Source organism: Psychrobacter sp. AOP30-A2-5 (assembly GCF_052378115.1).
Taxonomy (GTDB): Bacteria; Pseudomonadota; Gammaproteobacteria; order Pseudomonadales; family Moraxellaceae; genus Psychrobacter.
The window spans coordinates 173,014-230,684 of the sequence record NZ_JBQSXK010000001.1 but is presented as its reverse complement, the minus strand read 5'-3'; the positions used below and the strand labels follow the sequence as shown (position 1 = coordinate 230,684).

Annotated in this window: 47 protein-coding genes (1 of these 47 running past the window's edge); 14 read left to right on the top strand and 33 right to left on the bottom strand. The window is 42.7% G+C overall.

The features are described from left to right. The 5 genes from ACT3S4_RS00935 to ACT3S4_RS00915 all read right to left on the bottom strand — a co-directional run. Positions 1-473, bottom strand: partial view of an HAD hydrolase family protein gene (locus ACT3S4_RS00935; protein WP_444760208.1) — the 5' portion only. Its footprint begins 355 nt before the window's first position; 473 of the gene's 828 nt are visible here — the first part of the coding sequence; the start codon lies at positions 471-473; its stop codon lies off the left edge, out of view. 82 nt (positions 474-555) lie between these two features. Then, positions 556-1,887, bottom strand: a complete 1,332-nt coding sequence (locus ACT3S4_RS00930; RefSeq protein ID WP_444760207.1) for a phosphoribosyltransferase domain-containing protein — start codon at positions 1,885-1,887, stop codon at positions 556-558. After that, positions 1,880-3,277: an NYN domain-containing protein gene (locus ACT3S4_RS00925; RefSeq protein WP_444760206.1), complete on the bottom strand. Its 1,398-nt coding sequence runs from the start codon at positions 3,275-3,277 to the stop codon at positions 1,880-1,882. The genes ACT3S4_RS00930 and ACT3S4_RS00925 overlap by 8 nt, the downstream gene beginning before the upstream one ends. Positions 3,278-3,339: 62 nt before the next feature. Further along, positions 3,340-4,584 carry a trypsin-like peptidase domain-containing protein gene (locus ACT3S4_RS00920; protein ID WP_444760205.1) on the bottom strand — a complete coding sequence of 415 codons (1,245 nt, stop codon included), beginning with the start codon at positions 4,582-4,584 and terminating at the stop codon, positions 3,340-3,342. An 87-nt stretch (positions 4,585-4,671) separates the two neighbouring features. Beyond that, complete coding sequence (locus ACT3S4_RS00915) at positions 4,672-5,835, bottom strand: ATP-grasp domain-containing protein (RefSeq protein ID WP_444760204.1); 1,164 nt, start codon at positions 5,833-5,835, stop codon at positions 4,672-4,674. Positions 5,836-6,140: 305 nt separating this feature from the next. Here ACT3S4_RS00915 and ACT3S4_RS00910 point away from each other — a divergent pair, with 305 nt between their 5' ends. Next, positions 6,141-7,430, top strand: a complete 1,290-nt coding sequence (locus ACT3S4_RS00910) for a TerD family protein (RefSeq protein ID WP_444760203.1) — start codon at positions 6,141-6,143, stop codon at positions 7,428-7,430. A 136-nt stretch (positions 7,431-7,566) separates the two neighbouring features. Here ACT3S4_RS00910 and ACT3S4_RS00905 read toward each other — a convergent pair whose 3' ends face one another. The 11 genes from ACT3S4_RS00905 to queC all read right to left on the bottom strand — a co-directional run bounded on the left by ACT3S4_RS00905 (position 7,567) and on the right by queC (position 20,063). Then, positions 7,567-8,175, bottom strand: a complete 609-nt coding sequence (locus ACT3S4_RS00905; RefSeq protein WP_444760202.1) for a TerD family protein — start codon at positions 8,173-8,175, stop codon at positions 7,567-7,569. A 109-nt stretch (positions 8,176-8,284) separates the two neighbouring features. After that, positions 8,285-9,037, bottom strand: a complete 753-nt coding sequence (locus ACT3S4_RS00900) for a TIGR00266 family protein (protein ID WP_109589145.1) — start codon at positions 9,035-9,037, stop codon at positions 8,285-8,287. Positions 9,038-9,208: 171 nt separating this feature from the next. Continuing rightward, entirely contained in the window at positions 9,209-9,784 is a 576-nt protein-coding gene (locus tag ACT3S4_RS00895) for a TerD family protein (protein WP_045445372.1), read from the bottom strand. A gap of 468 nt (positions 9,785-10,252) precedes the next feature. Then, a complete protein-coding gene (locus ACT3S4_RS00890) occupies positions 10,253-11,317 on the bottom strand; it encodes a DUF475 domain-containing protein (protein ID WP_045445375.1) in 1,065 nt (354 codons plus the stop codon). Between the two features lie 274 nt (positions 11,318-11,591). Beyond that, positions 11,592-12,167: a TerD family protein gene (locus ACT3S4_RS00885; RefSeq protein WP_055123872.1), complete on the bottom strand. Its 576-nt coding sequence runs from the start codon at positions 12,165-12,167 to the stop codon at positions 11,592-11,594. A 400-nt stretch (positions 12,168-12,567) separates the two neighbouring features. Continuing rightward, complete coding sequence (rlmKL, locus tag ACT3S4_RS00880; protein ID WP_372861319.1) at positions 12,568-14,871, bottom strand: bifunctional 23S rRNA (guanine(2069)-N(7))-methyltransferase RlmK/23S rRNA (guanine(2445)-N(2))-methyltransferase RlmL; 2,304 nt, start codon at positions 14,869-14,871, stop codon at positions 12,568-12,570. Positions 14,872-15,099: 228 nt separating this feature from the next. Next, a complete protein-coding gene (locus tag ACT3S4_RS00875; RefSeq protein WP_227681779.1) occupies positions 15,100-16,287 on the bottom strand; it encodes a mechanosensitive ion channel family protein in 1,188 nt (395 codons plus the stop codon). A 115-nt stretch (positions 16,288-16,402) separates the two neighbouring features. Beyond that, positions 16,403-17,899, bottom strand: a complete 1,497-nt coding sequence (locus tag ACT3S4_RS00870; protein WP_444760201.1) for a dihydrolipoyl dehydrogenase — start codon at positions 17,897-17,899, stop codon at positions 16,403-16,405. A gap of 193 nt (positions 17,900-18,092) precedes the next feature. Continuing rightward, a complete protein-coding gene (locus ACT3S4_RS00865) occupies positions 18,093-18,590 on the bottom strand; it encodes a peroxiredoxin (protein WP_444760200.1) in 498 nt (165 codons plus the stop codon). Between the two features lie 190 nt (positions 18,591-18,780). Then, positions 18,781-19,110: a hypothetical protein gene (locus ACT3S4_RS00860; RefSeq protein ID WP_045445384.1), complete on the bottom strand. Its 330-nt coding sequence runs from the start codon at positions 19,108-19,110 to the stop codon at positions 18,781-18,783. A gap of 236 nt (positions 19,111-19,346) precedes the next feature. Beyond that, the gene (gene queC, locus ACT3S4_RS00855) at positions 19,347-20,063 is read right to left on the bottom strand and encodes a 7-cyano-7-deazaguanine synthase QueC (RefSeq protein WP_167541684.1); all 717 of its coding nucleotides are present in this window, start codon (positions 20,061-20,063) and stop codon (positions 19,347-19,349) included. Positions 20,064-20,493: 430 nt separating this feature from the next. Between queC and ttcA the strand changes: the two genes are divergently transcribed. Beyond that, positions 20,494-21,651, top strand: a complete 1,158-nt coding sequence (ttcA, locus tag ACT3S4_RS00850; protein WP_270897007.1) for a tRNA 2-thiocytidine(32) synthetase TtcA — start codon at positions 20,494-20,496, stop codon at positions 21,649-21,651. A 153-nt stretch (positions 21,652-21,804) separates the two neighbouring features. Here the strand turns inward: ttcA and ACT3S4_RS00845 are convergent, their stop codons facing one another. The 6 genes from ACT3S4_RS00845 to ccoN form a co-directional block, all read right to left on the bottom strand. After that, positions 21,805-22,386, bottom strand: coding sequence for a FixH family protein (locus tag ACT3S4_RS00845; protein ID WP_201554248.1), 582 nt, complete (start codon positions 22,384-22,386; stop codon positions 21,805-21,807). A gap of 345 nt (positions 22,387-22,731) precedes the next feature. Next, positions 22,732-24,141, bottom strand: a complete 1,410-nt coding sequence (ccoG, locus tag ACT3S4_RS00840) for a cytochrome c oxidase accessory protein CcoG (RefSeq protein ID WP_201554246.1) — start codon at positions 24,139-24,141, stop codon at positions 22,732-22,734. Positions 24,142-24,620: 479 nt separating this feature from the next. Continuing rightward, a complete protein-coding gene (gene ccoP, locus ACT3S4_RS00835) occupies positions 24,621-25,757 on the bottom strand; it encodes a cytochrome-c oxidase, cbb3-type subunit III (protein ID WP_372814938.1) in 1,137 nt (378 codons plus the stop codon). Continuing rightward, on the bottom strand, positions 25,754-25,936 hold the full coding sequence (locus ACT3S4_RS00830) for a CcoQ/FixQ family Cbb3-type cytochrome c oxidase assembly chaperone (protein ID WP_010199605.1): 183 nt from the start codon (positions 25,934-25,936) through the stop codon (positions 25,754-25,756). Before ACT3S4_RS00830 ends, ccoP begins: the two co-directional genes overlap by 4 nt. Beyond that, positions 25,936-26,574 (bottom strand): cytochrome-c oxidase, cbb3-type subunit II, encoded by a 639-nt coding sequence (gene ccoO / locus ACT3S4_RS00825; protein ID WP_045445396.1) that lies wholly within the window; start codon positions 26,572-26,574, stop codon positions 25,936-25,938. Before ccoO ends, ACT3S4_RS00830 begins: the two co-directional genes overlap by 1 nt. A 9-nt stretch (positions 26,575-26,583) precedes the next feature. Beyond that, complete coding sequence (gene ccoN, locus ACT3S4_RS00820) at positions 26,584-28,065, bottom strand: cytochrome-c oxidase, cbb3-type subunit I (RefSeq protein WP_201560066.1); 1,482 nt, start codon at positions 28,063-28,065, stop codon at positions 26,584-26,586. 861 nt (positions 28,066-28,926) lie between these two features. On the opposite strand from ccoN, the gene ACT3S4_RS00815 reads away from it, so the two are divergent. After that, positions 28,927-29,316: a hypothetical protein gene (locus tag ACT3S4_RS00815; RefSeq protein WP_055123882.1), complete on the top strand. Its 390-nt coding sequence runs from the start codon at positions 28,927-28,929 to the stop codon at positions 29,314-29,316. Positions 29,317-29,446: 130 nt separating this feature from the next. Here the strand turns inward: ACT3S4_RS00815 and ACT3S4_RS00810 are convergent, their stop codons facing one another. Further along, positions 29,447-30,421, bottom strand: a complete 975-nt coding sequence (locus tag ACT3S4_RS00810) for a hypothetical protein (protein WP_444760199.1) — start codon at positions 30,419-30,421, stop codon at positions 29,447-29,449. A 453-nt stretch (positions 30,422-30,874) separates the two neighbouring features. Between ACT3S4_RS00810 and ACT3S4_RS00805 the strand changes: the two genes are divergently transcribed. The 3 genes from ACT3S4_RS00805 to ACT3S4_RS00795 all read left to right on the top strand — a co-directional run bounded on the left by ACT3S4_RS00805 (position 30,875) and on the right by ACT3S4_RS00795 (position 33,593). Beyond that, the gene (locus ACT3S4_RS00805) at positions 30,875-32,110 is read left to right on the top strand and encodes a lipoprotein-releasing ABC transporter permease subunit (protein WP_055123885.1); all 1,236 of its coding nucleotides are present in this window, start codon (positions 30,875-30,877) and stop codon (positions 32,108-32,110) included. A gap of 155 nt (positions 32,111-32,265) precedes the next feature. Further along, positions 32,266-32,946 carry a lipoprotein-releasing ABC transporter ATP-binding protein LolD gene (lolD, locus tag ACT3S4_RS00800; protein ID WP_045451357.1) on the top strand — a complete coding sequence of 227 codons (681 nt, stop codon included), beginning with the start codon at positions 32,266-32,268 and terminating at the stop codon, positions 32,944-32,946. A gap of 335 nt (positions 32,947-33,281) precedes the next feature. Next, complete coding sequence (locus tag ACT3S4_RS00795) at positions 33,282-33,593, top strand: hypothetical protein (protein WP_444760198.1); 312 nt, start codon at positions 33,282-33,284, stop codon at positions 33,591-33,593. Positions 33,594-33,776: 183 nt separating this feature from the next. On the opposite strand, the gene ACT3S4_RS00790 is transcribed toward ACT3S4_RS00795, so the two are convergent. Continuing rightward, complete coding sequence (locus ACT3S4_RS00790) at positions 33,777-34,352, bottom strand: DUF2062 domain-containing protein (RefSeq protein WP_045445416.1); 576 nt, start codon at positions 34,350-34,352, stop codon at positions 33,777-33,779. Positions 34,353-34,675: 323 nt separating this feature from the next. Between ACT3S4_RS00790 and ACT3S4_RS00785 the strand changes: the two genes are divergently transcribed. The 4 genes from ACT3S4_RS00785 to ACT3S4_RS00770 all read left to right on the top strand — a co-directional run bounded on the left by ACT3S4_RS00785 (position 34,676) and on the right by ACT3S4_RS00770 (position 40,846). Continuing rightward, positions 34,676-37,693 (top strand): ComEC/Rec2 family competence protein, encoded by a 3,018-nt coding sequence (locus tag ACT3S4_RS00785; RefSeq protein ID WP_444760197.1) that lies wholly within the window; start codon positions 34,676-34,678, stop codon positions 37,691-37,693. A 206-nt stretch (positions 37,694-37,899) separates the two neighbouring features. Next, entirely contained in the window at positions 37,900-38,955 is a 1,056-nt protein-coding gene (gene sppA, locus ACT3S4_RS00780) for a signal peptide peptidase SppA (RefSeq protein ID WP_424518581.1), read from the top strand. 135 nt (positions 38,956-39,090) lie between these two features. Next, entirely contained in the window at positions 39,091-39,981 is an 891-nt protein-coding gene (locus tag ACT3S4_RS00775) for an alpha/beta fold hydrolase (protein WP_444760196.1), read from the top strand. Positions 39,982-40,057: 76 nt separating this feature from the next. Continuing rightward, the gene (locus ACT3S4_RS00770; RefSeq protein WP_444760195.1) at positions 40,058-40,846 is read left to right on the top strand and encodes a lysostaphin resistance A-like protein; all 789 of its coding nucleotides are present in this window, start codon (positions 40,058-40,060) and stop codon (positions 40,844-40,846) included. Between the two features lie 66 nt (positions 40,847-40,912). Here the strand turns inward: ACT3S4_RS00770 and dusA are convergent, their stop codons facing one another. The 3 genes from dusA to ACT3S4_RS00755 all read right to left on the bottom strand — a co-directional run bounded on the left by dusA (position 40,913) and on the right by ACT3S4_RS00755 (position 45,293). Beyond that, positions 40,913-41,884: a tRNA dihydrouridine(20/20a) synthase DusA gene (gene dusA / locus ACT3S4_RS00765; protein WP_087813725.1), complete on the bottom strand. Its 972-nt coding sequence runs from the start codon at positions 41,882-41,884 to the stop codon at positions 40,913-40,915. Positions 41,885-42,001: 117 nt separating this feature from the next. Beyond that, the gene (locus tag ACT3S4_RS00760) at positions 42,002-43,303 is read right to left on the bottom strand and encodes an MFS transporter (RefSeq protein ID WP_444760194.1); all 1,302 of its coding nucleotides are present in this window, start codon (positions 43,301-43,303) and stop codon (positions 42,002-42,004) included. Positions 43,304-43,652: 349 nt separating this feature from the next. Then, positions 43,653-45,293 carry a phospholipase D family protein gene (locus ACT3S4_RS00755; RefSeq protein ID WP_201560059.1) on the bottom strand — a complete coding sequence of 547 codons (1,641 nt, stop codon included), beginning with the start codon at positions 45,291-45,293 and terminating at the stop codon, positions 43,653-43,655. A gap of 596 nt (positions 45,294-45,889) precedes the next feature. On the opposite strand from ACT3S4_RS00755, the gene ACT3S4_RS00750 reads away from it, so the two are divergent. The 4 genes from ACT3S4_RS00750 (at position 45,890) to ACT3S4_RS00735 (ending at position 50,138) form a co-directional block, all read left to right on the top strand. Continuing rightward, positions 45,890-47,179, top strand: a complete 1,290-nt coding sequence (locus ACT3S4_RS00750; protein ID WP_444760351.1) for an O-succinylhomoserine sulfhydrylase — start codon at positions 45,890-45,892, stop codon at positions 47,177-47,179. A gap of 251 nt (positions 47,180-47,430) precedes the next feature. Next, positions 47,431-47,760 (top strand): YbaB/EbfC family nucleoid-associated protein, encoded by a 330-nt coding sequence (locus ACT3S4_RS00745; RefSeq protein ID WP_045445429.1) that lies wholly within the window; start codon positions 47,431-47,433, stop codon positions 47,758-47,760. Positions 47,761-47,879: 119 nt separating this feature from the next. Then, positions 47,880-48,473, top strand: coding sequence for a recombination mediator RecR (recR, locus tag ACT3S4_RS00740; RefSeq protein ID WP_238035459.1), 594 nt, complete (start codon positions 47,880-47,882; stop codon positions 48,471-48,473). Between the two features lie 330 nt (positions 48,474-48,803). Further along, on the top strand, positions 48,804-50,138 hold the full coding sequence (locus ACT3S4_RS00735; protein WP_444760193.1) for a ribonuclease D: 1,335 nt from the start codon (positions 48,804-48,806) through the stop codon (positions 50,136-50,138). A 39-nt stretch (positions 50,139-50,177) separates the two neighbouring features. Here ACT3S4_RS00735 and ACT3S4_RS00730 read toward each other — a convergent pair whose 3' ends face one another. The 6 genes from ACT3S4_RS00730 to gcvT all read right to left on the bottom strand — a co-directional run bounded on the left by ACT3S4_RS00730 (position 50,178) and on the right by gcvT (position 57,588). Then, complete coding sequence (locus tag ACT3S4_RS00730) at positions 50,178-50,867, bottom strand: esterase/lipase family protein (RefSeq protein WP_444760192.1); 690 nt, start codon at positions 50,865-50,867, stop codon at positions 50,178-50,180. 110 nt (positions 50,868-50,977) lie between these two features. Next, positions 50,978-51,598: a hypothetical protein gene (locus ACT3S4_RS00725; protein WP_444760191.1), complete on the bottom strand. Its 621-nt coding sequence runs from the start codon at positions 51,596-51,598 to the stop codon at positions 50,978-50,980. A 337-nt stretch (positions 51,599-51,935) separates the two neighbouring features. Then, positions 51,936-54,833, bottom strand: a complete 2,898-nt coding sequence (gene gcvP / locus ACT3S4_RS00720; protein WP_444760190.1) for an aminomethyl-transferring glycine dehydrogenase — start codon at positions 54,831-54,833, stop codon at positions 51,936-51,938. 76 nt (positions 54,834-54,909) lie between these two features. After that, positions 54,910-55,692, bottom strand: a complete 783-nt coding sequence (locus ACT3S4_RS00715; RefSeq protein ID WP_426243190.1) for a nitroreductase family protein — start codon at positions 55,690-55,692, stop codon at positions 54,910-54,912. A 258-nt stretch (positions 55,693-55,950) separates the two neighbouring features. Beyond that, the gene (gcvH, locus tag ACT3S4_RS00710; protein ID WP_011280078.1) at positions 55,951-56,331 is read right to left on the bottom strand and encodes a glycine cleavage system protein GcvH; all 381 of its coding nucleotides are present in this window, start codon (positions 56,329-56,331) and stop codon (positions 55,951-55,953) included. A gap of 69 nt (positions 56,332-56,400) precedes the next feature. Continuing rightward, positions 56,401-57,588 carry a glycine cleavage system aminomethyltransferase GcvT gene (gcvT, locus tag ACT3S4_RS00705; protein WP_444760189.1) on the bottom strand — a complete coding sequence of 396 codons (1,188 nt, stop codon included), beginning with the start codon at positions 57,586-57,588 and terminating at the stop codon, positions 56,401-56,403. Positions 57,589-57,671: the final 83 nt, after the last annotated feature.

The window sequence follows — 57,671 nt, the reverse complement described above, 5'->3', positions numbered from 1 at the left end:
TCGATATGCGGTGTAAAGACCAGCTGGCTACTGTCATTTTTGCTGTGATTCGCGAATAGCTGGCTCAGCTGCTGCAATTTTTCTTGCAATGGAGCAAGCTTACTATACATATACTGTTGCCACTGGGTTTGTAATGCCCCGTCTTCATCAAGAATAATCGCGCCATGAGTCAAAACTTGCCAACTGTCAAAAGGCAGTTTAACGCGCTGGATTTCACTACGGTCACGTGCCGTCACTACGATTAGATCAGTGCTAACAAGTAGCCAGTTAAAAAACGTGGCTTGGCGCCGACTCATAAAACTTAATGGCTCGCCTTGTTTGTTAACGGTTGCGCAAACTAAGTTTTCAGTTTCAGTGGTGGGTAAGTCCCATGCGTCAATTTTACGCTGAGTTTGAAAGAGCGTATCGTCCAAATCCATTAGCGCGTAAGGCTTGAGAATATCAGGCTTGGCTTGAAAGAATGGGCTGGTCATAAAGGTTTCCGTAAGGGTTGAATGTGAAAAGCAGAGCGGGATTTAGATGGTGGTTTTAATGGGACAGTTCTTATAAAATAATTTACAGCGTCGGACTCACCACCAATACATTATTCAAACCTTTCCACATAGCATCAACGCTATCAGCGGACGTTTCCACACACAAGACAATCAAATCCCAATCGCTAGGTGTAACGTTATACGCAAAGTTGGTCATACCAAGCCCATAATTATCATTAAAACTTAGCATCGAAGTAATTGCGCCACCAAGCGCAATCGGTGAGCGGGTCAACGCACTAAAATTAACCGTATTCTTACTATTCTCTATATGCGTATGTTGCGCAAGCCATTCCGCCAATAAAAACGGCAACCAAACAAACTCATTACTGCCCAATACTAAGATACGCTGTGGCAACTGTTCTTTATCAAACGGCTCTTTCTCAGGTTGAGCTTGCTTGTTAAAAACGTTAAAGGCAGTTTGAAACCTCAAAAGATAATGATCAAACCCATCGGTGCTATCTAGAGTGGGGAAACGTCCCCAATTACCAGTATTACCTAGAGACTGACTGCCTGCTTCAGTTGTATCAACCGATGGCATCGTTATCGGTTCGGGATTGGGCGCATCCGTCCAAGTCCATGCACCAGACAGTAGATGATGACGTTGAAAGTGGATATTGGGCAGGCGTTTTGCGATTTGGTCAGACACAGCTTCATTTGTATCGGCTGCATTCTGATTCTGGTTTAAAGACCAATCAACCAAAGTGGTAAGATGTACTTGCTCTAGTTGGTCAAGTCCTGCGTTACGAAGGGCAGTGACGACATTGACGCAAGTATTGCCCGTCGATGCTTCATCATCCACCATAATCAAGGTCTTGCTCGCTAGTAATTGCGCTTGGGTCACTGTATCTGCACTTTGATAAATGAGATGCTGGCTGGCATGACTGTGATCTTCGCTGAAAGTGGTTAATAAAGAGTCGCTGCTACTGTTTTTATTGTCATCATGTTGCGCATGACGCGTAGAGTTCAATAGTAAGGCATTGGGATAACGCGTTTGCAGCGCTTGGTGCACACCGGCCGATAAGCCAACCGCCGTCTCTGCCATACCGATGACTAAAATCGGCTCAGGCAAATCGCTAGGAACCAAATTCGCCAAGTCAGTAAAAGCATGACGCATGGTACTAGGAGCCACTGGAACATGACGACCTAATACTTTTGAGACAAACAAAAAGGCACGTTTTGGGTTAATGCGTTGTGCAAAGCCAAGTAAGTCTTCTAATTGATAATCGTCACTTGGTTCTGCCCCATTTCTCGTAGTGGCTGAATTGGTTTGATAGGTCAAATCCAGCGTACCGCGAGGTAGAGTGATGCTGGTGATTTGTTTTGGTTGTTCTCGTTTTAATAATTGATTAGTCATCGCTAATTTCTATTCCGTATTGTTCGCACATTTCTCTCAATCCGCCTTTTACATCTTGATTAATGGCAGAAAAATTCCACCCGCTTTTTACTCTTGTGAGGTTGAATAACTTTAGACCTTTTCCTTTTTTCTGACTGATGTCAAAGCCACTTTTAAACAGAATATCTCCTTTACCATCTCCGTTGTTTCGGCAATAGTTTTGTATCTGTACATGAACAAACTGGTTTTTTTGGTCTATTGATATACGATGTGCATTTGTCGATAAGACAATCATTAATTGAGTTATCTCTGTAGGTAGCTTGTGTAAGGAACATTCAATTCGTGTAATTGCTATTAAAGGAGAGTTTTGTTGCTGTAGTTCTATAGTGTGATTTTTATCATGAGTTTGACCATAGAAAATCAAATCATCATCATTTGTAACACTCCCCTTTGCATAAAGCTTAAATAAAGCAACATCAATAACATTGGATGCTTCAATTCTAATATTTGTTAGAAATGAAGGTATAATTAAGGGTGTATGACTCCTACATTCTATCGTATTATGCTGCTTGTTTTTAATAGAGGGTTGATGTTCTACTGCTTTTCTATTAGACACATTTATAGAGTTTTTTGAGCGTACTGAAAGTGTGGTTTCAGTTTTTCTAACTTCAAATAAATCGATAGTTCTAAGAAGTGCAGATATACTATCATAGCCATAGTTTTTTGAATCAAAATCTGGATAATGCTCTTTCATACCTTTTCCAACCAAACCTAAATTTAGCCAACACTGAGCATCTGCTTTAGGATGATCAATAATAGAGGCGCGTAAGCTATTTAGTAGCTTAGTGTCACACTTTAGGCGTTTCTCATCCCAAGCCTCCACTGACTTATTGGTTGCTTCAGTAGTGCTTTGAGTGATTTTTTTATTAGCAGAAGAAGGAAGGTTGATTGAGCTTTCAACCATTTTTGGAGTTGGCAGCAAATCCTCTACATAAAAAAAGGTATCGCAAGCTTGTGAAAACGCGCTGACTGTACTGCGTTTGCCGAAGCCGAATACTTTGACATGATTTTTGCGAATACGGAGCGCGAGTGACGTAAAATCGCTATCACTTGATATCAGACAAAATCCATCATAAATATTGCTATATAACAAATCCATGGCTTCAATGACCATGCCGATATCGGTCGCATTTTTGCCTTTTACATAAGCGAAATGCTGCATAGGGTCGATGGCATATTTCAGTAAGGCGTCTTGCCAACTTTGAATATGGGCATTGCCCCAGTCACCATAGATTTTTTTGCAGGTGATATGGCCAAGTTTTTTTATTTCTTCCAAGATATACCCGATATTTTTTGCTGAAGCATTATCGGCATCGATTAGTACGGCAATATTCTGTAGCTGAGCGGACATTACTATTTCCTAAAGCATTTTCAAAGGGTTATTTTATATTTTTTGCAGTTATCTTTGATTACTTAACCCTGACAACCTACCAACCACAAAGCACCGCGACTTTGTTTGCTTAATTGCGGCGTGGTCAGCGGCGTAGCTGTCGTGCGTAACATGCCAGATGAGTCAGATAAATTATCTAAACTAATTCCAGCGCTCGCGAGTAGGGCGGATAATAACTGAAATTTCACTGCATAGTTCATATTTTGTGCATGCTCATGGACGAGGCTGGACGTTACCATGCCGATAACTTCGCCAGTCGGCAGTAATAAAGGGCTGCCACTAGAGCCTGGCTGAATAGGCGCAGTAAATTGCAGATAGCGAATATCATCGCCAAACCCTGTCAGTCCTGAGATGCAGCCTTGCGTTACTTGTAATTGGCTACTCAATCCTGATAACGGAAATCCCAAGGTGGTGATGGTTTCACCTAAATTATCAGTACAACGCTGTGCTAAGGGTAAATAACTTGGCAGCGGCTCGCTTACTCTAATAATGGCTGAATCACTACCGATATCGCTGAGCACCACTTGCGCCTCACGATCGGGCTGCCCTTGCTGACGCACACCAATCATTGCCGCCGATTCAATGACATGATAACAAGTCAGTAAATGATAGGGATCGATAGCAAATGCTGTCCCTGTCCAAGTTTCACCAGACTGAACTTGTCTGGGCGGACGTGCGTCACTGTTAGGATAACCTTGCTGCTGTGCGCGCTGGGCATCTTGGATAAGGGCATGCGTATCTGGCGGACGCATATCAAGGCTCACTTGTACATGATGCTCAAGACTTGCCAGTCCTTGGGTGGAGCTTTCACCAAGGGCGCGGCATTTAAATTGTCCATTGCGTCGGTATATCTCTAATATGATCGCCGCTTTAACATGGCGCTCACTTGCGGTAAATTCATAACAAATATCGCCCTCATTGAGTGTTAAGCTTACTTTGCTCAATTCAACGGCAGGTAAGTTTAGGCTTGGCTCATGATAAACATAAGCAATCAGTTGTAAAAAGCTTGCACCTTGTTTATCAAACAATGCAGGCAAATCCAATTGCCATGCATTTGGATTATCTTTGCTATTGAGCTGCGCCCATTCCTTCTGTTCATGAAGATAAGCAGGACTACAAGCGGCTTTTCGATGCTCATCCAAAGGCAGCCATAATAGCCCAAGCTGCTCGCCAAACTTTGACTGATCTGTCGTTGCAAAGGCGACCGAACAATTCGCTGTCGCGATGACCGTATTTGCCCCTAACACTAACGTGGTTTGTGCTGTCATCGTTTGCCTCTTATTGAATATATTCGGTTGCCATGGATGTCTTATTGTCGATTCATTGCCGTCAGCTTTTTATATTATTATTTTGACTTATTCAGTGATGTCTTCTTCAACCTTTACACCGACCATAATAGAGCGTACTTGGCAGGGGGTTATTTGTTGCGCGATATCAGCCAGTATCGGTTTATCGGTTAAGCCTAGCCAATAAGCAAATCCAACTTGGGTCAAATCCACACCGCTGTGGGTGGTGTAATCAATGCCACCAGAAGGGCGGCTATTAATCTCAAGCACACGGTGATGACCGTCATCATCGGCTTTGGTTTGGACACTGACGATGCCATCGCAGCCAAAGGCTTTTATGAGTGGAATGACGACATCCATGACCGCTTGCTCGTAGCCGATATGCTGGATTTTCCCTGTTTTATAGCGGGTGACAGCAGCCAATACTTCGCCATATTCACAGACGACATCGATAGAGTACTCTTGCCCTGATAAGTAAGGCATTAGCAGCATGGGAATTGGGCGTTCCTGCACCATGACACTGTTAGCATAAGCATTGATAAATTGCGCCGTATTTATTTTCTTCTCTTCGGTAAAGTATAAATGCTCAAAGCTATCGTACTGTTCCCCATCATTTTTGGCTAAATCTAATCGCCAAAACCCTTGAGCGAAAATACCCGTAACCGGTTTGACGCATAATGGTTGGTGACCGTACGTAGCAAGTAATGCTTCAAGCTCTGCGACATTATCAAAGCGCCACGCCTCGGCAACGGGAATATCATGCTCATGACACTGCTGCATAAAGGCAAACTTATCATCTATCACTTCTAACGCTGCCACACTCGCTGCACCCGTCAATAAACGAATACCCGCTGCGACAAACGCCTCACGCTGGGCTTCGTAATCAATACCATTGCGTCCAGTGAGCAACACTTTGACGTTGTTTTTCTGCGCTTGTTCTAACACAAACTGCCAACGCGGCATCAATGGCTCAACAGATTCGAGCACTGCTTGCTCATCGTTATCTGCGGTGCTAGTAGAAGGCTCGCGGTAAACGCTGTCAGCAAATTCAAAAATCTCAGGTCTATTGTGTCGGTGTGAAGCGATAATGTTAAACGGAGTATCAGCGTGATTTTTTAGGGTTTGCAGGCTGGCTAACATATCACGCTGGCTTGACTGACCTTCAGCTAACCAAACGGCAGGTGATGCGGCAGTTGATGTTATATGATCGTTATCGTTAGCAGGGGTTTTCATAATTCTCTCAGCATTATCGTAGGTTTTAGATATAATTGAATAACTCACTATCGTCATCGCAACACCATCAGGAATATAAGCAAGCCGTAATATTGCTAATAGTAGGGGCTATTATATACAAATGCTAAGCGTTATAAATGCTGCTGACAAAATAGCATGAAGGATTTGTAAAAATATTTTTTAGGGTCATTGGCATGTTATTGAACGGTCGTACGCTTTAAAAATCAGCGGCCATCCATGCTACTATATGACAATTATTAGCATAACAAACACACGCACATAATAAATAATTCAAAGGATGTATGATGAGCCAAATCCAACCTCAACAACTGATTGCTGGTGCCAATGCGCCACTGCCAACAGATCATATTAGCATTCGTATTTTAAGCCAAAGTGCGGTCGATTGCGCGGCATATCGCCTGACAACTGATGGTAAAGTACGCGGTGATGGCGACATGATATTTTATGGGCAGACACGTAGCGATGATGACAGTGTGAGTTTCCGTGGTCATGATAGCGATGGGTTTTTTGATATTAATTTACCTGCCCAGCCTGCAAATATCGAGAAGATAGCATTAGCATTTTCTAGTGCGCAGCCGCTTGCACAAGTTGGTGATGTCGATATTCAAGTATTGCAAGGCAGTCAAGTGCTGATGACTTGCCAACTAAGTGCTGCCGGACGTAATGAAAAAGCGATTATTTTAGCGGAATGTTATCGCCGCCAAGGTAGCTGGAAGTTCCGTTTTATTGCCCAAGGTTTTGAAGGAGGGCTGAAGCCTTTGTCTGAGCATTTTGGTGTTGAAATTGCCGATGAAGCGCCCGCTCAAAGCCCTGTACAAGACCAGTCACAAGGTCAAGCTCAGCCCATCAATACGCAGCGCCCAATTAATACGCAGAAAGCAGGTAGTGCACCTCAAACAAGCACGCCGCCGCCGATTCCTACAGCTTCTCCAAATCCGTCAATTAACTTAAGCAAAATCACTTTAACCAAAAATCAGTCTAGCATCAACCTAAAGAAACGTGATGACTTTGGTAAAATCTCTGTCAACTTAAACTGGAACCAAAATCCAACTGCCAATCAGCAAGCACCCAAAAAAGGCTTGTTAGGCGATCTTTTCAAACAACATAAAGCGGGCGGTATTGACCTTGATGTTGGGGCGATGATTCATCTGAAAAATGGTGAAAAAACCTTGATTCAGGCCTTGGGCAATCGCTTTGGTAGCTTAACATCAGCGCCTTACGTGTGTTTGCGTGCCGATGATAGAACTGGACAAGTCAGCGGCGGTGAGTGGCTCGATATTAATGGGCAACAGTGGTCGCAGATTGAAGAAGTCTTTATCTTTGCTTTCATCTATGAAGGTGCACCCAATTGGGCGCAAACAGATGGTGTCGTGACCATTCATGTGCCCGACCAACCCCCGATTGAGACACGTTTGACAGAAGGGACAGGTAATTTGCCAATGTGTGCGATTGCGCGTCTGGTCAATCAGCAAGGTAGTATCAACGTTGAACGTATTAACCAGTATTTTAAAGGCCATCAAGAGATGGATAAAGCCTTTAACTGGGGCTTTAGCTGGAAGCGAGGGAGTAAATAACAGCGTTAAAAATATTCTTTAGCATATGTAAAAAAACAGCCCATCTAATCGTAGATGGGCTGTTTTTTCTCAATAACGTTGCTTCAAGAGCTCATTTTAACGGATGAACGCTAATCCAACTAAAGCTTTGAATCCTTTACGCATGCGGCGTGATAGCAGGCATCAAGTCATGAAAAGTACGACCAGAAGCCGTTTCACCAATCGCATGCATTTTCCACTCGTTATTATGACGATATACTTTTGCCATAATCATCGCGGTATGCCCACCTTGCGCTGATAAATTGTAGCGCGCGACTTCCTGATTGTTATTGGCATTGACGATACGACAAAATGCATTTTCTACCGTTTCAAACGTTTGACCAGTGAAACTATTGACCGTAAATACTAGAGAGACGACATTGGCAGGGACCTTTGAAAGATCGACATTGATAACTTCGTCGTCACCATCGCCGTCGCCAGTGCGGTTATCACCAGTATGGACGATACTGCCATCTTTTGATTTCAGCTGACTGAACCAAATCGCATCGATGGCTTGTTTATTGGTATCAAACATGATGCACGAGGCATCTAAGTCAATCGAGTCGCCGCCGCTACCACCACCAAATAATTTGCCCAAGAACCCACCTTTTTTATCTTGAGGGTTTTGAGCAACGTCCCAGCCTAGACCCAGTTTTACTTGGGTAAGCTCGCCGCCCGCTTCTTTGCTTAGGGAGATTTTCTGACCTTTTTGTAAACTAACTGCCATGTGATATTCCTTATACTACAGTGTTATAGTAATTGTGAGTAGAGGGTTAAATAAAGTCTATGATGACGAGGAGTCGTTGTAACATACAGCTTTAAAAACATAATAATAGCTATAAGATATTGCCAAGTAAGCCGCTATTGCCGCCGCGACCGCCGGAGCTAGTCCCTAAGATGCTCTGTAGCCAGCCTTGGTAGCTATCACGATTACGAGAGCAGATAATGACTTTGCCTGAGCCTGAGAAGTTTAAAACCATACCTTCGCCACTGGTGACCGAATTGATAATATTGCCCATGAAGCCTTTTTTCTTACTGGTGGCGACTGAGAGTTTGTATTCCAAACGCGAGTCCCAACAGACCACATGACCGTTATCAATGATGACGTCTTTACCAGGTTCGACATCAATCTCAAACAATGAGCCAAAACCCGATACCACTACCTGACCTTGACCTTGCGTCTGCATCACCATAAAGCCACCAGTATCACCAAAGACGGCGCCACCTAGATTACGTTGAATCTTAGCCTTCACATCGACACCCGTTTGCGCCGCGACAAATGCGCCATCGCTTAAAGTATATTGCTGCGCACCGCAATCAATGATTTGCATATCACCGTCGAGCGTTGGCGCAAGTAAACAATCGCCTTCACCGTTCACGGCTTCAATCTGCTGCTGAAATAAGGATTCATCATTGGCAAAACGGCGCATAAGTGATTGCATCAGACCGCCTTGCAGCTTACCTTTTAGCTCAAGGTTTGATTCCATCATCACCATTGCATTGGCTTCACAATAGATGGAGTCGCCTTTTTTGAGATTACAATGAAGAAATGGTTCAATGGTACCGATTAAGCTAAACGTGGCGGTCATAGGGTGCGAATCCTTATATCAGTATTCTATATGTTTGTAAGTCATGTCTGTAAGTCGGCTTAACCATAGATTTTCGCTAGCCTATTACTTTTAAAGCCATCAAATGCGATAGTAGGGCACACTTGATGGCTTTTCGGGCTTATATTATTAGTGCTAAATGTTAGTCAGCTCTTAAACATTAACGCCATAAGAAGCCGCTAATGGTCCAAGACCACCGCTGAAGCCTTGACCGACGGCACGGAATTTCCAGTCACCACTATGGCGATATAATTCACCAAAAATCATCGCGGTTTCGGTGCTACCGTCTTCTGATAAGTCATAACGTGCGATTTCAGCATCACCATTGTCATTAACAACACGGATGTAAGCGTCACCCACTTGACCAAAGTTTTGATTGCGGCTTTGACCTTCATAAATAATCGCACAGATAGCGACTTTGCTCACGTCAGCTGGAATGCTAGCAAGATTGATTTTGATTTTTTCATCATCGCCGTCGCCTTCACCAGTACGGTTATCACCTGTGTGCTCAACCGCGCCATTGTCTGACTTTAAGTTGTTAAAAAAGATGAAATCTTGGTCATTACGTACTTTGCCCGCTTCATTGACCAAAAAGCCAATCGCATCTAAGTCAAACTCTTGACCATCAGTAGCACGTGGATCCCAGCCAAGACCGACTGTAATATTGGTTAAACCCGGCGCTTCTTTTGATAAGTTTACGTTGCCGCCTTTTGTTAAGCTAATAGCCATATAAATATCCTTTTGATTAATAATTGAGTGGATTGAATGATAAAAAAATAAACTAAAATAGTGCAGTGGTCGATATATAAATGCAAACAATGAATAAATTTACTCGTATGCCACGCCCTGCATATCATTACGATTTACTATACTAAGCGATTGCTTACTAAGCAAGGCGTATTTTGTGTGATTACGATATGATTACTAAGGGACATATCAATGCTGCAAGTCTGATACTTTTTAACCGTCCGAGCAACAGTCGTTAAGGTGTTGTTATCAAAAAGTAAATTAGATCGTCAGGCAGTGCAACATAAAAAAGCACTTATTCAACGGGTGTCAAATAAGTGCTTTAAAGCAAAAACGGGTCATACCAACTGCTTTGGTACAACCCGTCTATTTTTAAACTAACTTTATCTATCCACTTTATACTGTTTGATATTAAAAATTTTTGCTTGGTTTTTTAACATCGAACGAGCATCAAGTAATTGATTTGGCTTCTCGCTTACGATAATTAAGTGAAGCGACAAACGCCCAACCAATAAAGGTAATACCAATCAGACCAGTGATAAGCTCTGGTACATGGAATTTCACTGATAGCAGCATGATGATAGCTAAAGCACCGATAGCATAATGCGCGCCATGCTCAAGATAGACATATTCATCAAGGGTGCCTTTGTCGACCAAGAAGATAGTCATCGAACGTACGAACATCGCACCAATAGCCAGACCTAGCATGATTACGATTACGTCATTAGTAATCGCAAATGCGCCAATCACGCCATCGAAACTGAATGAAGCATCAAGGACTTCTAGATATAAGAAACCGATAATACCACCTTTCATAATCGCGCTAGTTGCAGCACCAGTACTATTACCTTGAGCATCTAATTCTTCTTCAAGGTCACCCTCTAACATACCAGAGACCACTTGTACGCCAAGGTAAACTAAGATACCCCATACGCCAGCGATTAGGACCGCAGCTGATTGCTCAGGCTTGGCAAATGATACGGCAATCATCAAGACGATAAGCGCGACAAACACGCTCATGGCATCGACTTTACCTAATTTTGCCAGACGGCTTTCAAGCCAATCGAACCAGTGTACTTCTTTTTCATCAAAGATGAAGTTTAAGAAAACCAGTAATAAGAAAATACCACCAAATGCTGAGATTTCGGCATGATGCGCCAATAGTCTGGCTGAGTATTCTTTAGGATCGTTCAAAGCCAGATCGATTACTTGCATCATACCAAGGTCGGCAGTAACAGCGACGATAACAATAGGGAATACCAAGCGCATACCAAAGACGGCGATTAAAATACCCACCGTTAAAAATATCTTTTTCCAAAACTCGTCCCAGCCTTTAAGGACTGAGGCGTTGACCACCGCATTATCAAACGATAATGAAATCTCCATGACGGCCAAAATAGCAGTAATAGATAGGGTGGTTATCATACCGCCCATACCGCCATGTGAATATCCCCACCATGCCGCGACCGCTAGGGCGATGGCTGTGAAAATAAAGTCTAAATAAAAATGTCTCATGACACATCCTGTCTGGTTGCATAAAGCTAAGGTCGGCCTACTATAGGCACAAACCACAAAAAAAGCGGTTATCGCTAACCACTTTTTTTGCATAATTCTAAACGAAACATAAAGCATTACTAGTCATTTAGCTATGAATAATTGTGACTATTTTGCAACCATATTTTACAGCCATTATCATTGCTAATGGTGAGTACAAATAGAGGGCTAATACTTGCTTTATATTTTGAGTTTAATTGTCATATAGTAGTCTAAGCATGAATAAGTTATCAAATTAGATAACAACGCCATACTGTTGACACATGGCTTGCAAGCCGCCTGAATAGCCTTGACCAACGGCACGGAATTTCCATTCACCGTTGTGACGATAGACTTCGCCAAATACCATGGCTGTTTCAACAGAGTAATCTTCTGCCAAATCAAAACGTACCACTTCAGTGCCTGTCTCTTCATTCACGACACGAATAAAGGCATTGGCAACTTGACCAAAGTTTTGACTACGAGCCGCCGCATCATGAATAGTGACAGTGACGACAATTTTATCCACATCAGCAGGTACTTGAGTCAGATTTACTTTAACGACTTCATCATCTCCATCACCTTCGCCAGTGCGGTTATCACCAGTATGCTCAACCGCGCCATTATCAGACTTAAGCTGGTTATAGAAAATGAAGTCATGGTCGCCGCGTACTTTACCTGCCGTATTCAGTAAAAACACACTGGCATCCAAATCAAACTCAGCACCAGAAGTTGCGCGTTCATCCCAACCAAGACCGATAAGCAGCTTGGTTAAATTTGGATCAGTCTTGGTGAGCGATAAGTTACCGCCTTTATTAAGTGATAAAGCCATGGGATTGTCCTTATTATTAAAGTAAAAGGTTATTAGAGTAGGGAGAGGGGCAATAAAAGCAATAGCAATGCAAGCTATCAGACGTAAGCTAAAGTAGCAAAATCGATAGTGGGATTGAACTGGTCGAAAAATTATATAGTCAAGGAATTTTAGAATCGCTACAAGGCGACCGACCGCAGATAGTACACTGAGTACATCTAGGGCGGGTAACACCGTAGCGGTTTAAAAGTGCTCTGACTATAGCTGCAAAACGATTGCTTAATGACGCTCTATCATAACAACAAAAAATGACCCAATCAAAGCCGATTGGGTCATTGTTATGTGTACGACAAGACTGACTATAAAAGATGGCGTCTAAATGCGGTGGTTAACCTTTATATCCATCCATAAACTTAAATTATCAGCCCTGACGATGACGAATCTCAAAACTTTGATGAATAGGCTTTTTAATATCAAAATCAAAACCAATGGTTTTTTGCGTGATATCGACAATATCATAACGCTCAGTTAGTTGCTCATCGAGCTCAAAGCGGGTAAAGTTATTTGAAAAATACAAAATCCCGTCAGAGGTCAAGCGGTTCATCGCACGATTAATGAGGGCAGAGTGGTCGCGCTGCACATCAAAGGTACCTTGGAACTTTTTCGAATTCGAAAAGGTCGGTGGATCGATAAAGATAATATCAAATTGTTCAGTATTGTCTTTAATCCATTCAAAGATATCAGCTGCGACGAATTGATATTTATTGCGGCTAACGTCCAGACCATTTAATACAAAGTTTTGCTTGCCCCAGTCTAGATAGTTCTGTGACAAGTCAACGCTAGTGACTTTTTTCGCGCCAGCAAGCGCCGCATGCACACTTGCCGTACAGGTATAAGCAAATAAGTTCAGTACGGATTTATTACGACTGTTGTCTTTGATACGGGCACGCATATTACGGTGATCAATGAACAAACCCGTATCTAAATAGTCCGTAAAGTTGACGTAAAAATACGCACCATCTTCACGTGCAACATGAAATTTACCACGCTTTTCTGTGGTGTTCTGTTTGCTATATTGGTCATTACCAGACTGGCGTGCACGAGTCTTGATGAATATTTGTTCACGGTTAATACCAAAAACTTCACGAATACCCATTAGTGCCAAGTTGAAGCGTTTTTTAGCAGTCTCAGGTGGAATGGTTTTTGGTGGCGCATATTCTTGCACGTGCACATAGTCGCCATATAAATCGACGGCGACTTTGAAGTCGGGCAAATCCGCATTGTAAACGCGCAAATTACTAACCTTGTCTTTTTTAGCCAACTTCTTCAGCTTGGACAGGTTTTTCTGCAAGCGGTTGATAAAGTCTTGTCCCTCTTCCACTTCAATTTCACGTTTTTCGAAGCGACTAACGAGATTGCCCGTTTGTCCCGCAATCAACGTGCCATAGCGGAAATAAACGGTGATAGCACCATTATGACAGCGTAAGGTTTTTGGTTCTTTGATAGGTAAGATATCAACTTGCTCAACATTAGATGCCAATATGCCAAGCATCGGATCAATGCCGCTACCAGCAAAGCTGTCTTGCAGAATAAGCCCAATCGCTTGATATAACGGCTTAATCATCTCTTCGTCACCCAAACGCTCACCATAAGGTGGGTTGGTGATGATGAGAGGGTTGCTCAATCGACCGTCATCGACCAATGGCTTCAGAATAGTGCTCAGTTGGTCAAGCGCACGCGTCTCAAGATCAAGCAGTGGTAGTAAATCTTGCAAACCTGCGGCAATCAGGTTTTTCTCTGTTGCTAAAATCGCGCCGCTATCGGCATCAAACCCCAAAATCAGCGGTAATGTATCTGGTTGCTCATTAGCAATTGCTAATGCTTCGCGGAAACGTGTCTGGGCATCATCGATCATCTGTTGCCATAAGGCATCGTCATGATGCTGCCATTGGTAAAAACCAAATTGATTGGCGGCTTTATCGATACCCACAGCATAATCGCAATGCATGAGTAGTGCTTCAATGATAAAGGTGCCAGACCCACACATTGGGTCAATTAGCGCATTATAAAAAGGTGCATTGCCAGCTTCATTTTTCTTGTGCCAGCCTGCACTATATAGTAGAGCCGCTGCCAAGTTTTCTTTGAGTGGCGCTTCAGTCATTGCCACACGATAACCACGGCGATGCAAACTGGTACCTGATAAATCTAAATACAGCTCAGCTTGCTTATCATTCACGGTTGCAAATATAGAAAAGTCTGGGTTTTTACTATCGACGTTAGGACGGCTGTCATAAACTTCATTGAACGTATCTGCAATCGCATCTTTGATACGTAGCATCGCAAACTGTTGACTGACGGCGACACGCTTGTCGACCGACAGACGAATCGCAAAGGTTTGCTCTAAACTAAACTGCTCAATCCAATTGACCGATTTTGCCAAGCCATAAAGTTGCTCAGCCACATCGTATTCGGCATTGATGTTTTTGCGTTTAATGAGCATTAGTACCCGCGAGGCGACACGTGACCACAAACAAATGCTATATAAGTCACGCAAAGTACCAGTAACTGCCAGACGACCTGTACTTTTGATTTCACTTGCAATACCAAAACTTGTCAGCTCAGTTTGGAGTGGTGCCTCAAGCCCATCGGCACAGGTGATAATAAGGTCAAGCGACAATTCTGGTGAAGCTGCTGTTAGAGGTGCGGGCGCGGTTGTTTCGGTCATACGGATACCTGTGGGCTAAATTGATAAGTAATGCACATCATAAAATAAGATGTTTAACCGCCAATTTTACCATAATTCAGGGCAGGATGGTTTAAAGTGGTGGTGTTTATCAAAGAGAGATTCAGCAATGTCATCTTTCACAAAATCATGCTTATCATACTAAAGATGAAAACCTTGAGCCTAAAAATTGTGGGATAAATTGTCCAAGGGATAAATAATATAATGAGCTTATTTATCCGCTTTGCTCAGTGGTGGCGTTTCTGACACGACCTGCGTTGTAGTTGCAAAAGGTTTAGTGGCAATAGGATAATCCACATCCTTTGGCATAAGCAGACGCATATGAGGGTAAGGAGTAGAAATATTAGCGGCATCAAAGGCACGCTTGATATCTTCTTTTAGACCTTCTTTAATTTTGGGCATGCGCGCGACAGCAGCAGGCTTGACCCAAAAACGCACGATAAAGAACACTCCATACTCACCAATTTCATCCACGGTGGCCGAGGTTTCAGGACGGCTGAGTACTACATCGGTATCAGTAAGCACCTGCAAAATTTCCTTGCGAGCAGTATCGACATCATCTTCAAAGGCGATACGCACACGAATATCGAAACGTATGAAGTTCTTGGAGGTTAAATTGGTCACCTCAGAGGAGGCAACGTTAGAGTTGGGAATAATGACGGTGATGTTGTCTCGAGTCAAAATATGGGTGGTACGTAACGCGATAAGGACGACGCGCCCCTCATTGTCATTGATATGAATCCAGTCACCAACCTGAAAAGATTGTTCGAGTAAAATGGTAATACCTGCAATGAAATTAGCAAGTGTTGACTGGGCAGCAAAACCGACTGCCAAGCCCACAATCCCTAAACCTGCGACCAATGAGACGATATCGAAACCAAATTGCGCCATGACGCTGGCAAGTCCGAGTACCAATAGCAGCACTGACAAGATATTTTGAAGCAGCTGCTCTATAGAAGCATTGAGACCATAATGCTGTAACACCCTATGGATAATCTGTCCAGATGACGCCCAAAGTACATAATAAATCCCCGCCCATGTACTGGCTTTTGCAGTAGCTTTGATAGTCTCTGGTTCAAAATAAATCTGACTCATAATGGCAATCAGGCTGGCAACTATCCAGATATAACGCAAGACTGAACGGACAATCTTAGTACGGCGCTCATTCAGGCGGATTTTTGTCCTACTTTGCTTAAGGATGTAAATGGCAAGCCAATAAAAAAATCCCAACACTGCCAGCAGTATTAGGATTTTGATGGCAGTACTAGCGAGCTCTACCGCTTGAGACGACCAATCAAGTGACTCTTCATCGACAGAGCCGCCAAGCGCAAGGTAGAGGCTAGTATGCAGGTCACGAACAATCTCTTTAAAAAAATCAGTAATACTAGCGATTGCCATTTTTTGGTCCATGCAGAGTTTTTAAAGTACCTCAAGTCGTCAGTGCTACCAAACACAACATGAGTGATGATTAATACGACACATCCTTGTTTTGAAAGTGTAGCTGAGCTGATGCTTAAAAGCTATCTTCCTGTGTGTCTTGGTACTGATAAGGTATTGCCATTTTGTGTTGAACATCGCGTAACGCGGTACGTAAGCCTTCTAATATCGTAGGATGATAAAAAGGCGTATCGAGCATGGCCTTAACACTCAAATCATTGGTAATCGCTGCCGCTAAAATGTGTCCAATATACTCGGCATCAGGACCCACCATACTAGCGCCTAAGATTCTATCAGTTTTTTTACAGCCATAGATATGTAGTAGACCACAGTTGACGCCCATCACGCGACTACGTCCTTGATTGTCGAAGCTGACGCTACCGATGACATATTCTAAGCTTGTATCCTGCTGAATGTCTGGTAGAGACATGCCGACGTTAACGATTTGCGGTGAGCAAAACACAATCGAGAAGGGCGTGGCGGGCGGGCGAATATGAGCGGCGTCTTCATTCTCGCAGACCATACTTCCAGCGCTATAGCCTTCATCGCTGGCCACATGCAATAGTGGGAGATTGGCGTTGGCATCACCAACGATATAGACATCTAAATCACCAATCTGACCTGTTTTTTTATTCAAGTGCTTTGGACGATCTTTGTCGTCAAGCTCAACGCCTAAATGCTCAACTCCCAGCGGTTTGATATTATTGCGGCGACCAGTCGCAACCAGTACATACTCACCTTGCCATTGTTGCAACTCTCCAGCACTGTCTTCATAATCAATGAACGCGGCTGAATGGTCATTATCCGTGGCTGTTTGCACGCCGACATCGTTGATTTTGCTACCCAAATGCATGGTCAATTCGCGGCTTAAGCAATCGATAGCTTTGTTATTGATATCATCGTCTTTGAGACCTGCAACACGTTTGAAACGATTAAACAAAGTTACTTCTACGCCTAAGCGTTTAAAGGCTTGCGCAAGCTCTAGTCCGATAGCACCTGTACCGACAACGGCCATTGTTTTCGGTAAATTTGTGAGCTCAAATATCGTATCAGAGGTGAGCATGGCGTCACCAAGCTTATCTGCCCAGCCATCTGGGATAAATGGAGAGCTGCCCGTGGCGATGATGATTTTGTCAGCGGCAATCAGCGCATCATTGACTTCAATGAATCCTCGGTGATTAATATGAGCGCGTCCTGAGATTTTTTTGTGATCAGGCCAGCTATCTACTTGAGTTTTGATGTAGCTAGCAAAATGAGCACGCTCGTCCCGAACGCGTTGCATGACTTGCTTGCCATCTATCTGGACAGTGGCATGGACGCCAAATTCAGCAGAGTGATTGGCTTCATACGCGCGATCAGCGGCGGCAATCAATAGTTTGCTTGGCATACAGCCGACCGCAATACAAGTGGTCGTCCAGAATCCGTCATTAATAATAACAACATCATCATGGGTTTTACTGGCTTGACGAAAAGCATTTTGCCCAGCAGTACCTGCACCGATAACGGCAACAGATACTTGGCGAGTAGCTTTGGATGCTGTGTTATCCGCTGTAGTATCGGATTGTTTATTCATATGATTCTCAAGTTATAAGATGTTTATTATTCAGGGCTGTTTTTTAGATGATTTTTTTAAGAGATTCCTCTGATAAGAGGTTGCTCCAAAAAATTATTAAAAAACTATTTTTAGCCTCTGATATCCAGCGTTTATCGTAATGATTATTAGCGTCTATTTTAAAATGCTTTTTTATGATTCTTGGCTTTATTGGTTAAGGTGCTAAGGTTTCAAGCAAACGTTCAGTGTAGCCTTTGGCACGTAAATTTCGCTGAGCATGAGTGAGCGTGCCATCTTTGTTAAAAACGAACGCTGAACGGACCAGCCCTAACGTTATTTTGCCGTACATATTTTTTTCTTTAATAACGTCAAAGTATTGGCATAGTTTTTCATCAGTATCGCTGATAAGGGCAATGTTTAAATCATATTTGGTGATGAATTTCTCGTGAGATTCATCACTATCACGTGAGACGCCGATAATGTCATAGCCTAAATCATCAAACTCATGGAGGTGAGCAGTAAATTCGGTTGCTTGAGTGGTGCAGCCTGGCGTACTGTCTTTTGGATAAAAGTACAGAATAAGCCCTTTATCAGTATTGGCAATCATCTCTTGGAGATTGATTTCATCATGGATAAAGTTGCCAGCAAGCTTGCGTACTATCGTCACTGGAAAGTCAGGTAAGGTTAGGTTTTCTGTGGTTGGTTTTGCCATTATAAAATCCTTATTCATTTTTGTTTATATCAGTATTTACGTCAGTGCTTACGTCGATTGATAATCTATGCTGTGTGCTTATTATAAGCAGATTAGCAGCGATTCATAATCAGTTTTACACTTTGCGCCTGTATTGACAACAAAAAAGACTGGCAATAGCCAGTCTTTTGTATATCAAACGAGGTGTGTATTATGCTGGTTTTTGTGGCTGTTTTAAATCTAAGCCAACAGTGCATTGCTGCAAATCTTTTTGCATTTTTTTGACGTAAGGCAGTCCAGACGGATCTTTTTTGTCTTGGGCATAGCTCTCAATTTCCCACATCTGACCGATGGTCATGTTGCTACGCACACCAATAGTGCAATTGCATAGTTTGGTCGCATCGCCTTTGTCAGCGACTTTATATTTGACCGCACCATTAACGCAGGTATTGATGTTATTTTGCTTAATATCGGCAGCGTTTGCTTGTGGCATCACAAAAATGGCAGCTAAAGCTAGGGGTAATAATGGCAACAACTTCATAAATATCCTCTTACGGGTAACATCAATTTTCTAAATTTTGTACTCAAAGTAAAGCAAAAGTACTCATAGTTCGTTGATTAATGTGGTTACTTATATCTTGTGATAAATGCAATCGCTCATACCATAACAAGTATGTGAGTTAAAATACAACGGCGGCGTGCTGTGTTAATGCAAGCGAATGTTTCGCTAATGTTGATTGCTATCACGCTTTCATGCAAGTGCAATCCCATCATTAACTAAGATTGATAATGGGTTGGGTCAGTGATGCCCGCCTGAGCAAATCCTTGACGGCGTAGGGCACAGCTGTCACATACACCGCAAGCAAGACCTTGTGCATCGGCTTGGTAGCAAGATATGGTTTGCCCATAATCGACGCCCAATGACAATCCAAGCTCAATGGTTTTTGCTTTTGACAGTTGCTGTAATGGTGTTTGAATGGATAAGTGATGACCGGTAACGCCCGCTTTGGTGGCAAGATTGGCCATATGCTCGAAGGCGGCAATATACTCTGGACGACAGTCAGGGTAGCCTGAGTAATCGACTGAGCTGACGCCAATGACGATATGATTGGCATCGGTCACTTCAGCAACGGCTAGCGCATAAGACAAAAATATCGTATTACGCGCAGGCACATAGGTGTTGGGAATAGCGTCGTTATCGATCTCATCACGCTTTTTATTGGGGAACTTATCCGTATCGCCATCAGGAACAATCATACTGTGATCTGTCAGCGAAGAGCCACCAAGCTGAGCGATATCAATATCAATGATTCTATGATTGACCTCGGCAGTCTCAGCGATGGCTTTTGCCGCGACCAGCTCACTATTGTGGCGTTGACCATAATTAAAACTGACCGCAGTCACCGACGCATAACGTGCCTTGGCCCAATACAAACAAGTCACCGAATCAAGCCCGCCTGACAGCAGCACAACGGCATTTTGGCTTTTATGCAGAGCATTTAAGTCAGTATCGAAGGCTTGATTATTAGAGGTACTTTGCGAAGTAACATTAGTCATAGTGGTATCTATTATTGGTTTGCGAAATGGGTTTGCGAAAAACGCCTATTTTAGCAAAAATACGCTCACTACAGAACCACGAAGCCATTATAAATACGATATGAAACCTTAATCAGCTCAAAAGAGAAGTTTATTTATAAAAGTGTGGAGCTATCAGCAGTGTTATGGTCGAATGTTCACCATGCCCTGAGCTAAGCCATAAAAAAGACTGAATATTTAATCTGATAGTTTAATCTCATCTTTTCAATCTGTTAGCAAATTTTGTTATAATCGCTGCTTTTAGAGCCACTGTGCTATTACTTCCTTGCTAAAGGCTTTATCCTTCCATTTTTTAGCAAAATTCCCTTGTAAAGATATTGAGTAACTTATGACCGCAGCAACCTTGTTTACGCCACAAATTACGCCTGAAATCGATGATATGTCAGCTGATACAGGTTTGGATAATCATACTTGGGACACTGATGGTGATAGCATGGAATATGAGGATATTGCTGACGATCATACAAATGAAGACAGTATCGCCGCTGCACCGTCAGCGTCTACTGAATCAGCAGAGTTCCGTAAACTACAAAAGAAACTGCGTAGACAAGTTTCTTGGGCGATTCGTGATTTTAATATGATCGAAGACGGCGATGTGGTGATGGTCTGTGTTTCAGGTGGCAAAGACAGCTATACCTTGCTGGATATTTTACTATTACTCAAGCGTATCGCGCCGATTAACTTTGATATCGTCGCGGTCAATCTCGATCAAAAGCAGCCCGGTTACCCTGAGGATATTTTGCCAGCGTATTTGAACGAGCAGGGCATTGCTCACTATATCTTAGAAAAAGACACTTATAGTATCGTTAAGAGCGTGGTGCCAGAAGGCAAAACTTATTGCTCGGCGTGTTCACGTCTGCGCCGCGGCTCGTTATACGGTTTTGCTAAGCAGATTGGCGCAACCAAAATTGCGCTGGGTCATCATCGCGATGATATGTTGGCGACTTTCTTTTTGAATTTATTCCATGGCGGCACTCTTAAATCGATGCCACCGAAATTGCTCAGTGATGACAAGCAAAACCTACTTATTCGTCCATTGGCTTATGTCGAAGAAAAAGACATCATCGAATATGCTCGCTTAAAAGAATTTCCAATTATTCCATGTAACTTATGTGGCAGCCAAACCAACTTACAAAGAGCCATTATCAACGATATGTTGCGGGAATGGGATAATGCTCATCCGCAGCGTTTGGCCTCTATTTTTAAAGCCATGCAAAACGTCGCACCGTCGCAACTAGCAGACCGTGAATTGTTTGATTTTGAGCAGTTAAGTCTTGATCGTGATGACAATGAGCGTTTGTTTGAAGGGGATAACATCCAAGCTGGGCAGACCGAGAGCTTGGCTGAAATTGGCTTACCTGTATCGCCAAAAACTCAAGCGTTCAATCCGAAGTTCGATAGTAAGCTGCTTTCGACAGAGTCTGATAATTCAGCAGAAAATAAGCATACGAATCAGAAAATTCCAACAATAAATCCTGTTATTTAACGATTCGCTTATTCGATATTGTTAAATGACATTTATAAAAAATAGCATAAACCGTTAGTGTAAAAAACCAGCTCATTATTGATAAATGGCTGGTTTTTTTATGTGTTAATAAATCAGTTATTAATCATGCTTATAATAGCAAGATTGGTAAAATCAACTTTCTGCAAAAACAGGTAATGGGTCAAAGCTAACTTTTGAACGTGGTAATTTCGCCACATCTTGCATACGCCAGTCATCTTTACCATCACTACTTACTTGTAGATAATATTTTGCTTTTAAAGGATCTATATCTACCTGCGCACTGTATTTATTGCCCTCGACATGTTGAAGTACGACATCGTGATCTTTTTTGATATCGGTTGCATGTGAGATAGACAGCTCTAGTTTTTCAGGATAAGCCAGAGGATTGCCATTCAGCAGTTTACCTGATTGTAGACTCTGTTCAGGATAATTTAGATAGAATACAACATCACCATTATCTGCAAACTGCATTTCGCCGTGCAAATCTAAGTCATAAGTCAGCTTGTCACGTGACACATCATGATAAAGCGTCTTACCATCCATATACCAGTCGTCACGTACCACGCTATCCCGAATTTGATAAGAGTAATAAACAAAAAAGATACAGGCCACTACGACAAATGCTGGCATGCCAATAACAAAAATAACCACCATGTAATTCTTATACCATGGCTGAGTATCTTGATGCTTAAAATTTGATGCTGGAGTAGACATAAAATACCTATTAATCAGATATCTGCTTATCAGATATCTATACACTGTATCAATGGATAAGCTGACAGCGAAACAGCTGCCAGTTTAATGATAAATCGTCCACCTGCTAGCCACTGACTCACAGGTGAAATATAGAATTATATACTAGGGCGCATCCTCAGTCTGAATGAAAGCACCTAAATGGATTAAAAATGGTTAAATTTTGCCAAACTATATCAAACAGCTGGTTAATAGTACGATATTATCTATACTATTTTCCCAGTTTGGCTGCCATTTATTGCATTTCTATTACCACTTTTAAAATGAGGACGCGCCCTAGCTAAGCTATCAATCGCTCATAAAAACCTACTGCCCTTGAGTAGTAAATACGTTTTGTTTACTGACTTTATACTGACCATCTTCACTGGTCACATTTAGGGTCACTGATGTTTGTTCAAAATCGATGACCTTAGGATCGCCATAAATACTCACAGGCATATCAAAGCTTTCACCTGCTTCTAATGGTACATCGTTGAATCGCAGCGCCAAGCTCAAACCTTCTTGTGGAGCAAGGGTTATTGTATAGGTATGCGGCTCTTGTGTTTTATTAGTCAGCTTGACGATATAGCTGTTTTCAATCATGCCTTGATTATTCACTGAAGACAACTGATTACGGTCACGGCGAATATCAATCTCTAACGGTACACGGTCCGTCAATGCATAAATAACGCCACCACATAAAATAGTAATAACGGCTAAATAAGCAAATAGACGTGGACTGATGACGCGGGTATTTTCTTTTTCTGACAACTGTCGTTCTGTCGTATAACGAATGAGTCCACGTGGATACCCGACTTTATCCATAATTTCATTACAAGCGTCAATACAAGCAGCACATTGGATGCAACCAACTTGCAAGCCATCTCGAATATCAATCCCAGTCGGACAAACCTGTACGCACATGGTACATTCGATACAATCCCCTAAATGTTCAGGATGGGTGCCTTTTTTACGTGCCCCGCGAGGTTCGCCACGTTCATAATCATAAGACACAACTAACGTATCTTTATCAAACATAACGCTCTGAAAACGACCATAAGGACAGATCTGTACGCACATCTGCTCACGCATGTAGCCCGCATTGGCATAAGTGGCAAAGGTAAAGATAAACATTGATACCCATACCCATGTTGGCCAATCAGGAATAGGAATAAAACCAATGGTTTGCCAGCTCTGATATAAATAATCTGTTCCAGCGACATAACTGACAAAAGTTGCCGCGGTAATCACTGAAAATACTAACCAAATAAAATATATCAAAGAACGTTTAAAAGCTTTTTTGGCGCTCATCGGTTCTTTGTCAAACTTGATACGCTTGTTGCGATCGCCAATCACCCATTTTTCAACATATTGATAAAGATGTGTCCAGATCGTCTGAGGGCAGGCATAGCCACACCAAACACGCCCCGCATACACAGTCACCATGAATAAAGTGAATGCGGCAATAATCGCAAAGGCGGCAATGAAGTAAAAATCTTGGGTCAAAAAAGTCATGCCAAAAATATAGTAATGCTGCGAGGGAACATCAAGCCATATTGCTTGCCTACCATTATAACGTAACCACGGCAAAAGCAGAAAAGCGGTTAAAAGCGCATACATCGTGACGACACGAATGTTTTGATAAAAACCGGTGACAAACCTAGGGTGAACTCGATGCTTGGTCGCATCAAGGTCAATTTGCTGTACAGGGATTTTATTGGGTTGTGGTGCTGACATAAACGTGCCTCTTTTAAAAAAGAATCAGTTTGCTGGCATGATGAACAAACATCTTTAATCATCAGATGTATGAGTGTGTGATGTTATCAATGTCAGTAAGTAGCGGATAAAATATTGAACAGAAAAATATTTTAACCCATCTACCAAATGATCGATTGCAAATAGCTTAATGAGAATGGGTGACTATCTTCTAAATTCGCCACTAATAAGTGGTTTTTAGGTACTGTCATTTTAGCATTCTCCCTATTATAAATGGGGTAATAATCTTAAAAACCAATCAATATATCAGCATAATGATCGATATATTGATCGTGCTATATGCAGTATTAAACCGCATTTCATTTACTACTCAAATTTTGATAATGCGGTAGCAGTTAATAAACTCTCATCAAAGAATTTATAAAAAAAGGAGAACTGCAATAACAGTTCTCCCTTTATCAAATCTTATCCACTGATGCTATGACAACCATCTTTAAGTATTAGTTAGCCGTCGTTTCTACAGTGGTTGCTACTTGAGTAGCGGTTGGTGCTTTAGCAGCAGGTTGAGGAGTTTTGTCTGATAATGAGTAAACATAAGCTGCAAGCAGCATAATACGCTCATTACCCAGTTTGGTTTCCCACTCAGGCATCACACCAGCACGACCATAACGTAAGGTTTCGCGGATGGTCTCACGATCACCACCATATAACCAAATGTCATCTGTCAAGTTTGGCGCGCCAGTAGAAGTCATACCTTTGGCGTCTGCACCATGACAAAGTACACAGTTAGTCGGCTCATTAAAGATTGCCTCACCTTGAGCGACTTGAGCTTTATCAAGCTCGTAACCAGGTTGGTTGCCAGATATTGATAGCACGTATTCAGATACCGCACGTACCCCATCTTCACCGATTTGATCACGCCATGCAGCCATACCACCAACTCGACCTTTATGTAGCGTGGTCAAAATGTTTGACGCTTCTCCGCCATATAACCAGTCATTGTCAGTTAGATTTGGATAGCCTACCGCACCTTTGGCGTTAGAGCCATGACAGACCGCACAGTTCTGTAAGAACAAACGACTACCAACTTTTAAAGCATTCGGGTTTTCTGAAAGCTTTTCTACATAAGGTGATAGTTCTGCAGTTTTCTCATCAATTTGAGCTTGCAGATCTGCTGGTGGTGTTTCACTGCGGCGCATCGTTGCTTGTAACTCAGCAAGTGCCGCTAAGGTCTCTGTCGCACCACTAGCATCCGCTTTTGCTAAAATATTTTTCTCAAAGTTATCCGTAAATACTTTGTTATTACTCTCAAGCTCGCTATATAGCTCGTTCTTAGAGGTCCACGGTACCGTTTCGCCATCGACTTCTACAGTGGCAATACCTTCCCATTTTGATGGGAAAATACCTGGGAAAAATACCCAATAGGCAACACCCCAAGCGATAGAGCCAAAAAATATTACGAGCCACCATTTAGGTAATGGCTTGTCGTACTCTTTGATACCATCATAAGCGTGGCCTGTTGTACCGTCATCTTCTAGTTCTGGCTTGTACTTCAATACCATTAGTAAGACACCGAGGATAGCAGCCCAACACATGATACTTAGTATGGTAATCCAAGAACTCCAAAAAAATGTCATCGTTTATCCTTATTGCGCTGCTCTTCAGACAGAGATTTTATATCCTCGTCATCAAGCGCAAGTTGTGCATCTTCTTCGAAGCGTTTTTTGTTTTTTGGCGAATACGCCCACCATGCAACACCTACGAAGGCAACAAAGGCAGAAACGGTCGCAATTGTTTGTAATTCACCAATACCCATTAGCGCTGTCCTTCCATCGCGGTGCCCAGTTGCTGTAGATAAGCAACCAAAGCATCAAGTTCAGTGGCACCAAGTACAGCATCTGGTGCTCCTTCGATATCTTCTTCAGTGTAAGGTACACCAAAGCGATCACGGAATAGACGCATTTTAGTTTGAACGTTTTCACCATTCACTTCGTTGGTAGCAAGCCACGGGAAACCAGGCATTACTGATTCAGGTACTAGTGAACGTGGCGCAATTAAATGCTGCTTTTGCCAGTCTTCAGAATAACGACCGCCAACACGTGCTAGATCAGGTCCAGTACGTTTTGAACCCCATAAGAATGGGTGATCCCACGTAGATTCAGCAGCACGTGAGTAGGGTCCATAACGTTCAACTTCAGCACGTAGTGGACGAATCATCTGAGTATGACAAACGTGACAACCTTCACGAATATAGATGTCACGACCCTCAAATTCTAGTGCAGTCCATGGCTCCATAGAGGGCAGGGGAGCATTCACCCCACCTTCTTCAGGACCCTTGTTGTCATATATCAATGGTACGATTTCAACTAGCGTTGCAAAGCTAATAGCAATAACGATACCGATAACCAACAAGCCTGTATTTTTTTCAATAATTTCATGCGGTGTACCAGACATGATCGCTCCTTATACGTTAGCTGCTGAAGGTTTATCAACACTAGGTTCATGATCAGTAGGATCTGCGATATCGACAGGCTTACCTTCTGGCATTTTAAGTGTTTTATAAACGTTATATGCCATCACAAACATACCCGATACATACAAGAAGCCACCAAAAGCACGACCAATATATGGGAAATGTGAGAACTCAACTGTATCAACGAAGCTATATACCAATGTACCGTCTGGATTAGTAGCTAGCCACATCATGCCTTGGCCAATACCTGAAATCCACATAGATACGATATAGAAAATAGTACCCGCTGTCGCCAACCAAAAATGCGTGGTGATTAAGCTGATAGAATACATCTTAGGTTTGTTATAAATACGTGGTAACAGTACATATAGCGAACCAATGGTAATCATACCTACCCAACCAAGTGCACCTGAGTGTACATGACCGACTGTCCAATCTGTGTTATGCGATAACGCATTCACTGTCTTAATCGACATCATTGGACCTTCAAAGGTCGACATCGCATAGAACGACAACGCAACAATCATAAAGCGAATGATCGGATCGGTACGTAACTTATCCCAACTACCTGATAGTGTTAGCACGCCGTTAATCATACCACCCCAAGATGGCGCAAACAGGATGATTGAGAATACCATTGCTAGAGACTGCGTCCAATCTGGAAGCGCTGAATAATGCAAATGGTGACCACCAGCCCACATATATGACGCAATAAGTGCCCAAAAGTGAACGATAGACAAACGGTAAGAATAAATAGGACGACCAATCTGTACTGGAACGAAGTAATACATCATTCCTAAGAAAGCTGCCGTTAGATAAAAACCTACCGCGTTATGTCCGTACCACCACTGCACCATCGCATCAGTCGCACCGCCAAATAACGAGTAAGACTTAAATGCGCTAACAGGAATCGCCATGCTGTTTACGATATGCAGTAATGCAATCGTAATAATAAATGCTGCAAAGAACCAGTTAGCCACATAAATATGTGAGGTTTTACGTTTGATGAGCGTACCGAAGAAAACAATGGCATAAGAGATCCATACCAAGGCAATCAAAATATCGATTGGCCACTCAAGCTCAGCGTATTCCTTGGTCGATGTTAAACCTAAAGGTAGGGTAATAACCGCTGATACGATAACGGCTTGCCAACCCCAAAAGGTAAACCAAGCTAAATAAGGAGCAAATAACCTTGTCTTACAGGTACGCTGAACAATATAGTAAGACGTTGCGAACAGGGCAGAGCCACCGAACGCAAAAATGACCGCATTGGTATGTAGCGGTCTTAAACGACTAAATGTCAGCCATGGAATGTCAAAGTTAAGTGATGGCCATGCTAACTGTGAAGCAATGAACACACCAATACTCATGCCGACGATGCCCCATACCACGGCCATTATCGTAAAGAATCTTACGATAGTAATTTCGTACTCACGGTCAACTGGGGCGACTGCTGTGTTTTGTAAACTCATTGGATGATTCCTTTACAGCCCGAATTATCAACAGAATTAACTAACTCTCCGCGCTATCTGCATCATAAAAGTAATAGTCAGATAAAAATAGAATCGCGGTACATGCTGTTTTTTGGCTCGCTTATCACCATAATATTATTAACTATCAATCTAAGCTTTCGCTTTATATCAGCTGGTATTGAGGCATAAAGGCGTTTTAAACGCACGACACTCACAGCTGGTCGATAGTAGGATTGTTAATAAATCATTAAGGTGAATAAGAAGATGCGCCGTTTTTGAGCATCAAACATCTAAAGAGGTGAAGTATTTATCTTAATTATTACCAAAAATGCTGTACTAATGAAGATAGATACCAATATTCATAGGGCCATAAAAATGTACTGACCATAGACGTATGCTAGCGGCGGCTGACAAAAAAACATGTTTGCGTAATGTTTAGTTAAAACTCCCGACTCTGTTTAAGGGTATTGTAACGCAATCCTAATCAAATATCATCAGAACTATGCGGCAAAATACAAACTCTTTGGTAAAAATCTTAGCAAGCAACTTATTATAGCTATGCAATTTGTCTATTTTATACCCAATTTTATCACGATTCTAGAAATACATTTTGGTGATAGAGGGACAGTAATTACTGCGCTTAGATATCATGACCAGCAGTATTTTTGTAACAATGGCCGCATGAGCACTCTAAATAAGTTTTACTTATCATCAAGTCGACCCTTATAATGAGGCTAAATATAAGTGATGATAGCAGTTTTTATACTGCTATTATGAGCAACTATTTTATCACTTGATATCCAGTCAGGCGAGTGAGCCAAACAACGGTAGCCTGAAATAACATCAATTAAGGACAATAACATGGCAGTTTTTTTGACAGATGAGTGGTTTGAGCAAGTTGAGCAAATGGGTAATGAGGCAGGCGAGCTAAATTTGCCGCCAGCACTGGCGAATATGATCGTCAATCTAAAAGTATCTGACACTGAGCAAGACATCGAAGCGAACTTTGCAAACGGTCTATTGCATCGCGGCTTGAATGACGCCGCGACAACTACCTTGTTGCTTGACCGCAGTATCTTGCAATCAATCATCACTGATTTCGATACCAATGAAATTATGGGTGCCTTTATGGGTGGTAAAATTCGCGTTGAAGGCGATATGTCACAACTGATGGCAGTACAAACGGCACGCCCAAGTGCTGAACAAAAAGAGCTATATACTCGTATCAAGTCAATGACGACCATGGCTTAATTCTATAGTTGCAGGGTTTTATCCTGACGATGGTAAGAAGACAAAAAGCCCCTAATGCTTATTAGGGGCTTTTTATTTGATGATACATTTAATTGTCATTATCAAAAGTAGCGGATGACTCGTAAAGTAGTTAACTGGCTTTTGATTGCTGCGCCGCACTTTGCTGGTTTTCTTTATAGATGGCAGCTTGTAGCCAAACGTTCGCTTGTACGTAGTCAAGCACTTTAATAGAAGCGGTCTCTGGCGTGTTGAGCGCGCCGATACGAATCACGAAAGGATCGGCATCTTGTTCGCGTAGTATCACGACATCAAACAGGATAATGGATTTATCATTAAATGTTGTTTCTTGCTTGCCGAGCACCTGACCTTGGCACCATGCTTCATCTTCTTGTCCCAAAGTATCACCGAATAGATAGGCACACATGTGACCCAAGTTGATCTCAACTGGCGCCATTTGCGCTTTGGTCTCTGGTTTCCATTCTTTGATTTGCTCTTGCAGATCATCGGGTATTTTTCCATCATTGGCGGCAACGATGTCGTTAAATGCACGGTGGTAGCGGATCGCTTCTTGATCTTCAACCATGATGACTTCGTTTTGCTCACTTAGCTTAATCTCATGTGCCCAAGCGCTAAAGTTTACAAAGTAAGACGTGTCTCGCTGATATAAATGGCGATTGGTGGTGTAGAGCTGGTCAAAGGCGTAAATAATACTGCCATCAGCGGTACGCAAGCGTAATACAGCATCGTGTGAATTGTCATTGGCAATGATGCGCTCAATCTTACAATTGAGTCCATACGGGCTATCGACACAAGGATAAGCATTGATAAAGCATTCAGGCTTACCATTTTTCATGGCCAATACTTGATTGATATGACAAGGCTGGTTTTCAGACAGCAATAGGCAGCTGTCTTGAGCGCTGACATTGCTATTGAGACCTTTAGGCATGGCCGCCTTTTCGATCATTTTTTGTAGCCATTCTGGCACGTCATGACTCATGTCATCGGTCAGAATACTCCAATGATCGGCGTGACCTGCAGATTGCTCATCAGTCATGGTGATCTTGGTGGGAGATTGGACGTTTTTATATTGATAATTAATGGTCATGAAGATACTCAAAATTAGTCAGCGTGAGGTTTGGACCTGAAACGGCTATTGCTGGCTATCATAAGGCTCTATTTAACACGATAGATTTATGATAGTTGGCAACGTTGTCATCAGTAAAGGGTCAACAAACCACAATGAATGGTTAATGACAATTGTCCTTAGCATACAATATATAGGTATTGACGCAAGTAATAGCAAGCCCCTCATAAAAAATAGTAACAAAAGCCAGTTTTTTATTAAAAAATACGCCCAGTTTTTGCTAATGACTGGCACATATCAGCCAAATTGTGTCAAACTAGCTCCCTTTTGACGGCTGTCTTTGGCTCGTCTGAAACCCTGTTTTTGTGTTCGATTTATATGTGACTATGGCAAGTGCAGGTGTGAGATGCATTTGCTGTTGCTCGTTTTATAGTATATATAAAGTCGCACGTAGATAAGATAAAGAGTTTGAATATGTTTCGTCCTTTAGCGTTGTTTATCGGCTTACGATACACCCGAGCAGAGCGTAGTAATGGTTTTATCTCCTTTATCTCGCTGATCTCGATGATTGGTTTGACTCTTGGGGTTGCCGTATTGATCACGGTGCTATCAGTCATGAATGGTTTTGATCGGGAGTTAAAAACCCGTATTTTGGGTATGGTCCCGCAAGCAACGGTCGTTTCCACCGAGATTATCAGTGATTGGAAGCAATTGGCTGATAAAATTAAAGAAGATCCTGAAGTGGCAGCTGTAGCGCCTTTTATTCAATTGCAAGGGATGTTGACGTCAAACGGTCAGGTTGCAGGGATTATGGTCACTGGTGTCGATCCTGAATACGAAAAAGATGTTTCTATTATCAATGAACATATGGTTCAAGGCAGTATTGATACTTTACAAAGTGGTGAGTTCAATATTGTGCTAGGTGAAGAGATGGTACAGTCTCTAGGGCTGCAACTGGGTGATAAAGTGACGCTAGTGCTGCCAGAGGCATCGCCTTCACCAGCTGGCGTGATACCACGATTCAAGCGCTTTACCTTGACCGGTATTTTTACCATCAGTCCAGAAGTGGATAGCCTCATGGCATTCATCCCGATGGGTGATGCGGCAAAACTGTTGCGTCTGCCAGATGGCGCGCAGGGTGTGCGTATGAAGCTCAATGACATCTTTACCGCTCCGATGGCAGCAGAAAAAGCCGCCGCTATTGCCCCTCAGCAGTTGTATCCTAATGATTGGACACAAACGCATGGCAACCTATTTGGCGCGATTCAAATGGAAAAAGCCATGGTCGGCTTGCTGTTATTTTTAATTATCCTAGTGGCTGCTTTTAATATTGTCTCCAGTCTAGTGATGCTCGTTACCGACAAAAAAGCGGACATTGCGATTCTAAAAACTTTTGGTGCGTCTCCTCGTTTGATTACCCAAGTGTTTATGGTGCAAGGCGTGGTCATCGGTGTGATTGGTACGATTGCTGGCACGATACTGGGCGTGATATTTGCGCTTACAGTGAGTGATATTTTAGGCTTTATTAATCAAGTCTTTAATTTGAACTTGTTTGATGCGTATTTTGTTAATTATTTACCATCAGAGTTGCGTGTACTAGATGTGGTATTGATTACAGGTGCGTCTTTCGTACTGAGCTTTTTGGCAACCATTTATCCAGCACGCCGAGCGGCTAAGATTCAGCCAGCACAGACGTTGCGTTATGAATAAATGATTTTATATGCCGCTTAAGTTTTTATATACAGTTTAAGTTATTACCAATGCTTGTTAGGTAAAATTAATTTTAATGCAAGTTTAGGCTGATAAATTATTTGTAGCGCTGAATAAAGCATCAATACCAGTATAAATAGAATAAAGGAAAAGCCATGTCTGCCATTTTAGAGGCGAAAAATATCAACAAGATATATGATGAAGGGGCGGTTAGTACGCAAGTACTGACTGGCTTGGATTTGACCGTCCATGCTGGCGAGCGCATCGCCATCGTTGGCACCAGTGGTTCAGGCAAGAGCACTTTGCTACACTTACTTGGTGGTCTTGATACGCCAACCAGCGGTGAGGTCTGGCTACATGGTCAATTGTTAAATAGCATGAATGAAACTGAGCGCGGTGCCATGCGTAACAAGCATCTGGGATTTATTTATCAGTTTCACCACTTATTAGCCGAATTTACTGCCATTGAAAACGTTGCAATGCCGTTACTGATGCGACCAGAGGTCTCAACGACTTCAGCAAGAGAGCAAGCAATTGCAATACTAGAAAGTGTCGGACTTGAGCATCGTCTGGCGCATAGACCTGGTGAGCTATCGGGCGGCGAGCGCCAGCGTGTGGCTATTGCCCGTGCTTTGGTTACGAAGCCATCGCTTATTTTGGCAGATGAGCCAACGGGTAATTTGGACTATGACAATGCGCAAAGCGTGTTTGGATTATTATCAGAGCTGCAAAATACCATGCAAACCGCACTATTAATGGTGACACATGATCGCAATCTCGCGGCGTTAGCGGATCGTCAGTTATTGCTACGTAATGGTCATTGGGAGCAGTATTAACTGTTTTTTAACGCTGCATTTTTTAACGTTTTATTTTTAATAGCGTAAATGGTTATTGTTATTAAGTAGTAGGGTGTGTCCTGATTTAAGTCAATTGATATCTACATGGGCTAAAATTTGTCAAACGTCGTTGAACTGAACTGCTGGTTAATGTCACTATGATCTGTAGTATTTCTCTTGTTTGACGGCAATTTGTCTCGCTTTTATCATCATTACTAAAGTGAGGATATACCCTAGAACGACAAAATTTATGTTCAACAGGCACTAAGTTTTTAATAAAAATAAACGCAAAATGGGGCTGCAAAATGCCGCCAATTGATTGAAGAAGGACTATTATGATGGATAGAGATGACGACCCAATCGCTGCTTTTGGCAGTGCCGAAGAAGGCAATGAACCTTTAAAACTCTATATGGATGTGACGTTATTCGAGACAATTGATAAACAGGCACAAATAGACCTATTAACACCCGTTTTTGATGCCATTACTTTGGCTGGCGTTGATTATGATCTAAAAGCTCAAGACAGTGCAACGGGCAAACGCTATACATTGCTTAAAGATGAAAAAGTGGTTGAAGTTTTCGAGATGGACACTAGCCTTACGGACAACATCCTTGCGGCCATAGAAAAGAATAAAGAAGCAGAGTGACTGGTATCAACAAAGAAAATGGCTTTTGTTTTTAGGTCATAGCCAGCTTAAGGTGATATTGAGACATAGCATAGAAAAATCGATAATAGATGGTGATCTAGATTGCTATCGTTAGCGAATGGTTGAAAGTAAAGGGTGGTTCGCTACGTTATGGTTACCATGACTTGATAACAGCAGCATATATTAGATTTTAGGCGGTTTATCAGAAGGTTCTTGCTGACGTTTTTGCCAGCTCACGACGGTTTTGTAGCGCCAAACAGCCTTAAATGCCAGTCCACAAACGATGCTGGTCACAATCGCTAAGATCGTCAAGCCTATGCAAAAAGCAGCAATCGATACCGTGCCGCGATAGGTAATGAATGGATTTGCACCATCTGACAGTGCCCATAAGCTAAAATCAGCAATCATCCTGCCGATAAGCCGCAGACTAATCATCGGTACGTCAAGGATTTTGGCACCGATATAATAGCCTGCATAAAAGATGGGCAAGCTCGTGAGTGGATTGGTAATCCAAGTCAGACCGAGTGCCATGGGAACATTGGCACGAAAAATTAATGAGCCAACTAGAGCCAGCAGCATCTGCCCTGGCAATGGGAAAAATGCACTAAGCACCCCAATATAGACCGCTTTATTTAAGCTATGTCGATTAAAGTGCCATAATCGTGGATCAGCCAGATGCGGTGCGAACAGTTTTAAGGTGCGGCTTTCTAAGATTTTCTCTGGCGTAGGAAGCAGGTCTTTCAGACGTTTTTGGGGCACAGGATCGCCTTTTGTAATCGTTAGCTACAGTCCGCTCAATCGCATTGATGGTCTGCTATAAAGTAATATTATTCATAAAGTGTACAGCTGAGAATATAGAGGATAATGATATCAGATTATCATCATCGCAATATGTCAGTCAGTATAGGGTAATAGTTATATAAATGCTATTGCATGACGTATCAGTTGTTGTTGCTGGTTTGAGTATCAATCTGTGTTTTAGCATTCCGGTACATTTTCGTCATATTAAGTGGCTATTTATCATAATAAATGGCTTTATTTAGGAAAAAACTAATATTCACCTCATCAAGCAAGGAGCGCTGGTGTACTGGTTGATTGGTAGCTTGATTATTATCGCCATGATGGGCGTTTTGGCAGTCGCAGATAGTATGGCGATACCCACTAGTTCATCGTTAATGGATATATTGAATACTCCCGTCCTATCTTTATCCCTCATTATTTTTGCTATTATCCTGATTGTTATTGCCCAGTTTAATGTACCTTCTGCAAAACCCAGCCGTTTATCGCAACATACTGCTGGTCTCTCTTCACGTAATCCTTCATATAATACTTCACATAAATCTAAACTATTTTTTCGTATTTTGACTCATGTTTTAGTTGCTGTATTGGCAATTGGATTAATCATTGGCAGTGCGCTGCAAGCCCTGATTAGCCATCAGCAAGCAGAACTAACAGAAATCACTGAGCCAATGCGTGTACAAGCATTAGTCACCATCGAAGGAATAAGTGACAGCGTTTATGACGTCGCCACGGACAGTGGCTATCGACAAGTTGCTGTCATTAGTGATATATCACCCTTGGTGTCGGCGTTGGCGGTTGAAGATTTAGACGCTATGACCAGTAACTTTCTAATAGATGAAAATAATAGCCTAAGCAATAATAAATTGTATGAAAATAACTTAAATAATAATAACGGTAAGGATGGCACGTACCGTGTATTGCTTAATGGTTATCCAAAAAATTCATCAAAACAATCATCCAAGAAAAATTTGGACAATAATCCATTTGACCGCTTGAATTACTTACAACCTGGCGATCAGCTGTTTATGAGTTTAGCGCTTGCACCACTGGCGACCTCTGAGCAAGCGTTGAGCAATCCATCTGGTTTTGACAGTTATCGCTGGCTGCGAGGTCGTCATATTGATGGAGTCGCTAATATATTGACCGTTGGCACATCAAATGTCAGCAATACTGAGGTATTAGAGCCAGCGTTTGCCTCTTCTTCATATCTTCAGCGTTTTCAGACTTATATCAACCAAGGGCGTTGGCAATTACGCCAGCATTTTTATCAAGATTGGTCGACACAGACCACAGCAGCGCAACAGGCAAAAGCGGTCACTTTAAGTTTGCTCACAGGTGATCGCAGTTTAATCAATCGCGATACCAAGGATTTGTATCAGCTGGCTGGTATTTCACATCTACTTGCGATTTCCGGAACACATGTATTGTTTTTAGCGATTATGCTGGCGGGTGCGGCGGTGTTGCTTTTTGATCGGCTATGGCCAAAGGTTTATCGTTATGTACCGCGTTGGCAAGTGCGCTGGTGGGTGATGATCGCTGCTGCTTTTATTTATGCGCTATTTACTGGTTTTGATGTACCCGCTGCTCGTACCGCATGGATGTTATTCGCGATAGGTTTGGTACGTTTAACATTATTGCCGGTTAGTACGATGCGGGTGTTGTTTGCCTTGGCAGTGTTGATGGCATGGCTTGATCCCTACGTATTATGGCAGGCAGGGTACTGGCTATCTTTTATCGCAGTGGCATTACTCCTTAAATATGATGATGCATCATATACGCAATCAGCTGTCATATCAAAAACGGCATCTGCTCATAATGCCAGTGTAGTAGAGACTGCATTCAAGCGTGTTTGGATAATAGGCAAACGTGTATTCAAATTACAATTTTGGCTATTTATTACTTTATTACCTATTACATTGTTATTATTTGGCAAGGCGTCGCTGTGGGGTCTTGTCATCAATCTGTTTGCTATCGGTTTATTTGGTTGGGTGATTGTGCCGCTTAATCTGTTGGCAGGGCTTTGCTATCTTTTATCACCTGCTATTGCTGATAGTATTTGGCTGCTCGTTAGCGCCATTGTCGCGAAATTGCATGAACTGATAACGTGGTTAACCTCATTACCAGCATTGTCAGAAGCGTGGCTTTATACCCCCGTGAATGTCGCCTTATTACTGATGGTACTATTAAGTATGTTGCCATGGCTACTACCACGAGGATTTATCAGTCGTTGGCTGGCACTGCCGCCGCTAACCTTATTAATGATGACAGTATATGCCAATCAGCAATCACTCACGACGATACCGACCTTGTATATATTACCAACGGGTGACCCCTATATAAGCGCTGCTTTGTTACAGTATCCTGTTGCCAATAATGAGCAGTCATCCACAACAGATACGCATAAGAAAAACATCAGCTGGCTATTTTTATCTGACCACAAACCCAATGCTGCACGAACGATGCCCAGTAATCTAACGGCGAATAAGCTGTCGATGACATTGGCGCAGCAGCTGGGTAGCTTGTCAGTTGATACACTAGAAGGTATGGTTGTGCAGAGTAGTAGTGCTGGATTGACGGAGACGCTTACTACTGATAAGAAGTATTTAGCTTCTAATGCTTCTGCTTCTGCTTCTGCTTCTACTAATGCTAATGCTTCTGCGCTGTTGCCTTTGACGGTTTTTCAGCTTAATCAGCGTTTACCTATTAGTCAGTATTGGCAAGCAGGGCGCTCTGATCGTTGGTCTGCATTTCAGCAAGCCTATAAAGTCACTAGCCAACCCAAGGACATGACCAATATCAGTGTGCAACGCTGTGAACAAGGCAAAACATGGCAGTTGGGCAATGGTGACTTGTCCATACAAGCATTGACAGGGTGGAGCAAAATAGACAGTCCGAGTGTTTGGGATTGTACGGTGGCTATAGATGCCAGCTTGCCCATAAGGGTATTAAAGTATAATGCGGCTGATCCACTCAAATCAACACCTGCCACTGCGCAAACACTCACATCAAGTATCCAGCCACCGACTCATCAAGCCAATATGCCTCAGGCACGTCTGATATTAAATGCAGATACTCATCAGCGTATTTGGCAAATGTGGACATTGTTATGTCCAGTTGAACCACCTGAGCAATCACTCACTTTTCGTAATGTGACATGGCTAGGACATAGCACATCACAGATAACTGCTGAGGTGATAAGTCGTCAAACAATCACTGAAATGATCACTTATGATGATAAAATGCTAGAAGCAACGTTATCTCTCAATCCGGCAGTAGATACTACCAATACGACGCCATAAAAATATTGCTTATCTAATCAATGTTACAATATAGTGATATTTCCCAGTTATACTATTGAACCATGATTGAAATACCACCATACTTAGCAGCCTATGAATATAGATGACTGTGACCGTATTTGGAGTGACAAGCAGCTCCTTATTACTGACTGTATTTCTATCTTCTCTTTTTATTGCTTTAGACTGTTTCTGACTTAGGAAGTTATATGCCCAACTGGCCACCAGACCCTAACAAACGTCCTGACAATTCGGCAAATCAGCCAGTACCGATGTCGCCGCCAAGCCAGCCGAGTGGACAAGAATGGCGATTGCTTGAAAACACTTTATTGGCTAGTGTGGTCGAGCAACGCCGCGCCCGTCGCTGGAGTATCTTTTTTAAACTATTGACCTTTGGTTATATTTTACTGATATTTCTGACGCTTGGTCGTAGTTGCAGCAGCAGCGCGCCAACGGGTCTAGATGGTGTCGACACGAGCAAGCCACATTTAGCTGTGGTTGAGCTACAAGGTGTCATTAGTAGTGGCGATGTGGCCAACGCTTATGATGTCAATGAGGCATTGACCCGTGCTTTTGAAAACAGCAATTCAAAGGCGGTAGCCTTGGATATCAATTCACCTGGTGGCTCACCAGTACAGTCTGATGAGATTTGGCAGACTATGATGGATTTGCGTAAAGAATATCCAGACAAAAAACTCTATGCAGTGATTGGTGATATGGGTGCTTCTGGCGCATATTATATTGCTTCTGCGGCGGATGAGATTTATGTGAACCCATCAAGTTTGGTTGGCTCTATCGGCGTGATTATGCCAAGCTATAACATCAAAGGTTTGATGGATAAAGTCGGCGTAGAAGATCGTACGATTACTGCTGGTGAATACAAAGACATCTTAAGTTTGTCACGTCCGTTAACGGACTATGAAGAAAAACATGTCGAAAAAGTATTGGACAACACCCACAAGCATTTCATTAATGCAGTGAAAGAAGGTCGCGGTGATCGTCTCAAAAATCCTGAACAAAATAAACTGTTCTCTGGATTATTCTGGACAGGCGAGCAGTCGATTGAGCTTGGCTTAGCCGATAAGAAAGGCAGCATCGCTAGCTTAGAAAAGCAGTTAGAGCTGGGTAATGTCATCAATTATAGCCCAACAGATCCGTTCCAATTATTCATGGACCGCTTTGCTGTTAAATTGGGTGCGGGCATTGGCTCTAGTGTCAGTCTTGATGTTTTACCGCAAGAAGAAGGCAATGCGCAGATGCGTTAAGCGTTTTATGTTTGAGATTTACTGTGTATGATTGTTGAGGCTGAGCGTATGATTATGCTCAGCCTTAATTGTATATGAGATTCAATGATTATAAAAAACACCCTAAATAGCGACTTAAATCGAAGAGAGCTTGTCATGAGTGATGAAATCAATTTGCCAACTTTTACTGCTTTACCTGTCTCTACAATAACCAACAAACCTGTCCTGCATTTTGCTCATGCTAATGGGATGCCAAGTGCGGTTTATCAACCATTTTTTGAGAAGTTAGCAGAATTTTTTACCATTGAATATATTGCCATGCTGGGTGCAACGCCTGATTATCCAGTCGATGATCATTGGCGCAGCCTTACACAGCAGATTATTGATAGTGTCAAAAATATCTGTGAGAAGCATGGCGTGTCGCAAGTAGTGGCAGTGGGTCATTCGCTGGGTGCGATGTGTACCTTGCAGGCATTGTATCGTGCGCCGCAGCACTTTGCCCAAGCGGTACTCATGGATCCGCCTTGGATTTATGGCAAAGTGAGCTTGCTATGGCATTTGGCAAAGACGGCGGATAGATTGCCGATGATGAATAACCGCCTGATGGATAAATTGTCACCAGCTGGCGTGTCTAAGCATCGCCGTGATGTCTGGGAGAGCCGCGCAGATGCGTACGATAAGATGCGGCACAAAGGCTTTTTCAAAAACTTCGATGAACGCAGTTTTCAAGGCTATATCGAGCATGGGCTACACGAACGTGCGGATGGCAAAGTGACATTGGCGATTTCGAAAGCCAGTGAGGTCGCTGTCTTTCGCACCAATCCATCTTGGTATTGGCTGGCACCAAATCATGGACCAAAGCCGCCTGTTACTTTGATTATCGGTCAAGACAGTATCTTTTTAAAACGCCGATTTCCCCAACAAATAAAGTCGCGTTTGGATATTCCTTATGAGACCCATGTCGGTGGTCATATGTTCCCACTTGAGTATCCAGAGTCGGTATCTCAGCAAGTATTATCATTGATTGAGCAGCAATTACCAACATAATAGCTGATGACTATTTATGCTCATTATTGTTTATGTTAATGCGAGCTGACAAAATATCCGTTTGAGTAATGACTTTATGCTAAAAAATGCTACTGGTTCATACAATCTTAATACGCCGCCTAAGCGCACGCCGCTATTTTCACGATTGGGTGTATTTCTACTGACTGTTGGTATGCTGATGGCATTTTTTATCAGTCAGCTGCTAGGCGTGTATATCGCTGGCAAGCTAGTATTACCAGCTTCTAAAAATTCAACCATGGCTGATATCTTCTTTTTTGGTAGTAACGATGGCACTGTGGTCAGCCTCTCTATTATCATAGGCTTCGTGCTATTGATTGCTATTAGCCTTTTAGTGATCCGTGTAAGAGGCGGCGATAGTCGGCAGTATTTAGCGCTAAAGCCGTTCTCATTTGCGGTGGGTATGGGATTGCTTGGGCTGCTATTGATATTTATGATTGGCAGTCAGGCATTAACTTATTTGCTTGATAAATCGCCACTGCTCTTCGTCGACCCTTTATATCAGTCTGTCAGCTCAGTATGGCTATTGATATTTGCAATGGTCATTGTCGCGCCAATCTATGAAGAGTTGATATTTCGTGGTCTATTATGGTCAGCGATCGCAGAGCAATTTACCTCGTCAACTTATTCAAAGCATCGAGGGGCGATCGTAGCAAGTGTCGTGACCAGCTTGATATTTGCGGTGATCCATGTGCAGTATGGTATTTATGAAATCAGTACCATCGTGGTACTGGCATTGATATTTTGCTACGCGCGTATCAAGTCAGGCTCGCTGTTACTGCCGATATTATTGCATATCGTGAATAATGGAGCGGCGATGTGGCAATATATTGCGCAAACCGCCTAAATAAATAATGACTATTTCGGCATTACTATTGCTCTTTTATAGCTGTCATCATAATGATGGATTTTCTTAGGCATCAGGATTTAGTAGTAATACCTCATCCGCTGCCCGTTTGATATCATCGATCGTTAGCTGAGGTTTGCCACTCAAAGCCTGTCGCCATTTGCGCGCACCCGTCAGTCCTTGAAACAACCCTAAATAATGTCTTGTCATCGTTGGCAGTGCTTCACCTTTAGCAATCTGCGCCTGCATATACGGATACAGCTGCGCTAGAATATCTGAGCGCTTAGGTGCTGATTCGTTCCATAAGCTATTGGTTTCTGCTAATAGGTAAGGGTTGTGATAAAACGCGCGACCAATCATCACGCCATCCACATGCTGCAAATGTGCTTCGATGTCTTTAACAGTATCGATGCCGCCATTAATCTCGATATCGAGCTGTGGAAAATCTTGTTTGAGACGATAGACATCCTCATAACGTAGCGGTGGTATTTCTCGATTTTGCTTGGGGCTAAGCCCTTGTAGCCATGCAGTACGTGCATGGACAATAAAGCGTGTACAACCTGCTGCTGCCACTTTTTCTACAAAATCCACCATAAACTCATAACTGTCAAAATCATCGATACCAATACGATGCTTCACGGTTACTGGGATATCGACCGCCGCTTGCATGTGTTTGACCAAATCGGCAACCGTGTGCGGCTCTGCCATGAGGCAAGCACCAATCTTATTATGCTGTACGCGATCAGAGGGACAACCAACATTGATATTGACCTCATCATAGCCATGCTGCTGCGCAAATTCAGCACATTGCGTCATCTCGCTAATATCTGCGCCGCCCAGCTGTAGTACCAGCGGATGCTCAAGCGTATCAAAGCGCAGATGCCGTGCTCGATTGCCATGTATCAGCGCGCCCGTACTGATCATCTCGGTGTACAAATAAACATGCGGATTGAAAAGCCGAGCAAAATAACGATAATCCGTCGTTGTCCAGTCGATCATGGGTGCAACGGAAAGACGTTTGTTGGTCATATCAACCATGGTTTTGAGCCTTAATATTTTATAATATTGGTGTCTTAAATAAATGAACAAGGTGCAATGTATGAGACATACGATTGCACCTTAAATTTGTAATTTCAATCTTTATGCAGCTACTAGCTAAATAATGTGGTCGATTTTTTTGAATTCAGGCAAATTATAAAAATAAATACCCATTATTATGCCGATAAAACCGATAAATGCAATGTAGAGCGCTGGTGAGAAACTCACATACAGAGTGGCATAACCCAGTCCAAAAGGCACAAGCACTCCAACAATACCGTAGGCGATATTATAACAAAAAGCCATTCCTGTTAGTCGTACATTGGTCGGAAATAACTGTACAAGGATGGCAGGTATCATCCCAACGATGCCAGCACAAAAGCCTAAAAGCGCATACATAATGAGGATGTAGTCACCGCTGGCTTGCAGATGGTAAAAAAAGGCAAACATCTGAGCGATCAAAAGAATAGAGCCAACCGTCAGAATCTTACCGAAGTTTTGGTGGTTGGATATTATCCCATAAAAAATACAACCAAAAACCATGAACACAATACCCAGACTGTGTGAGAATCCAAATAAATCACTGTCTAAGGTAAAACGTAATTCAATCAAATCGGGTAGCAGTAGTACCACAACAGTCGTGACGCTAGAAATAATAAGCGTGAGAACCATACCGATAAATAACGAGTGTTTGCAATGTTTAAAGAGTAGGTTGAATGGTTTGGCAACATAATCACTCGGCTTGGAGTTTTTCATTTCAAGAAAAAATGGTGATTCATCTATCCAACGCCATGTCACTAATGGTAATAAACTCATAATGGCCGCGATTAAAAACGGTAAACGCCAGCCGTAATTAGCCAATTGCTCAGTCGTCATGGAACTGGTTAACCAAAGAAAAAAGGCGTTAGAAAATAGCACGCCTATATAAAAACTAGCGGTAACATAGCTACAGGCTACTGACGAATATTGGCGCGGCACATGTTCTGCCACAAAGACCCAAGCAAGCGGTACATAAAGACCAAATGCCATGCCTTGTATCAACCGCAATACTATAAATAAGGTTGGTGCAATCAAGCCCCATTGTCCATAAGTAGGTAAGCATGCCATCGCTAACAAGCTGACCGCCGTCACTAATATGCTGATTAACAGTATGGGTTTTCGGCCTTTGATATCGCCATAACGACCAAAGATGATACCACCAAGTGGTCGTGCCAAATAGCCGATGGCAAATAATCCAAGCCCTTGTATCTTTGTAACAGCAGGGTCGATATTAGCAGGGAAAAAAGCTGCCGCCATAATATCTGCTAAATATAAATAAATCAAAAAGTCAAAAAACGCGACTGCACTGCTAAAGCAGATAAACAGTACTGTGTTTCTGTCTTTAGCAGACATCAGTGCATATTGAGAACGAGAAGGCATAAGAAGTCACGCATCCACATATAATAGTATTCGTTAAGCCGATTATTATCTGGATAACCGGCTATAATAAAAAACGACAAATCAATATGAAAAATAATGATTTGTCGAAAAAATAAAGACGTTTGAGCTAAAAGTTATTGGGCAACAAGCCTCGGAGTTAAAAGCACTTGAATGAAAAGCACTTGAATGAAAAGCACTTGAATGAAAAGCACTTGAATGAAAAGTGCTTAAATGAAAAGCACTCCAACTAAAAAGTGCTCAAACTAAAAAAATTGGGCAAAAGAATCACTCAATAGCGCTGTTATTATGTAAATATGACTAGGTTTTAAAGTGCTTTTGATGGTGGCAGCTATAGCAACCAATCAATAGGTAGCCATGACATGATGGTCAGCCAGACATGATCGCTGATATCGACGCGTGGCTCTGAATCATAAACCACTTTTTTATCGTCTTCCATAGTATGCCACTGTAGCTTACCATTATCTGATAGTTTGACTTCATAAGCTTGGTTTAGCAGGTCATCGCTCAGCGCACCATGCAATTGTTTTGCCAGCTCATCATCATTGATGATCACACCCATCTCTGTATTGATATTGGCAGAGCGAGGGTCGACATTATAGGAGCCAATGAACACTTGATAGTCATCAACGGCAAACGTTTTTGCATGTAAACTGGTTGAGGATTGACTACGAGCTTTCCAAAGCTTGTTTTCGCGTTTTTCCTCAGAGGCGGTGGATTTTAGCTCGTAGATTTTGACACCGGCGCGCAGCAAGTTAGGTCGCCATTGACTATAGCCAGAATGCACAGCAGTCACGTCGGTCGCATCAAATGAATTGGTCAAAATCTTAATCTCGATACCAGCGTCAGCCAATTGCACTAAAGTACTGACACCATCTTTGGTGGGTACAAAATAAGAAGAAATGATGGTTAGCTTTTTGGTTGGGCTGCCTAATAAGGTACGCAATTGATGCACCAAATTGGTATCTGCTGGTACCGTTTTGGTCAGCTTGCCTACATCATCACTCAAAAACTGCATGTCTGTCCAGCGAAAAGGCACGCGTTTGTTGACCAAGTCACTGTCTATCGTTGACTCTTCTAGCGCTTCTTTATATACCGTCAAATGATTGTCGCTACCTTTTTCATCCTGACCGAGCTTGTCCAGTGCCGCTAGGAAATCAGGCGCTGTACTGTTGTCAGGCTTCACTAGCGTTTCGATGTCAAATGACAAAGGCGATGACCAATAGCTTGAAAAACTGTTGTCAATATCTGCGACGACTTTACCGATGAGTAAAACATCCAAATCCGCAAATTGACTATTTTGGTCATTGCTTAAATATTCATTGCCAATATTACGTCCCCCAATAATGGTAATCTGCTTATCAAAAGTCATGCTTTTATTGTGCATGCGGCGATTGATACGTGGCAGACCTGTGACGTAGTTTAATGTTTGAAACTTACGGTGCATCAGCGGATTGATGATTCGTACCGCAATATTCGGGTGACTGGAAAAACGTAATAAATGCTGATCGAAGGTGGCATCATTATTAAAATCATCTAATAATAAACGTACAATGATGCCGCGTTCAGCCGCTTCCCACAGATCTTTCAGTAATAGCTGACCAGCTTGGTCATTATGCCAAATATAATACTGCGCATCGATATTACGTGTGGACATGTCCGTTAATATACTGCGAGAAGCAAAAGCATTGGCACCAGTTACAATGGGGTGATAGCCGGATAAATCTGGGTGAATATCATTCTGTTCACTAATCGATGCTACCAAATCAACGTCATTGGTTGCTACTGTGTCACTGCGTCCAGTTTCTTGATTGTCTTCTTGTTGATATAAGTCATGTACTCGTGCTGATAATGCTTGGCTCTCAGGTAAGTGCGGCTGTTTTGGCAAAACCTGACATCCACTAAGACCTAAGGTTAGTCCGAGTGTTAGACTCAACGATAAGTTGCTTGGTTCTATACTGAACATCGACATAAATGAATTACCTTAGTGAGCCTTACATAAAGAAGTATTTGTTAGAAAGTAAGCGTGAGGGCATGTCCTCATTTTTAGCCCATTAAAAAGACTATCAATTGAATGAAGGACATGCGCTAGTGCATCGTTTATTTTACCGATGATAGCACTGATTACGAAGCGTATAACAATATCGCCCAAGGCAAAAATTAAATCGCCGCTAAGCTTATCAGCTGTCGTCATCTATGCCTATTATAAATACGTTATTTTTGTTAGATTCAGCGACTTATCCAGTCATTATTTACTTATCGTTTAGATATGCTCTCTCTTTCATCTATTGTTAAGAAAGAGGTATAGTCAATCCTATATAAACCAGATACGGTGTCAGGCTCGCTTAGCCTACTATTTGTAGTACTTTCGCTTGCCTTCCTTGTATCTAAATTATATTGAACCGACTATAGATGTGTATTCAAAAATAATGTTTAGCCATCGCTTGAAACCAGCTGTGTGGAATAAGTTGACATGATATGATAACGCTGATGCATTCGGTCGATAATCAGAAGAATAAGCAGTCATTTTATATCAATCAAAATACCAATCAAAGCAACGGAATATTTATGAGTCAGTCGCAAGCCCATGATGATAAAAATGTAGATAAATTAGATCCAAACTGGCGCAGTGACGCGCTCAATTTAGATCTCGATTATGGTATGCAAACCATTGCTGTACGGGCAGGGCAACATCGTACCGATGAGGGTGAGCACTCAGAGGCTATCTTTACTACCAGCTCGTACGTTTATACCTCAGCGGCAGATGCCGCGGCACATTTTAATGGAGACAAGACGGGCAACGTTTACTCACGCCACACCAATCCAAGTGTGCGTACCTTTGAGCGTCGTTTAGCAGCGCTTGAAAACGGTGAGCGTGCAGTGGCGACAGCCTCTGGCATGGGCGCGATTTTGACTATGTGCTTGGCATATCTGAAAGCAGGCGATCATTTGCTTGCTGCCAATCAATTATTCGGCTCATCGATTGGTCTATTTAATAATTATATGGCAAAGTTCGGTGTGGAAGTCAGCTACGTTGATTGCTTCGATAATGATGCGTGGGCAAACGCCGTTCAACCAAACACCAAAGTCATTTATTGCGAAAGCCCTAGCAATCCATTGGCACAGATTTGTGATATCGGCTATTTAAGCCAGCTGTGTAAAGCCAATGATATTCTACTCGTTGTGGATAATTGTTTTGCTACCCCAGCTTTGCAGCGTCCGCTTGATTTGGGTGCAGATGTGGTGATTCATTCTGCAACTAAGTATCTAGACGGTCAGGGTCGAGTACTTGGCGGCGCATTGGTCGGCAGTGATAAGCTTATGCAAGAGGCGTTTACTGTGGTACGTTCAGGCGGTATCAGTATGAGTCCGTTTAATGCTTGGGTATTTACCAAAGGGTTAGAGACGCTGAAACTGCGTATGCAAGCGCATTGTCAAAATGCCAATCAAGTGGCAGAGTTTTTGGTTAATCATCCCAATGTTAGTGCCGTACATTTCTCAGGTTTGAGTGATCATCCCGCTCATGAGCTGGCGACGCGTCAACATCATATGACAGGTGGTTATGGTGCTATCATGGGTTTTGAGGTAAAGGCTTCAGATGACACTGATTCAAATAGTCGTGATTCGAAATCTGCGGCTTGGCATGTCATTGATTCCACTCAAATGGTTTCTATTACTAATAATTTAGGTGATGCTAAAACCACCATTACTCATCCTGCAACAACGACCCATTTTCGCTTGAGTGCAAAAGAGCGCGTAGAAGCGGGCGTCAAAGATGGCCTTATTCGTTTGTCGGTCGGTTTAGAAGATGTAGAAGATATCATCAAAGATTTGGCACGTGGTTTAGACAGTTTGTAAAGATAGCGGTATAATCACGGTTAGCACTTTATATTAGGGCGTGTCCTCATTTCAAAAATGGTGATAAAAATGAGATAAATTGCCGTCAAACGAGGAAAATAGCGCAGATAATATCGGGATATTAACCAGCTATTTAACGATGTTTGGCAAAATTTAGCCATTTTTAGCCCGTTTAGATATGATCAATTGAATTGAGGACACGCCCTAGTAAAATATCAATCATTTATGATTAAAAAACAAAAGAGGCAACTATGAATATTCAAGCATTAATGCAACAAGCACAAACGATGCAAAAGAAAGTCGAAGCAAACGTTGAAAACGCTAAAAAAGAGCTGGCGAATAAAGAAGTGCAAGCTGAAGCGGGCAGTGGTCTGGTAAAAGTTACCATGACGGGTCGCCATGTGGTTAAGCGTTTAACCATCGATCCAAGCTTGCTTGAAGATGAGCCAGATATGATCGAAGATCTTATCGCTGCTGCTATCAATGACGCCGTTCGTCAAGCAGATGCGCTATACGAAGAAACCATGGCTGGCGCGACCTCAGGCATGGGTCTACCACCAGGTATGCAAGGTATGTTCTAAGTCATTATTTTTTAAGCCAAACACGACATATTAAAGACAAAATGGGGTTGTTATCGACATGATACGACCCCATTTTCATAGCTACGATTTATAAATTAAGTTAAATAAAGGAAGATGCTTTGCTGACAGCCAAATTTGATCAGCTGGTTAAACAGCTGCGTATTTTGCCGGGTGTGGGTCAAAAAAGTGCCCAACGTATGGCACTGCATTTGCTTACCAAAAAACGCCCACAAGGCATGGCACTCGCCCAAGCACTTGATGAGGCGATGCGCGATATCGTCGAATGCCAGCGTTGTCACAGCTTCAGTGATGATCACATCTGTCCGCTGTGCCAAGATCCGCGCCGTGATGATGCCTTGCTATGTGTGGTTGAGACCGCAGCAGACGTGATGGCTATCGAACAAACCGCAGGCTACCGTGGCCGCTACTTTGTGTTAGGTGGTCATTTATCACCGATTGATGGCATTAGCGCTGATGATTTGAATATTGAACAACTGGTCTGGCGGGTCAAGCAAGAGCCTGTTGAAGAGTTGATATTGGCGACTGGTACGACTGTCGAAGGGCAGACCACCGCGCACTTTATCAGTGCAGCGGTTAGTCGTCATGTTAATAAGGTCACGCGTTTGGCACAAGGTGTGCCAATGGGCGGCGAGCTTGAATATCTTGATAGCATGACCCTTGGACAAGCGATACAAAATCGTTCATTTTTATAGCACACTGACATTTTTTCTATAACTTCTTTATAAAAACCAAGTCTTGTCCATTTTATTTCATGAAATTGTTATAATTGATTCACTAGGGCGTGTCCTCAATTCAATCGATAGTTATCTAAATGGGTTAAAAATGGCTAAATCTTGCCAAACGGCGTCAAATAGCTGACTAATATCTCGATATTATCTGCGCTATTTTCCTTGTTTAACTGCAATTTATCTCATTTTTATCACCATTTTTAAAATGAGGACACGCCCTAGTATTCTATTATTTACTTTTATTGAGACGCCCTTTAGCGTTTTATTTTCTCCTATTTATGCAGGTATCTGCCCGTGTCCAACCATGCTCCAACAGCTTCAACTGCTGCCATCCAATCAAACCTTGTAGACAACATTAACGTTGCTGCTTCTGATGATTTATTAGCACCATCAATCAGTTCTAAAATAGAGTCAGCAGATCTACCGTCAGAGCCAGATATTGATGCGCTGCTAGATAGTGCCGACGAAGTTGCTGTCACGTGGGTGCGTGAGCAAAATGGTTTGGCTGAAGTGATCGATGCATTGGCAACTTGTGGTCGGGTGGCGTTAGATACTGAGTTTATCAAACGTGATACTTATTATCCGCGCTTGGCATTGGTGCAGTTAAATGTGGGTGATCATATTTATTTGCTAGACGCCCCGCAACTGCAATTGGCTGAGCTGTGGCAAGCGCTGATGAAAGTGGATGTGGCGATTTGGCATGCCTGTGGTGAGGATTTGGGTATTTTTTACTTATTATCTGGCTGTCCGCCATTGACCAATATATTTGATACGCAAATTGCGTTGTCTTACTTAACGGGTCAATTGCAAATGGGCTATCAACAAGCGCTTGACGACCAGCTAGACATGCACATTGATAAAGAACAAAGCCAGTCGGACTGGCTGCAACGTCCATTATCAGACGAGCAAGAGCAGTATGCGATTGATGACGTACGCTTTTTGCCAGCACTCTATTTAAGTCTTGAATATGCGTTAAAAAAGCAAGGTTTGTACGATTATGTATGGGCAGATTGCCAGCTTTATGCCAGTGATTTGTGTGATGCTCAGCATGTTGAAGACAGCGCAATGTACCTAACAATGGCAGATTATCGTTATACTTCACAGCAGATGGCGATACTGCAGGCGGTTGCGACGTGGCGCGAGGAGCTGGCGCGTTCGACCAATCAGCCACGTACGTTTGTGATTAAAAAACAAGCAGTACGTGAGATCATCACTGAAAGACCAAGTAATATGCGAGAGCTTGCGCACAAAACCACGATGCACCGCAGTATGTTACGCTTATACGGCGAAGAGCTGCTAAAAGTGATAAATCAAGCAAAAAACCTGCACCCTGCTGAATTTCCTGATTGCCTATTACCGCCGTATCGCTCAAAAAATAAAGTACTGTCAAAAGCAGTGCAGCAAGCGATTGATGAGCATGCACGTACTATAGGCGTTCCTGCTAGTGTATTGATGCGTAAAAAATGGCTAGGGCAGTTATATGAAGTCATTGCCTTTGATAAGGAATTAAGTGAATTGCCAGAGGGCTTAAAAGGTTGGCGGAATGACTGGGTCATGAACACCCTGATTCCAGTCATCAAAAAACATAAAACTGAGTTGCAGCAGGGTATGGGGATCAATGTTCGATAAGCCATAAGATTCTATCATTGATAAAAGATGATGCTTTTCTCAAGACGTAAGCTTGTTATGCTCGAATTGTCCATGTTGTAAAAAGTACTTGGTTTGCGCGGCCACGGTTTTATCGACCAGCATCCCAGTATGCGACACTGGTAATACGATATGATCCGTGGCTGCTTCTATTTTGGTTTCTGCTACATATACGGTGCCATCATGTAGCAGATGTTCTACTGATGGCATATTATCTGCTCGACGCAATTTTCGATTATGATACTGTAAAAACAGCTGACCCAAACCGTAGGGGCGATTACCCGCAATCACACCTAAGGTAATATGCTCCGGTAAGGGTGCGACCGTTCCATCTAGCGCATCGATGTAGGAGCGCCCCACCACAGCTGGGGTCAAGCGCCAAATGTAGTCAGCACATACACTGCCTACATGCGGTGTTCCAAGCGTTACGCAGCGTCCGATTTGCCACTGCGGATATGCAGTGACAAAATCACGAATAATCAGACCGCCCAAACTATGACCGACCAAATCTATCGGTTGGTCAGGGTGATGATGGTTTTCTAGCCAGCTATTTAGGCGGGCACTATTGGTTTTGATACCGTCACGCATACTACGATAACCGAATTGATGAGTATCAAATCCTTTTGCTTGCAAGCGTTTGGCCAGTGGTCGCATGATCCAAGCGGTTTGGTGCAGACCATGGATGAGAATGACGCAGTTTTTTTGTGGCATGGCATTTTCCAACAAAGTAAAAATAGTTTTGGTAACATATGAAAAAGAAGGCTAAAAACGTGAAGAACCAGTCTTTATAACTCATATAATCTATGTATATTAAATCTAGCTCAAGTTTGACGCATTTTACGGAGTTCTATTCCCAACCTTATATGGCAATATATAATAAGGATAATTGAGCAAACCACTGCCCAACCTAGAAAGCTTAGTAAGTACTTATCCCAATGTTTATAGATAACAAGTTGGTAGTTGTGATTCAGCTTTCTGTTTTCTGCAATTTCTTGATTTTCTAAGTAATCTATAAAAGCGCCACTATCATCATATCCAAAGCAGTTTTGTTTCCACCATTCATTAGAATGCTGAGTTTTCCAAATTACTTCTCCATAACTACCATATAATTGAGCTTTGCACAGCTTTTTTTGGAAGTTGTTACTAACTGCGCTAGGACTTCTGTTAAAAACGAATACTCCTAATATATTAGCAGTAGTAATAGGTTGGTCATCAAATAATACAGTCTTCTGATCAAGTAGGTTTACTTTAACAATTTGGCAGATTGCTATTTCATCAGGTCGTTTTTTTTCACAGCTGATGTTTAACTTATAGTCATTAAAATAGATACTGATAACTGTGGCTAGAGCAGCAAAAAACATGATGCCTGCTATGAGTATGACACCTTCAAGCTGAATGGGCTCGTGATTAGACACTGTCGTATTTTTATTTGCACGAGTCATTTTAGCTATTCCACATAAGATTAAATGAGAAGATCATTATAAAGCGTTTGCTTATAGACACAATTATGATTTTAACTAACTATAGTCGATTAAATTTAAAAAGAATTAAGTGCTGCTGAGATAAGTTTTACGTAGCATCTACAGTGACGAAGTCGCACAGCAAGCAAGGAAAATATGTATTAGTAGCAGGCTATTCTGATCATATTTTGTTTTATTTAGAGTTAACCATGCTAAGAGCATAACAAGTCAGATAAAGTACATACAAAATAAAAACCTCCAAATCAGCTGTTGACTTGGAGGTTTATTTTTATATCAACTGTTCATACTTATTTGAAAACTACATGTAGTTTTCGATACTTGGGCAAGAACACATGAGGTTCTTATCACCATAAGCGTCATCGACACGTGCTACGCTTGGCCAGAACTTATGGGCGCGGATATAAGGCAGTGGGAATGCTGCTGTGTCACGGCTGTATGGGTGCGTCCATTCGCTGTTGGTGACCATCGCAGCGGTATGCGGTGCGTTGACCAGTGGGTTGTCTTCTAACGTCCAACCCTCTTCGCCAGCTTTGGCTTTCATTGCTTCGGCTTTGATAGATTTTAGGGCACTGATGAAACGATCTAATTCTTCTTTAGATTCAGACTCAGTTGGTTCAATCATCAAGGTACCCGCAACTGGGAAACTCATCGTTGGTGAGTGGAAACCGTAATCCATCAAGCGCTTAGCAATATCGCTTTCACTGATGCCCGTCTCTTCTTTCAACGGACGAATATCGATGATACATTCGTGAGCAACGCGACCATTTTTGCCCGTATAAAGGACAGGGTAGTGGTCTTTTAATTGAGCAGCGACATAATTAGCATTTAATAGCGCAAGCTCAGTGGCTTTTAGCAGACCATCACGACCCATCATGGCAATGTACATCCATGAAATTGGTAAAATACTTGCTGAACCATAAGGGGCTGCCGATACGGCCGAGCAGTCTTTTTGCGCATTATGCACAGGGCTCAATGTATGATTGGCCATAAAGGGTGCTAAATGCGACTTCATGCCGATAGGGCCCATGCCTGGACCGCCGCCGCCATGCGGGATGCAGAAGGTTTTATGCAAGTTCATGTGTAGTACATCAGCGCCAACGTCAGCCGGTTGCATCATGCCAACCTGTGCATTCATATTGGCACCATCCATATAAACTTGACCGCCATGATTATGGATAAGATCACAGATCTTACGGATGCCTTCTTCAAACACGCCATGCGTCGATGGATAAGTAATCATCAATGCACCTAGATTGGCGCTGTTTTCTTCACACTTAGCAGTTAGATCATCGATGTCAACGTTACCATTGTCATCAGTTTTAACCACGATTACTTTCATACCCATCATCATAGCTGTCGCAGGGTTGGTACCGTGCGCTGACTGAGGGATTAAACAAACATCACGGTCAGTTTCACCCAATGATTCGTGATAACGGCGAATCGCTAGCAGACCAGCATATTCACCTGAAGCGCCAGAGTTTGGCTGCATAGACACATCATCAAAACCAGTAATGGCTTTCAGCTGGTCTTGCAAGCTATCAATCATGGCAACGTAGCCTGTGACTTGGTCACGTGGTGCAAAAGGATGCACATTAGCAAATTCGGGCCAAGTAATCGGTAGCATCTCACTGGTGGCATTCAGTTTCATGGTACAGCTACCCAATGAAATCATGCTGCGGTTCATTGCTAAATCTTTGTCTTCAAGTGATTTTAAATAACGCAGCATTTCGTGTTCAGTATGATGCGAGTTAAATACTGGATGCGATAAAATAGCATCGGTACGCAAGTGTGCACTATCAAGAGAAACGCGAGCGTCTTCTGGTAGGTCATGTGCTTTACTGACAAACAGTTGAGTTAATACATTAAAGTCATGCTGATCGCTGGTTTCACTAAACGCGACGCTTAATTTGGTTTCACTAAGACGCCATAAGTTATAGCCTACATTGTCAGCATTTTCGAAAATTTGAGTGGCCAGTTTTTCTGAGCCACAATCAACGACGACGCTGTCAAAGAACTGATCATGTACCACGTTTAAATTGCTGTCATTAGCATTTTTAATGACATCAGCAAAGGCAGTGGCAAACGCGTGAATACGAGTTGCAATACGCTTCACGCCACCTGGACCATGATAAACGGCATACATACCGGCTAGGTTGGCGAGCAATACTTGTGAGGTACAGATGTTTGAGTTGGCTTTTTCGCGGCGGATATGCTGCTCACGAGTTTGTAGTGCCATACGTAGGGCAGTATTGCCTTGTGAATCTTTAGAGACGCCGATGATACGACCAGGCGCTGAGCGCTTGGCTTTGTCAGAGAAGGCAAAGTAAGCAGCATGTGGACCACCAAAGCCCATTGGGATACCAAAACGCTGCGTGCTACCTAAAGCGACGTCTGCGCCCATATCTGCTGGTGATTTTAATAATACCAAGCTCATGATGTCACTGACGACACTCACATAAGTTTTATTTTTCTTCACAGCAGTAATGACGTCGGTTAAGTCTTTTACGTCGCCTTCAACACCGACATATTGGAATAGCGCACCAAAATAATCGCCTGATTTAGCCAGTTCGAAATCACCAACCACCACTTCCCAACCAAAGTACTTGGCACGGGTATTAATAACATCTAAGGTTTGTGGATAGATACGGTCATCAACAAAAAACTGCGTTGATTTGCTTTTGCTCACACGCTTTGACATTGCCATGGCTTCTGCGGCTGCGGTTGCTTCATCAAGCAATGACGCGCCAGCGAGCTCAAGACCAGTCAAATCAATACATACTTGCTGGAAGTTTAGCAAGGCTTCTAGACGACCTTGGGCAATCTCTGCCTGATAAGGCGTGTAAGCTGTGTACCAGCCTGGATTTTCAAGGACGTTACGCTGAATGACCGCAGGCATACGTACTGGCGAGTAGCCTTGTCCGATATAGCTCTTATTAACAGTGATGTCATCTGCCATGGTACGCAATTTGGCAAGCGCGGCATGTTCACTCATCGCCACTGGCAAGTCTAGCTCTTTATGCAAGCGCACTGGCTCAGGCACGGTATCGTTGATGAAGCTCGCCATGTCTTGATAACCAACGGCACTGAGCAGGTCAGCTTGCTTGGTCTCATTAGAGCCTAGATGACGATAGACAAATTCAGCTTCGTTGAATAAACCTTTAAAGGTATCAAACGTTGGGTTTTGCGAGATAGTCATGACAATCCTTGGTTAAGGGAGTAATAAAGGGATGGCTAAAATAACTAGTAATAATAACTAATGACGGTTTAAGATTTTATACGTAATGAACAAATTGCTTTTGGTCAAAGCGGAACTGGCTGTTGTAAACGCCATTATCAGCGCGCTCACCAGCACCAATCATCATAATGATATGTTGATCGTCGCTTAAATTTAATAAGCGCTTCATGGCAGGCTCATCAAAACCACCCATCGGACAGCTATCAAAGCCATGCGCGCGTAGTGCAAGCATTAGGTTTTCAGCCGCAAGGGCGGTATTGTTGGTTGCCCAGTTTTTGGTGTCTTCAAAAGTATAGTAAGGTGATTTAATCGGACCTTTTACCCGTCTGACCACTTGAGTCGCACCCCATTTAGCCGCTGATACCACATTGACAGGTCCTCGTAAGAAGTCCATGGCAACGACTTTGGTGTAGTAGTCTTTGACCTTTTTGGGTACTGGCTTATCAGGGTATTCGCGCAATATTTGCTTGGCATGGTCATGCCACACATCGGTGCGCGCAACGACTGCGATTAAACGCGCGGCGGTTTTCGCTGCATTTTGATTCATGCAGTTTTTCACCGCGCGTTTGCGCTTGTCCGCATCATCAATCACATAAAATTCCCACGGCTGTAGATTGCTAGAGTTTGGCGCAAGCATGGCCAAACGCAAACAGTCTGCTAACACATCATCAGGTATCTTTGTGTCGGTAAAGCGGCGGACTGAACGACGTGATTCAACCACCTCACGAAACGCTTGCAGCTGCGGTGTATTATCAGGCGTGGCAAATTTTTCTTGAGAACTTGCTTGAGCGTTTGCTTGATTATCAGTGTCAGGGGTCATATGAGAATCCATGCTGGAGATTAAGTGATCAACTTGGGGCAGTATTGAGTACGTCTCTTTAATAGCGCCTGACAAGTAGTTGATATGAATAAATCAGATAGCGATTGGACGCAATAAATTGAGCGATAAACATTCTAAGAAAAAGCGTACAGATATCAGCTGGCGCCAATATCTGTCATAACAAGTTGTGTTTTTTAAGGTTATAAGTAGCGGCATTTAAATAAAATACCGCTTTTAGGCGAGAGAGTGAAGCTGCTATTACAGCTCGTTTTCGTACTCATCAGCGGTTAGCAATGCTTCGTAGTCAGCGATGTTGTCAGGCTTCATTCTAAAGAACCAACCTTCGCCATATGGGTCAGAGTTGATGATTTCTGGATCGTCTTCTAGGGCTTCGTTGATCGCAACGACTTCACCTGAGATAGGCGCATAAACGTCGGAAGCCGCTTTTACTGATTCAACTACAGAGATTTCGTCATCAACAGCGATGATGTCGCCCACGTCTGGCAATTCAACGAATACCACGTCACCCAATAGGTCTTGAGCATGGTCAGTGATACCAACAGTGATAGTACCGTCGTCTTCTAAGCGTAACCACTCGTGGCTGGCGATGTATTTTAGTTCTGCTGGGATATTGCTCATGGTCTCTCTCCTAAGTAATAGAGGATGGTTAACAAAAATAGTGGACGTTAATAATAGGGTTTATAATGCCTACGAGTCAAACTGCTGTTTGCCATTACGGACAAACGGTAGCTTAAGAACACGCACATCAACGAACTTGCCTTTGCCGCGCAGATCGACCTGAACGCTATCATCATCTGATACGCTGGCAGGCACACGGGCAATCGCAATTGAATTTTTTAGACTAGGGGAGAATGTACCACTGGTGATAATGCCAGTTTGTTCATTGTCCGTGCCTTGATTGATGGTGACTGTCATGCCTTCACGCAATACGCCGCGCGTCGTCAATAGTAAGCCGACTTGTTTCATGGCGGTGTTATCATCTTTTGCTTGTTGGCGTTTACTGACTAAAGCGTCACGACCGACAAAATCACGATCGTCTTTTAACGCGAGTGTCCAGCCCATGTTGCACTCGTAAGGACTGACGTTGTCGTCCATGTCATGACCATAAAGGTTCATGCCAGCTTCCATACGCAAGGTATCACGCGCGCCAAGACCGGCAGGTTTAATGCCATTGGCTTTCAATTGCTCAAAAAACGCTGGTGCATCATCACCATGCATAATGACTTCGACGCCATCTTCACCAGTATAGCCAGTCCGAGCGACGAACCAATCTGTGCCTTCGATGTCTGTTAAATCAGCACCAACGAAAGGCTTAAGACCAGCTAAAGTATCTGCCCAGCTAGGTTTGGTTTGCGCGAGTTTTTCAACAGCGTTTGGTCCTTGCACGGCAATCATCGCAAGCTCTGGACGCTCGGTGATGCTGATGTCAAAACCTTCGGCGACTTTGTCAAATTGCGCCATGTCTTTATCACGAGTAGCAGCGTTTGAGACGATACGATATTCAGTAGCGTCTTCGTTCATCAAGTAAACGATTAAGTCATCGATGACGCCACCTTGCTCGTTGAGCATGCCAGAATATAGCGCTTTACCGACGGTTTTGAGTTTATCGACATCATTGGCCAGTAGCTTTTGTAGCCATGCTTTGGTATCGCTACCTGTGACATCCGCGACGACCATATGCGAGACATCAAACATACCAGCATCAGTACGTACCGCTTCGTGCTCTTCGATTTGCGAACCATAATGGATTGGTAATTCCCAACCAGAAAAATCCACCAGCTTGCCGTCACTATCAACGTGAGACTGATAAAGAGGTGTGCGTTTAGGGGCTGAAGTGTTGGCGCTTTGAGCAGTATTATCTTGAGTAGTGGTCATAACAAATCCTTATGTGAACATCAGCTGCATTCGATAACCAGTCGTAAAAACAAGTATCAAAGTATGAGGGCTGATGTGCCTTA

Excerpts from the sequence above, each read along its gene's own strand:
- ACT3S4_RS00930 (WP_444760207.1), bottom strand. The coding sequence starts at position 1,887 with ATGACTAATCAATTATTAAAACGAGAACAACCAAAACAAATCACCAGC.
- ACT3S4_RS00925 (WP_444760206.1), bottom strand. The coding sequence starts at position 3,277 with ATGTCCGCTCAGCTACAGAATATTGCCGTACTAATCGATGCCGATAAT.
- ACT3S4_RS00920 (WP_444760205.1), bottom strand. The coding sequence starts at position 4,584 with ATGACAGCACAAACCACGTTAGTGTTAGGGGCAAATACGGTCATCGCG.
- ACT3S4_RS00915 (WP_444760204.1), bottom strand. The coding sequence starts at position 5,835 with ATGAAAACCCCTGCTAACGATAACGATCATATAACATCAACTGCCGCA.
- ACT3S4_RS00910 (WP_444760203.1), top strand. The coding sequence starts at position 6,141 with ATGAGCCAAATCCAACCTCAACAACTGATTGCTGGTGCCAATGCGCCA.
- ACT3S4_RS00905 (WP_444760202.1), bottom strand. The coding sequence starts at position 8,175 with ATGGCAGTTAGTTTACAAAAAGGTCAGAAAATCTCCCTAAGCAAAGAA.
- ACT3S4_RS00900 (WP_109589145.1), bottom strand. The coding sequence starts at position 9,037 with ATGACCGCCACGTTTAGCTTAATCGGTACCATTGAACCATTTCTTCAT.
- ACT3S4_RS00895 (WP_045445372.1), bottom strand. The coding sequence starts at position 9,784 with ATGGCTATTAGCTTAACAAAAGGCGGCAACGTAAACTTATCAAAAGAA.
- ACT3S4_RS00890 (WP_045445375.1), bottom strand. The coding sequence starts at position 11,317 with ATGAGACATTTTTATTTAGACTTTATTTTCACAGCCATCGCCCTAGCG.
- ACT3S4_RS00885 (WP_055123872.1), bottom strand. The coding sequence starts at position 12,167 with ATGGCTTTATCACTTAATAAAGGCGGTAACTTATCGCTCACCAAGACT.
- rlmKL (WP_372861319.1), bottom strand. The coding sequence starts at position 14,871 with ATGACCGAAACAACCGCGCCCGCACCTCTAACAGCAGCTTCACCAGAA.
- ACT3S4_RS00875 (WP_227681779.1), bottom strand. The coding sequence starts at position 16,287 with ATGGCAATCGCTAGTATTACTGATTTTTTTAAAGAGATTGTTCGTGAC.
- ACT3S4_RS00870 (WP_444760201.1), bottom strand. The coding sequence starts at position 17,899 with ATGAATAAACAATCCGATACTACAGCGGATAACACAGCATCCAAAGCT.
- ACT3S4_RS00865 (WP_444760200.1), bottom strand. The coding sequence starts at position 18,590 with ATGGCAAAACCAACCACAGAAAACCTAACCTTACCTGACTTTCCAGTG.
- ACT3S4_RS00860 (WP_045445384.1), bottom strand. The coding sequence starts at position 19,110 with ATGAAGTTGTTGCCATTATTACCCCTAGCTTTAGCTGCCATTTTTGTG.
- ttcA (WP_270897007.1), top strand. The coding sequence starts at position 20,494 with ATGACCGCAGCAACCTTGTTTACGCCACAAATTACGCCTGAAATCGAT.
- ACT3S4_RS00845 (WP_201554248.1), bottom strand. The coding sequence starts at position 22,386 with ATGTCTACTCCAGCATCAAATTTTAAGCATCAAGATACTCAGCCATGG.
- ccoG (WP_201554246.1), bottom strand. The coding sequence starts at position 24,141 with ATGTCAGCACCACAACCCAATAAAATCCCTGTACAGCAAATTGACCTT.
- ccoP (WP_372814938.1), bottom strand. The coding sequence starts at position 25,757 with ATGACATTTTTTTGGAGTTCTTGGATTACCATACTAAGTATCATGTGT.
- ACT3S4_RS00830 (WP_010199605.1), bottom strand. The coding sequence starts at position 25,936 with ATGGGTATTGGTGAATTACAAACAATTGCGACCGTTTCTGCCTTTGTT.
- ccoO (WP_045445396.1), bottom strand. The coding sequence starts at position 26,574 with ATGTCTGGTACACCGCATGAAATTATTGAAAAAAATACAGGCTTGTTG.
- ccoN (WP_201560066.1), bottom strand. The coding sequence starts at position 28,065 with ATGAGTTTACAAAACACAGCAGTCGCCCCAGTTGACCGTGAGTACGAA.
- ACT3S4_RS00815 (WP_055123882.1), top strand. The coding sequence starts at position 28,927 with ATGGCAGTTTTTTTGACAGATGAGTGGTTTGAGCAAGTTGAGCAAATG.
- ACT3S4_RS00810 (WP_444760199.1), bottom strand. The coding sequence starts at position 30,421 with ATGACCATTAATTATCAATATAAAAACGTCCAATCTCCCACCAAGATC.
- ACT3S4_RS00805 (WP_055123885.1), top strand. The coding sequence starts at position 30,875 with ATGTTTCGTCCTTTAGCGTTGTTTATCGGCTTACGATACACCCGAGCA.
- lolD (WP_045451357.1), top strand. The coding sequence starts at position 32,266 with ATGTCTGCCATTTTAGAGGCGAAAAATATCAACAAGATATATGATGAA.
- ACT3S4_RS00795 (WP_444760198.1), top strand. The coding sequence starts at position 33,282 with ATGATGGATAGAGATGACGACCCAATCGCTGCTTTTGGCAGTGCCGAA.
- sppA (WP_424518581.1), top strand. The coding sequence starts at position 37,900 with ATGCCCAACTGGCCACCAGACCCTAACAAACGTCCTGACAATTCGGCA.
- ACT3S4_RS00775 (WP_444760196.1), top strand. The coding sequence starts at position 39,091 with ATGAGTGATGAAATCAATTTGCCAACTTTTACTGCTTTACCTGTCTCT.
- ACT3S4_RS00770 (WP_444760195.1), top strand. The coding sequence starts at position 40,058 with ATGCTAAAAAATGCTACTGGTTCATACAATCTTAATACGCCGCCTAAG.
- dusA (WP_087813725.1), bottom strand. The coding sequence starts at position 41,884 with ATGGTTGATATGACCAACAAACGTCTTTCCGTTGCACCCATGATCGAC.
- ACT3S4_RS00760 (WP_444760194.1), bottom strand. The coding sequence starts at position 43,303 with ATGCCTTCTCGTTCTCAATATGCACTGATGTCTGCTAAAGACAGAAAC.
- ACT3S4_RS00755 (WP_201560059.1), bottom strand. The coding sequence starts at position 45,293 with ATGTCGATGTTCAGTATAGAACCAAGCAACTTATCGTTGAGTCTAACA.
- ACT3S4_RS00750 (WP_444760351.1), top strand. The coding sequence starts at position 45,890 with ATGAGTCAGTCGCAAGCCCATGATGATAAAAATGTAGATAAATTAGAT.
- ACT3S4_RS00745 (WP_045445429.1), top strand. The coding sequence starts at position 47,431 with ATGAATATTCAAGCATTAATGCAACAAGCACAAACGATGCAAAAGAAA.
- ACT3S4_RS00730 (WP_444760192.1), bottom strand. The coding sequence starts at position 50,867 with ATGCCACAAAAAAACTGCGTCATTCTCATCCATGGTCTGCACCAAACC.
- ACT3S4_RS00725 (WP_444760191.1), bottom strand. The coding sequence starts at position 51,598 with ATGACTCGTGCAAATAAAAATACGACAGTGTCTAATCACGAGCCCATT.
- gcvP (WP_444760190.1), bottom strand. The coding sequence starts at position 54,833 with ATGACTATCTCGCAAAACCCAACGTTTGATACCTTTAAAGGTTTATTC.
- ACT3S4_RS00715 (WP_426243190.1), bottom strand. The coding sequence starts at position 55,692 with ATGACCCCTGACACTGATAATCAAGCAAACGCTCAAGCAAGTTCTCAA.
- gcvH (WP_011280078.1), bottom strand. The coding sequence starts at position 56,331 with ATGAGCAATATCCCAGCAGAACTAAAATACATCGCCAGCCACGAGTGG.
- gcvT (WP_444760189.1), bottom strand. The coding sequence starts at position 57,588 with ATGACCACTACTCAAGATAATACTGCTCAAAGCGCCAACACTTCAGCC.